We start from the raw sequence: 57,671 nt of genomic DNA on the forward strand, positions 1-57,671 counted from the left end.
TTTGTCAACAACCAAATCGATACTAGCATATAGATCAGGTGAAGTTTCTTCCGCACGTAGAACTAGGAATGGTAAAGGAATCGTTACTTCTACTTTTGCAGTTTTTTCTGTATAAACTTTCAAATTAACGTGTGCTGTTGCTTCTGGCACATCATTAAAATAACGTTCTAATTTACCTACTTTTTTCTCGACGTAATCACGGATCGCTTCTGTTACCTCGATATTTTCGCCACGCACATTATATCTAAACATAAAAATTACCCCTTTCGTCTACCAGTAAAGAAGGAAAAGGACCACTCTTTTCTTCTTCTTAACTCTATTATATCGAACTCTTGGTCATTTGCCTAGTAAATCGAACAATTTTCTTTAAGCGTTTTCAAAATAACGTTTCAACGAGCAATAGAAAAAGAACGAATCGACTGGGGGCCAAAGGACTGCAGTGCTTCAGCTGCATGATATAACGTTCTACCGGTAGTATACACATCATCGATCAACAATAATTTTTTCCCTTTGATTTCACACGCTACATCTGGCTTCACTGCAAAGGGTTGCGCCTCTACTAATCGTTGCCTGCGAGAACGTTGTGCCTGTGGTGCGGTATCAACAACTTTCTCCAGTAACTCTTGAAATCTGACTCCGGCGGCTTCCAGCACAGCGGTGACTTGATTAAACCCTCGCTGTTGGTAACGCTCTGCCGATAGTGGGATGGGAATCAAACACTCATAGTCAAACCTGTTGAGTTTTTGTTTGATCACAGGCGCAAACGTCCCCCGCAACTGATAGTTTCCCATCAGTTTGTATTCGTGAAGCCAATCCTTCATTCCTTGATCGTAAGCAAATAGCGCTCGGTGCTGCAATTGTATCATGGGACACGTTTCTTCCCAATAGAGACAATCGCTGCAAAACTCAGTTTCTTTTTTTCCACACGAAGGGCAGCAGGTTCGCCAATCGATCACTGAAAACTGTTGGGCACATTGCGGGCACAATTCATTTTCTGGGATACGCCAAGGAGCCAACACCTCAATGATCGTTCGTTCTCTAGGAAAAGTCCTTTTACACCAACTACACACCATCGGTCAGCCAGCTTTTTGCCAATTGGTTCATTTCCTTGATTTCGTTGAGTGCTTTTCGGATCGCTTCCGTCATTTGGTCGTAGAAAAAAATGACCTCCCCTTCCGTATAGGCCCCTTTACGATCGACACGACCAGCAATTTGCACGAGCGCCGATTTTGTAAAGACTGGATGATTAGCACCCAATACGATGACTGAGACGTTTTCAAACGTCACCCCACGCTCTAAAATCATCGTTGTAAACAACACCTTGTAAATCTGTCGACGAGCAGACGCTACTTTTTCGCTCCGTTTTTGATCTTGCGACGAAACGCTAGTCAAAGACCATGACGTGCCTTGTCGGCGGACAGCCGCTTCTACTTCCTTCATCAGCGCAATGCTTGGACAAAACACCAAGACAAAGTTTTTTTGAAGCAGCCGCTGCAACTGCTGCAGCAATGGTCGCAGCCAACGTTTTCTGCGATAAGCCTGCGCCCAGTGACTATAATGAACAGGTTTTGGAACGATCAATGGACGCTGATGAAACCGCAGCGGCATTCTCAAGACAGCGAATTTTCCACGAATTTCTTGCAGCAGTCGTTCTGAAGGCGTCGCACTTAAATAGATCAGACACCCGTTTTTGGCTAAGGCATTGTATAATCCGTAACGCAGCTGCGCATCGCCCTCGTAGGGAAATGCATCTACCTCATCCACCACGATCAGTTGAAAGCTCCGATAAAAATGCAGTAGCTGATGGGTGGTGGCAATAAGGATGTTTGTGTAGCGATAAGGCTCTTCTGATTTTCCATAAAGGAGCAAGCTTTCCTCTTGTGGAAATGCTTGCTGAATTCGCGGAAACAATTCACGACAAACATCGATCCGAGGTGAGACGATCGCCACTCGACCACCTTCTTGCCGAACGTAGCGGATCGTTTCAAAGATCATTTCGGTCTTCCCTGAACCCGTGACCGACCAAACAAGTGAGGATCGTTTTTGTCGACAATTAGACACCAATTGCTGGGAAATTTTTTGCTGAAACGGCGTCAATGCTCCTGGCCAGACGATGTGGTGATCAATGGCTGGACTTTCCGTAGGTTGAATCACCAGTCGCCCATTTGATGTGATCCGACCATAGCGAATACAGGTTGGACAGTAATAGCTGCCTATCGGTAATTGCACCGACGGCTTGCGGTGGGAAGAACCGCATCGCTGACAAACGATTCTCTGCCCCTGCTCAAGCATTGCCGGTCGAGAATCAAAGGGTTTTCCTAGATTCATTGTTTCATCTAAAACAAAAAATTGTCTTCCTTTTTGATTGGTCATAACATACACCTCAGTTTTAAGTACGCAAAAAAATCGGTTCAAGTACTTTTTGAAAAGTACTTGAACCGATTACAGGTTTCTTGTTTGCTTCAACAGCAGGTCTTGCTTATTCGCCGATCAATGTCAAAGCTTGATCTAAGACTTTTTCGCCGTTCATCATGCCGTAATCTGCCATGTTGATTACTTCTAAAGGAATTCCTTTTGGCGCTAGACGTTTCTCAAAATCGCCTTTCATGAAACGAACTTGTGGTCCTAATAATAAAACATTTACGTCTTTGCTTTCTAAATGTTGATCTGCTTCTGAAGCGGAAACTGCAAAAATATCTGCTTCTAATCCTTTTGCTTCAGCTGCTTTTTGCATTTTTGTTACTAATAAGCTTGTACTCATTCCTGCAGAACAAACTAACATAATTGTTTTTTTCGCCATATCGAACACTCCTTGAATTTTAAGAATAAGATAACATTTCCTATCTCTAGTATAGAACAAGTTTGAAATTTGTCAACGCTTTCTATCCAGCAGCCAGTTTGATTTTACTAAACGGTTAAAAACGACATACTCTTTTTTTAAATTGACGAGGACTACCTCATAGCCGGCATTCAGCCACGCATAGGCCCCGTTTTCAGGATGTCGGTAATCATTTGCCCACCAATCCGTACTCGTGCGGGCACTTTTGGGCAAACCGGATGCTGGGAAAAGAAATTCATCAAACTGGGTAAAGGTTAACGTAATTTGTGAACCGCCGTTGTTTTTTAAATAGTGCGTGATCGTATCGTACTTTTTGCGTCTACCCAAAGCAACTGCCTCCTCTTTTTCAGGTCTGTGTTGGTGCCTTTTTCTTTCTTCTATTTGTAACTTTCCTTCCGATTGCCTATACTAGAAACATAAAGGAGGCGATCGTACGCGTGACTTATCGAACGATCCGACAAGATGGAGAAACGGAAATAGAAATCAAAAAATCGCGTTTCATCTGTTCGTTAAAACGAATCCAATCAGAAGATGAAGCCAAAGCGTTTATACAAGCCCTCAAAAAAGAACATTGGAAGGCGAATCATCATTGCAGCGCCTATGTATTGGGTGAAAACCATGAGATCCAACGCAGCAGTGATGATGGTGAACCTAGCGGCACCGCTGGAGTACCGATTTTAGAAGTATTGAAGAAAAATGACTTGATCAATATGGTCGCTGTCGTTACCCGCTACTTCGGTGGAACGAAACTTGGCGCTGGCGGATTGATCCGCGCTTATTCCAGTTCTGCTTCCGCTGGCATCAAGGCGGTGGGAATCGTCGAAGGCGTTTTGCATCAAGAGCTTGCATTGACCATTGATTATCCCCTTTTAGGTAAGCTGCAAAACTATTTAGAACTGCAGAACATCTACGTAAAAGACATTGCTTATACCGAGAAAATCGTTGTTACCTTAATGATTCCCGAAGCAACGCTTGCCGACCAAGAAGCCGCTTTGATTGATTTGCTGCAAGGGCAAGTGAAGCTAAACAAAGGCAAGACCGAATATGTAGAGCGCCTCATCGAGGAGCCAACCGAGTAACTATGCAGGACAAGCACCTGTCAAGTTTGCTCTTTTCCTCAAAGCACGGACTCTAATGCCGCTTGCTGCAGCGAATGCAGGAACGCCCAATCGTTGAAAAACCGAATTGACCGATGCGGAGCAACAGCACGTATGCTCGCAGTGTCCTTTCGGCTTTTTCGCGTCTTTTTTGTTCCCAGCCGTCTCAGGCAGCTTATTTTTCCATATAAAATTCGAAACGATTGCCGACATATTGGGTGCGCACATATTCAAATGGTTGCCCATCTTCAAATGAAGTGATTTGCCGCATACGTAAAATCGCATCGCCGCGTTTGATTTGTAAGTAATCAGCAATTTGCTCGGAAGCGACCATAGCTGAGATCGTCTGCGAAGCGCCGCCGATTTTCCGCTGTCCTTTTTCTTCCAACACTTTATAGAGGGAAGAGATGATCTCCTCCTTGCTAAAGTCATGAATAAACTTTTCAGGGATACTCGCTACTTCAAAACAGATCGGCACATCATCCGCATACCGAATCCGCTCCATCCGTAAAATCGTTTCGTGTCCTTCTAATTGCAGCTTTTCCATCTCACTGGAGCTAGGTGCAGTCAAGAAATAAGCGACCGCTTTGCTGGAAGGCTTACGACCAAGAGAATTCATAATTTCGGTAAAACTCGTCGTGCCCGTCATTTTCTCCTGTACTTTTTGGCGAGCCACATAAGTGCCAGAACCGATTTTGCGCTCAAGAATCCCCTCATCCGCTAAGGTTTGGATCGCTTGCCGCAACGTCATGCGACTCACGCCGAATTGTTTTGACAACTCCCGTTCTGAAGGCAGACGATCCCCGATTTTGTATGTATTGTTTTCGATATTGGCTTTGATTTGATCATGAATCTGGATATAAACAGGTAATTTTTCCACCACTACACATTCCTCCGTTCCCCTCCTATTATAACTGGTATATACCTAAATAGCTAATAAAAAAAGCAAAAACTGCTCAGTTTTTCTTAATTTGTGCGAACTCTTTCCCCATTTTATAGGCAGAAAAAGAAGTTATCACAAATTGTCCAAACAAGAGCAGTCTCTTTGCTTTTAAATTGGTTCGGTCGCTGGCTTGAGAATTTATTCAGCCAACGCTTTATTGGCAGTTGCCATGAGCAAGCGAATGCGATTCAATTGATTGACGATCGAAACACCTGGATCGTAATCAATCGCTGCAATGTTCGCCTGTGGGTATTGGCGACGCAGCTCTTTCATGACGCCTTTTCCTACTACATGGTTAGGCAGACAACCAAATGGTTGCAGACAAATGATATTGTTGACATTATTTTCCAACAGATCGATCATCTCACCGGTCAAGAACCAGCCTTCTCCCGTATGATTGCCGATGGAAACAATCTCGCTCGCTTGCTCGGCAAGCTGATGGATCGAATGAATGCCCTCAAAGCGCGTTGACGCCCGCAACGCTTTATCCATTGGTTTTTGGAGCCGTTCAATCGCCATGATCGCAAAATCAGCGATCATTTTGCTTTTCTTCGCCATCCCCAAATGCTCGTAGCGCCAAATCTGATTGTAGAGGGAATAATTCATGAAGCCGACAATATCTGGTACGACCGCTTCCGCTCCTTCTGCTTCTAACAGGCGAACGACATCATTATTGGCAGTCGGTGAATACTTCACTAAAATCTCTCCCACGACACCGACACGTGGCTTCTTGATAGCTCTTATCGGCACTTGATCAAAGTCTTGAATGATTTTCTTCATATTGCGATTAAACAGACTGAAGGAGCCATTGCGGACATTTTTGGCAATTTTTTCCAGCCATTCTTGGTGGAGCCGATCGACAGCCCCTGCTTCTTGCTCATATGGACGGGTGCGATAAACGACTCGTTCAAAGAGATCCCCGTATAAAAATGCCACCGCCAAGCGTTTCATCATCGGCAAGGTAAAGCGAAAGCCCGGATTTGATTCAACCCCGGTGTTGCCCATCGAAATAGATACCACCGGCACTTGTGGAAATCCTGCATCGTTCAGTGCTTTACGCAACAAAGGAATATAGTTCGTTGCACGACATCCGCCGCCCGTCTGAGTCATCAAAACACTGGTATTTTCAACATCATATTTCCCGCTTTGCAATGCTTCTACCAGCTGTCCAATGGAAATGATGGCCGGGTAGCAGGCATCGTTATTGACAAAGCGCAAACCGACATTGACTGCTTCTCGATCTTCACTGGGCAGACAGACCACTTGATACCCAGAAGCCTGCAAAGCGACATCTACTAATCCGCTTTGGTGGATGGGACTCAACATCGGCAATAAGAGCGTGTGCTGCTTGCGCATTTCTTTGGTAAAAATAATCTTTGCTGGTTCCTCGTATTGCTTTTTAGGAACAAAGTGCTGTTTATCCCGTTCGTTGACTGCTGCTTTCAAGGAACGCAACCGAATCCGAATCGCCCCAAGGTTTGCACCCTCATCGATTTTCAACACCGTATACAGCTTCCCATATTGCGCCATGATCTCTTCGACTTGATCGGTGGTCACTGCATCGATCCCACAGCCGAAGGAGTTTAATTGAACCAATTCCAACTGCTTGTTTTTCGCCACCACTCGTGCTGCCGCATACAACCGTGAATGATAGACCCATTGATCCACGACCCGCAGATCGCCGACATTTGCTAAATGAGCAATACTGTCCTCGGTCAGTACATGAAAGCCTTCTTGGGTAATGACTTCCGCTATCCCATGGTTGATTTCAGGGTCCAAATGATACGGTCTTCCAGATAAAACGATCCCTTTTTGGTTGGTCGTCATCAGCATTCGCAGCGTTTCTTCTCCCCGTTGCGCAATATCTGCTTTGAACTGATCTAGTTCCTCGAAGCCGCTACGCAGCGCTTGGGCAATTTCGTCTTCAGAAAAACCAAAATCTTGAAACGTCCCCATTAAGGTTTTGACCATTGAGGCTTCATCTGCCAGATTTAAAAATGGACAGCGGTAGTCAACCGCCCCTTCACGAATCGCATCGACGTTGTTACGAATCACTTCTGGATAGCTTTGTACGATTGGACAGTTAAAATGATTTTCAGCGGCAGTGTTCTCTACTCGCTCAAAAATGACTCCTGGATAAAAGATCAACGGTATGTTTTGATCGATCAGTGCTTGGATGTGTCCATGGGCTAGTTTGGCTGGGTAACAAACGGTATCGCTAGGAATCGTTTCGATCCCTTGCTCATATAGTTCTTTATTAGAACGCGGCGACAAGGTTACTCGAAACCCTAACTGGGTGAAAAAGGTATGCCATAGCGGATAATTTTCATAAAGATTCAACACTCTTGGTAAGCCGATTTCCCCATGGAGGGCATCTTTTTTACGCAAAGAACGGTACTTGAACAAGCGGCGGTATTTTTCATCCACGAGATTGACTTTGCGGTCTTCTTTTTTGATTTTGATCCGCGCACCACGTTCGCAGCGATTCCCCGTAATGAATTTTCGACCATCCGAAAAGAGGGTCACGGTTAATAAACAATTGTTTTCGCAAAGACCGCAATTTGTAAATTCTTTTTCTGCTTGAAAATCGGCCATTTCTGCAGGAGACAACAACGTACTGACATCGTCGATCGCCGCTTCTTCTAACGCGATCAACGCCGCCCCATAAGCGCCCATCAAGCCAGCGATCGATGGTCGTACGACTTCACGGCCGCTGATCAATTCAAAGGCGCGCAGAACCGCTTCATTATAGAAAGTCCCTCCTTGGCAGACGATTTTCTCGCCAAGATCTTCGGGGCGCCGAACCTTGATCACTTTATAGATAGCATTCTTTATGACCGAGTAAGACAAGCCAGCCGAAATGTCGCCAACAGAGGCTCCTTCTTTTTGGACCTGTTTGACTTTTGAGTTCATAAAGACGGTACAACGCGAACCCAGGTCAACCGGCGCTTGGGCTTTTGTCGCTGCCAGGGCAAATTCTTTGACATCCTGATTCATAGATTTGGCAAAGGTCTCAATGAACGAGCCGCATCCTGACGAACAGGCTTCATTTAGCTGAATCGAAGAAAGTGCACCGTCTTTGACTGTCATCGCCTTCATGTCTTGCCCACCAATGTCCAAGATAAAATCAACCCCTGGCTGGAAATGTTCAGCAGCTTTGTAATGGGCCATTGTTTCGACTTCACCGATATCGACCTTCAGTGCATGTTTGATCAGATGCTCACCGTACCCTGTGATCGTTGACTTTGCGATGTAAACGTCAGAAGGCATCTGACGATAAAGCTCTTGTAAAACCGCCATCGTTGTCGCTAACGGCTCGCCTTCATTGTTGCCATAAAAAGAAAACAACAAATCCCCTGCATCATTGATCAAGACGACTTTCGTTGTCGTTGATCCTGCATCGATGCCTAGATAAGCAGCGCCTTTATGCTCGGACAAAGGTTTTTCTGCAGCAATCGCTTGGGCATGGCGGGCACGAAAAGCAGCCAGTTCTGCTTCGTCTTTGAATAAAGGATCTAGCGTATCTGTTGGCGCAAGTGTGCCGTCTTCTTCATTGGCTAAGCGGTCGCATAGTACAGAAAGCTGCTGCGCTTCTTCTGCATACAGTGCAGCCCCCATCGCCACAAACAGTTCTGGATTCTCGGGAAAAATGATATCTGCTTCTTGCAGGTTCAACGTATCGATAAATCGTTGACGCAATTCCGACATAAACGTCAGTGGACCGCCTAAGAAGGCTACCTTGCCTTTGATTTTACGACCAGCAGCTAAGCCAGCAATCGTTTGATTGACCACCGCTTGAAAAATACTCGCAGCAATGTCCGCTTTTGCCGCTCCTTCATTGATCAGCGGCTGCACATCAGTTTTGGCAAAGACCCCGCAGCGTGAGGCAATCGGATAAAGGGTTTGGTATCCCTTGGCTAGCTCATTGACCCCATTGGCATCCGTTTTCAATAAAACCGCCATCTGATCAATAAACGCACCGGTCCCACCGGCACAACTGCCATTCATCCGCTGCTCCAACGCACCTTCAAAAAAGGTGATCTTCGCATCTTCACCGCCTAATTCGATCGCCACATCCGTTTCTGGGATCACTGTCTCGACTGTTTTGGTACAAGCGATGACCTCTTGGACAAAAGGGATCCGCAAAACTTCTGCCAGCCCCATTCCGCCTGATCCGGTAATCGCTAGCGCAACTGGCTGATCTTGGATTACTGCTTGCGCTTCTTTAATAATTTTTTCCGCTGCCTTTTGGATGTCTGCATAGTGTCGTTCATACCTTGAAAAACACGTTTGATTGCGTTCATCTAACAGAACCATCTTGACCGTTGTTGAACCGACATCGATGCCCGCCTTATATTTTTTCATTTGTTGCCTCCATCTAAACAACACTTTGTTGATTATCTAACAAGCCGTTTGTTATAATACTTATGTTCATTGTAATTCTTTTAATTGATAATTCAACAAACAATTCCAACGAAGGTGTGGGATAAACAACAATTAGACGTTTTTTGTCGTTTATTTTGAAAGGAAATTCACAATATGAAAAAATTGGATTTACGTGTCAAACGAACCAATAAGTACATTATTGAAGCCTTTATTCGCTTAGTTGAAGAAAAAGGCTTCGAGCAAGTGACTGTCCAAAATATCGCAGACGAAGCCATGATCAACCGCGCGACCTTCTACGCCCATTACAAAGACAAGCAAGACTTGTATGAAAAAATATTTGACTTGGCCGTCGAATCTTTTACCTCGATCCTTGACTTTGAAGATTTCGTCCAAGGCAATCGAATCAAGATCCGTAAAATCGAAGCTGCCATGACCGAACTTTTTTTACACATTCAAAAGAATCGCTCTTTTTATTTGACGATCATGGATGCCTCTGCCATTGAGATCATTCGTAAAAAACTGGGGCTGATTTTAACGGAACGGTATCAAGAGATCTTCTCAACCTTGAAGATCACAGAAGGCGATCTTGAAGTGCCCTTAGATTTCATCATTGATTATATGACCTCAATATTTGTTGGCACGCTGCATTGGTGGCTAACGGCAGAAACAACGATGCACGCCGACCATTTAGCAAAACTCGTCATCAAACTAGTGGCAAACGGTCACCTAACTGTCTTGGGGATTGAAATTGAGGAATAAAAAAAGAAACTGCCTATATGCAGTTTCTCTCATGCTGATTGCCCTTTAATCAATGATTTTTTGCGCGCCATTTGATCGTGTCTTTTGTCTTACGCTGTTTTGTTACTTTGATTCCTTTTGGAGCCACACGAATCGCATAGTCTTCCTTTTTGACAACGTCATAGACATGCTCTGCAACTTCCGTTACTTTTTCTTTTAGATTCAGTTTAAATTTCATGTGTTTTCATCTCCCGAATGCTTTACTACTAGCGTATCGCAAATAAAAAAAATCTTCAACTTATAGCCCTTCCTCAAACCAAAAAAAATAATGGTTAAATAACGAAAAAAAACAGCAAAACTACTTGCTGTTTTTTTCTGCGTATTCATCTGACTGGGGTAGCTGGATTCGAACCAACGCATGACGGAGTCAAAGTCCGTTGCCTTACCGCTTGGCTATACCCCAATAATGGTGGAGGAGAGTGGATTCGAACCACTGAACCCTAAGGAACGGATTTACAGTCCGTCGCGTTTAGCCACTTCGCTACTCCTCCAAAAGGTTTTTCTCAAACCTGACAATAGTTATAATACCGAAAAAGATAACAAATTGCAAGAGCAAAAAGCAAATTTTTCTAGAAATTATTCATGTAAATTCCATTGGCGAATAATCATCTCGATCGCAGCTTCTAAACTTCTGCTTGAACCTAGATCTTCATCCCCTAAAAAGCTTTGAAATTCTTTCGGTCCAGTCGTTAAAATCTCACCGATACGTTTTTTACCAATAAATAATTCATTGACGGTATAGTCTTTGCCATGAATGGCTTTCGTTGTTTCTTCAATACGGACTTCGATATCTTTATTTTTCTTAGACATGATTGCACCTCTTTCTTTACAGCACCTTCCTATTTTAACAGAAAACCAGCAAAAGAAAAAGAAAATCTCATCTGGAACGAAAAAAAGTAGTCAATCGTTACGATCGACTACTTTTGCTGCTTTGTCTCATTTCTGGTTCGTCAAGACAGCACTGGTTACGGTATACCCCGCATCGCTTAAGATTTTCTCAATCGCTGCGACTTGGCGCGACTCTACTTGGATCTCAACAATCGTTTTTAGCGCCATCCGATTGACTACGATGGTCAAAATACTCATCTGATGATCGGCAAGCAGCTTGGTCACGTCTGCTAACACGCCTACATGGTCATCCGTGATCTCGATGGACACTCGGGTTCCACCATCATGGTAGCCAGTGATTTTCAAAAAGGCATCGAAAATATCATTGTTGGTAATGATTCCCACTAGGGTATCATCATCCATGACTGGTAAAACCCCCACGTTTTCACTACGCATGACGGAAATGGCGTCCTCTAATAGTGCATCTGGTTCAATCGTGGTCACTTTTTTCAACATGATATCAGCGACAGTCGTTTTATTTAAGAGATAGTTCATTTCATAAACGCTTAAGCTTGTCGCTTTTGAGGGAGTTGCTTCAGCGATCGTTCCTTCTGTGATCAACCCTACTAATTTACCATCGTCAACGACGGGCAGACGGTGGATATCGTGCTGCTTCATTAAATCTACTGCATCAAAGATCGGTGTCTGCGAATCGACGGTGACGACCGTCTTCGTCATAAAATCACTTACACTCATTGTTTAGCCTCCTAGATACGCTTTTCTTACTTCATCACTTGCTAGTAATTCTTCTCCAGTACCTTCTAAAACGATTTTCCCCGTTTCTAATACATAGCCGCGATCGGCAATCGATAAAGCCATTTTTGCATTTTGTTCAATCAGCAGCACAGTCGTTCCTTGCTGCTTGATTTCTTGAATGATTGAAAAAATTTCTTTGATAAAAATCGGTGCCAAGCCCATCGAGGGCTCATCCAGCAAAAGCAAGCGCGGTTTTGACATCAATGCCCGCCCCATTGCCAACATCTGCTGCTCACCGCCAGATAATGTCGACGCATCTTGCGAGAGGCGTTCTTTCAATACAGGAAACTTGCGGTAAACTTGTTCATAGTCTTCTTTGACACCACTGTCTTTACGCAAGAAGGCGCCCATCTCTAAGTTTTCTTGAACCGTCAATCCTGAAAAGACGTGCCGCCCTTCTGGCACTTGCGACAAGCCGTTTGCGACGATTTTTTGCGGTGCTTCTTTCTCAATTCGTTTTCCTTCAAAAGTGACTGAGCCATTTGAGGGGCGGATCAATCCAGAAATCGTCCGTAAAATCGTGGTTTTCCCTGCACCATTGGCACCAATCAGTGAAACGATCTCCCCTTGATTGACGTGGAAGGAAACATCATGGACCGCTTGGATCATGCCGTAGTGTACACTTAAATTTTGAATTTCCAGCATCAGATTTCCCCTCCTAGATAAGCTTCGATCACCCGCGGATTGTTTTTGATCTCTTCTGGTTCACCGTGGGCGATGACTTGGCCGTATTCCAGCACATAAATCCGTTCGCACACTTCCATGACCAAACTCATATCATGCTCAATCAAGAGGATCGTCAATTGAAAATCTTTTTGGATCTTATAGATCAGCTTTGTCAGTTCTGTTGTTTCTTGAGGATTCATCCCCGCAGCCGGCTCGTCAAGAAACAGAATTTTTGGTTCTGTAGCCAATGCGCGTACGATCTCTAACCGACGCTGCTCGCCATAAGGCAAATTTTTCGCTAACGTTTGACTTTTGCCATCCATATCAAAGATCCGTAACAGCTCTAAGGCTTTTTTCTTCATGGACGCTTCGTTTTTGTAGTACTTTGGCAAACGCAGGATGCTAGTCAGCAGTCCTTCTTTATGCTTACTGTTCATAGCGATCAAGACGTTGTCCATCACAGTCAAATTTTTAAACAAGCGAATGTTTTGGAAGGTTCTTGAAAGACCTAAATCCGCAATTTTATAGGGCTTCACGCCATTTAAACGTTTTGGCTTACCTTGGGTCTCAAAAAGCACTTCCCCTTCACTAGGTTCATACACACCTGTCAGGAGATTAAAGAGCGTTGTCTTGCCAGCACCGTTTGGTCCAATCAATCCGACCAGCTCATTGGTATCTAAATGGAGGTCTACATGAGAAACAGCAGCTAAACCGCCAAAGTTTTTCGTTAAGCTTTTAACTTCTAATAGAGGCATCGTTGTCATCCCCCTTTTTTCTAAATTTATCCAGCAGTCCTTTTACGGAGAATTCCCATGTTCCTAAAAGTCCGCTTGGTTTAAAGATCATGATGATGATCAAAGCCAATGCATAAATGATCATGCGCAAATCAGAGAAGCCTTGCAAGTACATATTTAAGATTCCTAGCACTACTGCCGAGACAACTGCTCCTGTGGTACTCCCAAGCCCTCCAAAAACGACGATGATCAATACATCGATCGATTTCATAAAACCGTAATCTCGTGGGAAAACCGACTGCTGATAGCTGGCATAAAGGGTACCAGCAATGCTTGCCATCACTGCCCCCATTACAAACGCAATTACCTTGTATTTCGTTGTGTTGACCCCCATTGATTCTGCAGCGATCTCATCTTCCCGAATCGCTAAAGTCGCCCGACCTGGTCCGCTATGGATAAAGTTTGACACGACAAGAATCGATAAAACGGCAAAGAGAAAGACGATCTGCCAATTACTGAATTGGGGCAATCCGAAAATTCCTGCAGGACCATTGGTCAAGCCTCGTAGGTTCACCAACAAGATCCGAATGATCTCTGCCACACCTAAGGTAGCGATCGCTAGATAGTCGCCTTTTAAACGGAGGGTCGGAATCCCAACCACTAATGCGACTGCACCAGAAACCAGCATCCCCACCAGTAAACCAGTTAAAAAGCCACCAAAGGTTGGATTGCTTGCCGACAGGATCGCGCCAGCATAAGCACCGATTGCCATAAATCCAGCATGTCCTAAGGAGAATTGCCCTGAAAAGCCGATGATCAGATTCAAACTGACTGCCAAGATGATATTGATTCCGATATTGACGATGATGGCATCAGAGAACAAATTGATCATTCCGCCATTGTAGGCTGCAAATAATCCAAAATAAAGAATAGCTGCCAGAGCGAGCCAGATTAAGTTGTAACGTAAATTCTTTTTCATTTCTGCCACCTACACTTTCTCTTTGATATTTTTGCCGAGGATCCCAGCTGGACGAACCAACAATATAATTATTAAAATGACATACACTAAAGCATCCTTATAATCAGAAAAACCAAGCGCTGTCGCTGCTGTTTCCACCAAACCGATCACAAAGCCACCTAAGGCTGCTCCAGGAATGATCCCGATCCCGCCAAGAACCGCTGCAACAAAAGATTTCAGACCAGGAACGACGCCCATTGATGGATCAATGGAATTATAATACAAACCGATCAGCATCCCGCCAGCTGCAGCCAAAGCCGAGCCTAAGGCAAAGGTAAAGGAAATCGTTCGATTGACATTGATCCCCATCAAACGCGCTGCATCTGCATCAACACTTACTGCCCGCATCGCTTTTCCCATACGGGTCTTTTTCACGATCAATTGCAAGAGAATCATTAAGGTAACCGAAACAGCCAAGATCAATAACTGGACATTACTTACTTGAACAAACCCGATGGAATAAGTTTGTCGTTCAATCGCTTGCGGAAAGGGGCGCACATTGGCTGAAAAGAAAAAGATCATGACATTTTGCAAAAAATAAGAAACCCCGATTGCCGTGATCAGTGCCGAAATTCGCGTGGAATTGCGTAAGGGACGATACGCTAAAAATTCGATCGTTACCCCAAGAGCTGCACTGGCGATCATTGAAATGAACAACGCGGGGAAAAACCCTAATTGCCATTGATTGATCAAAAAGTAACCGATAAAACTACCGATCATGTAAACTTCTCCGTGGGCGAAGTTGATCAACTTGATGATGCCATACACCATCGTATAACCCAACGCTAACAAGGCATAGATACTGCCTAGAAACAAGCCGTTGATCAATTGTTGGATCATCATTTCCATATACTCACTTCCAATATCATTTATTATGGTCATTCTTTTAGAGAAAAGAAACTGAGACAAACACATCAGGTCTGTCCCAGTTTTCACTGCCAAACAACTGCGGTTTTTTTAAGGTTCCACAGTGTCTGCTGAGGTTTCTTTCCCGTCAGTCAATCCTAAAACAACTGCTGATTTTTCAGGGTTATGATTTTCATCCATCGTGATTTCACCGGTCACACCGACAAAGTCTTTCAGTTCAGACAAACCAGCTGCGATCGCCAATGAATCTGCTGAGTTTTGATCTTCGATCGCTTGTTTGATCATATAAACGGCATCATAGGCTAATGCATTAAAAGCAGAAGGCTCTTTGCCATATTTTTCATTGAAAGCTGCCACAAACGGCTCAACTTTGTCGTTTGCTGGTGCTTTGGTAGAGAAGTGACCTGTATAGTAAACATTGCTGACATTTTCTGCACCAGCTGTTTGAACCATTTTTTCATCACCGAATCCATCCGCACCAATGATTGCTTGATCAATTCCTAATTCTCGCGCTTGCTTGATGATCAAACCAGCTTCTGTGTAGTAGCCTGGAATGAACAAGACATCGAAGTCAACATCTTTGATTCTTGTAAGAACTGCTTGGAAATCTTTGTCGCCTTCGGTAAAGTTATCCTCTAAGACGATTTCGCCTGGGTAGCTTTCTTTAAATGCTTCCGTCAAACCAATTGCGTAGTCACTTGAGTTATCACCCAAGATTACGGCTTTTGAAGCATCCAAATTTTCTGCTGCATATTTTGCCAAGATTGTTCCTTGGAAGCTATCTTGGAAACAAGAACGGAATGCAAATTCTTGGACTTTTCCACTGGTGTAAGTAATCGCATCATCGGTACCTGAAGGAGTGACCATCGGTACTTGGGCTCTCGTCACATTCGGTAAAGCCGCCTTTGTGGCACCTGAAGTTGCTGGTCCAATAATGGCAACGACTTTATCATTGGTTGCTAAGTTGGCTGCTACTGTCGCAGCTTCATTGTTATCTGATTTGTTATCTTTCGAAATGATTTCAATTTGTTTTCCAAGAACGCCGCCGGCAGCATTGATTTCTTCGACTGCCAAGTCGATCCCCTCTTTTTCAGCCGTCCCATAAGCAGCAACTGCTCCAGACAACTCTAAGTTGGCACCAATCTTAATGGTATCTCCCTCTTGTTTATTGCCACCTTCAGCAGCACCACTGCTATCCGTTGGTCCACCTGTTGGTCCTGCACTACAAGCTGTCAATAAAAACAAACTCGCAAACAAAAATGCAAATTTCTTTTTCATAATTTTCCTCTCCTTTACTTCCCCTGAATATGTTATCCAATATACTGAAAAATCTAGGAAATGTCAACGAATTATCAGAATATTTCACCTATTCAGAATTTATTTTTTTCGCTGATAAAAAATGGTGCTTTTAAAACATTGATCCAGCAACAATGGAATCGCTTTTCTAATTTTCGGATAAAAAGAAAAGCAAGCAAAGGTTTTTCCCCTTTGCTTGCTGCCGATACGCTTTGATTTGATACTTTTTTCTTCAAACGGACGTTTGAAAACATTACATCCTCATGTTAGCGGCTATTTCGTGGATACAATGCTTGAAAATTTGCCGCCGCCCCAACTAAATTGGCATCATTGCGATAGTCACATAACTTGATCAGTGGGACGAAATCATTTAATGCTTGATCCGCCAACATTTTTTTCAAGCGCTGGTCAACTTCTTCTAACAAGCCTTTTTTGGCACTGACACCACCGCCGATAATGATCACTTCAGGATCAAAAGCAAACTGAATACTGAACAGTCCTTGTGCTAAATAGTTGTAAAATTTATTGACTTCCTCGATCGCAATGGCATCGCCATCTTCTGCACGTTGAAAGACCTCTTCACCGGTAATCGTCGTTCGATCCACTCCGATCCGATCACAATACCGCCAGGCCATCTGAACCGCTGTCCCTAGTTGCGAAAATGTTTTGCCTTGATCTAGGATCATCAACCCAAATTCGCCACCGTATAAATGTGCCCCACGGACTAGCTCACCATTTTGAAACAGGGTACCGCCAACGCCTGTTCCGATCACAACGAAGGCTGCTTGCTGATACTCTTTGCCCGCTCCTTGATAAAATTCAGCCATCCCAGCGCAATTGGCATCATTTTCGATGGTTACGGGTACCCCAAACGCTGCTTCGAGTTCTGAGTAAATATCAAACCCATGGATATAAGGGATCGCACTAATGCCGTCGATCCGCCGTTCTTGGGCATTGACCGCACCTGGCGCACTGATTCCAACGCCTTCAATCTCTTCATCTACGCTTGCCCTCACTTGCTGCAGCTGTGCTTTCATTTCCTCCCAAGTATTTGGAGTAGTGAATTTCCCTTTACTCACCAAAGAACCTTGTGCCCAGACGCCATATTTTACTGCTGAACCACCCATATCAAAGACTAAAATCGCCATTTTTTTCCCTCAATCCTTTATTATTCTGATACTGTCTATTTTACCGCAAGTCGGCGCTTGAAGAAAGCGATTTCCGAGGACAAGAAAAAAACAGTCTCATTCACTTAGACTGTCTCTTCATCCATTAGAGTTGTTTTTCTAAAATCACTTGATCGAACAGCTGCTGCCCATTCTCAAAAATCGGTTCGACATAGTGGGTGGTGAAATAATTCTTCACCCGCTCTTTTTCAACATAGCCTTGCTTTTGGTACAAAGTCAAGGCTGCAGAGGGCAGACTACCAGTTTTGATCACTACGATCGGCCGTTTTGCCCCGAGGTGCTGACTGAGGATCGCTTCTTCGGCAGCTTGCAGCAATTGACGACCGATGCCCATTCCTTGCTTTTCTGGAGAAACGGCCACATTCATGATCTCCCAGTTCTTGCCTTGATTTTGATAAACTAGCACACCAATCATTTCTCCAGCTTCTTCATAAACAAGTGTTTGGCTATTATATAGATAGCTTTCTACGACTGCTTTATCAGGATCTGCATCCAGCAGCAACGCCCAAGGATACGCTTCATTAGGGGCGATTGGACGAATCATGGCTTTTTGGCTCCTTTTTTATATTTCTGTTGATTCCTTTTAACTTTTCCGATAACGGTACGTTGGTTTGACTTTGTCTTTCGTATTTCGTTTTAAAGTAAACGTCTGGGGTACGTAATCTATTCCGCCTTTTACAAAGGGATGGCAGCGTAAGATACGAGCTACCCCCATCAAGCCTCCTTTGGCTGCTCCATGGACTTGGATGGCTTGGATCATGTATCCTGAGCAAGTCGGATAATAACGACAGCTAGGAGGAAATAATGGGGAAATAAAACGTTGATAGAAACGAACAAAGCCGATCAAAAGTTTACTCATTCCTTGCCAGCCTTTCTTTTTAGCGTACGATTCAGTAAAGATAGATAGAAAAAACTAGGACTCAGCACGTGGCGTAAGTCCTAGTTATGGTTTATTTCATAAACTCAAAGATATGATTCCAAAGACTTGGAGAGAATACTTTAAAAGGACTGCCGTCACCGATCACTCCGTAACCAATCATCGTTCCTGCTAGGAACAATAAAATAGCTAATAAAATGACGATTAAAATTTTTATCAAGCTAGTTAAAATATAACGGTTCAACTTCACTTTTTTTCTCTCCTACTCCTATTAGGCGTTAACTGGTACGACTTCTTCTACTGCGTCAGAAACTCGTTCAACCGATGCCCCTAATTGTTGCAATTTTTCGTGGAATTTGTAGTAGCCGCGATCCAAATATTTTAGATTGCGAACACGCGTCCGTCCCGTTGAACGCAAACCTAATAAAATCAACGCTGCTGCGGCACGTAAATCTGTCGCATAGACCAGCGCACCTTGTAATTCATGACCGCCTTCGATCACTGCAACGTTGCCGTCAATTTTTACATGGGCATTCATGCGACGCATTTCTTCTAAATGTTGGAAACGATTCTCAAATACCGTTTCATTCACAACACTCGTTCCTTGCGCTAATAATTGAATAGCAGACATTTGCGCTTGCATGTCCGTAGGAAAACCTGGGTGAGGCATCGTTTTTACATCTGTTGCCTTCAATTGTTCAGGTCCGACCACACGAATCCCTTCAGCGACTTCAGTCACTTCTGCACCCATTTCGATCAATTTTGAAATCAATGGACGATTGTGCTCTGAGATCGCATCTTTAATAATAACGTCTCCTTGAGTCATCGCTGCTGCAACCATAAAGGTTCCTGCTTCGATACGGTCTTGCACGATCGAATGATCTACTGCATGCAGGTGTTCGACACCTTCAATACGCATCGTTTCGGTTCCTGCACCAAAGACCTTGGCACCCATTTTATTCAAAATGTTTGCTAAATCAACGATTTCTGGCTCACGAGCGACGTTTTCGATGATGGTGATGCCTTTAGCTTTTACGGCAGCCATCATGATATTTTGCGTTGCGCCGACACTTGGGAAATCCAAGTAAATGCTATTGCCTTTTAACTCATCGGCGATCGCTTCTATGTATCCATCTTTTTGGATGATTTGCGCGCCTAGTGCTTGAAATCCCTTCAAATGTAAATCAATTGGTCGTTTGCCGATTGCACAGCCGCCAGGCATTGCCACTTTGGCATGTCCATTACGAGCTAACAAAGGCCCCATGACTACGATTGAAGCGCGCATTTGGCTCACATACTCATACGGTGCTTCGATTGCTAATTCTTGTGACGCATCGATCGTCATTGTGTTGTTTTCTTCTTCAAAATCGATTGCGACATTTAAATGCCGAATCACTTCTTTCATTGTTAATACATCGGAAAGGATCGGTACATTTGTTAATGTCGTTGTTCCTTCTTCCGCTAATAAGCTTGCCGCTAAGATAGGTAGAACAGCATTTTTTGCCCCTTCGATCTTCACTGTTCCAGTTAATCGATTACCACCTTGAACGATCATCTCTTCCATTTATGTTCCCTCCAAATAATGCAGTGACTCACACAAATCTTGCCAATTATAGCATAATATTCGGTGTTTTTGCATATATTAATGAAATTCTTAAAAACCTGTTAAAAATAAATTACGACATAGCGCAATCAACTCAAGGAAAAAAGTACTGGCGGTGTAGCCTAATGCAATCGCAAGAAACACCATGACCATTCGTATCTGAGTCGTTCGTAAGGCTTTAAAAAAAGCATCGATCCGCACAGATTGCAATGCCCAAAATGCTAAATAGATGAACGCTAAATGACTCACGATTCGAATGATTGCATCAATTCCATACACTTGCATACTTCCTGCTCCTTTTTTCATAATTGAACATTCCTATCATACCACAAAGATGTCAAGATAAAAAATAATCTTTCTTGAAACCTTCATGAAAAGACTTTAAAAAGTTTTTAAAACGTTTTCTTGAAGAAACAAAAAAACAAAGGCAAGATGCCCTTGTTTTTTAGGAATGTTTTGACACGTTGATTCGATTGATGGCGCGGTGCAAAGCAACCGTTGCGCGCCGAAGCTGGTCGATATCCTCGACTTGTTTGGCTTCTTCGATTTGGCGTTCTGCACGCTGTTTTGCTCTTTCTGCACGTGAAACGTCGATGTCACGATCACGTTCCGCACTATCGGCTACGATCGAGACAACATTGTCTCGCACTTCTAATATACCGCCGTTGACAGCGACCCAGTCGACATGGGTATCTGAATCGATCCGTTTGACTCGGACTTCATCAATCGTCAATGGAACGATGATTGGGGCATGGTGCGGCAAAATACCGATCTCACCATCTGTCGTACGTGCAACCACGATTTTCGCGTGATGATCGTAAACCAAACCAGCAGGTGTCACCACATTGACTGTTAAAAATTGATCCATGAGGTTCCCCTCTTTCTTCAAGGCTGGTTAATTAATAGCCAATTTTTTTCGCTTTTTCAATGACATCTTCAATTCGTCCAACACTACGGAAGGCTTCTTCTGGAAGATCATCATATTTTCCTTCAAGAATCTCTGCAAATCCTTTGATGGTTTCTTCAACTGGCACATAAGAACCAGGTTGTCCCGTAAACTGTTCCGCTACGTGGAAGTTTTGTGACAAGAAGAATTGAATGCGGCGTGCGCGGGCAACTAAGGTTTTTTCATCATCAGACAGTTCATCCATCCCTAAGATGGCGATGATATCTTGTAATTCGCGATAACGTTGCAACGCATGCTGTACTTCAGTCGCTACTTCATAATGTTTTTCACCAACGATTTCAGGTGCTAACGCACTAGAAGAAGACGCCAGTGGATCAACGGCAGGATAGATCCCTTGTTCGGTCAATTTACGTTCCAAGTTGGTTGTTGCATCCAAATGGGCAAACGCAGTCGCAGGTGCTGGGTCTGTATAGTCATCGGCAGGGACGTAGATGGCTTGAATAGACGTAACGGAACCTTTTTTCGTCGATGTGATCCGTTCTTGTAATTGCCCCATCTCAGTTGCTAATGTTGGCTGATACCCAACGGCCGACGGCATCCGACCTAGTAAGGCAGATACTTCAGAACCTGCTTGAGTGAAGCGGAAGATATTATCGATAAACAAGAGCACGTCTTGTCCTTCCACATCACGGAAGTACTCGGCTAATGTCAAACCAGTCAAGGCTACCCGCATCCGGGCACCTGGTGGTTCATTCATTTGTCCAAACACCATGGCTGTTTTTTCGATAACGCCAGATTCTTTCATTTCATTATAAAGGTCATTTCCTTCACGTGTCCGTTCACCAACACCTGTGAAGACAGAGATCCCACCATGCTCTTGGGCGATGTTGTGGATCAATTCTTGGATCAAGACGGTTTTACCAACACCGGCACCACCGAAAAGTCCAACTTTCCCCCCTTTTAAATAAGGAGCTAACAAATCAATGACTTTGATCCCAGTTTCAAGGATCTCCGTACTTGTTGACAATTCATCAAAGTCAGGTGCTTTTTTGTGAATCCCACTGCGGGGTGCCTCTTCAGGAAATGGTGCTTCTAAATCGATGGTATCGCCTAGGACATTAAATACCCGTCCTAATGTTTCTGTCCCAACTGGAACAGAGATGGAGGCGCCTGTATCGATTACTTCCATTCCTCGTTGTAAGCCATCTGTTGATTCCATGGCAATCGTACGGATAACGCCGTCGCCAAGTTCTAGGGCAGCTTCTAACACAACTTTTGTTTTCTGCTCATCTTTTTTGTAAACAATCAACGCATTGTTGATATCTGGTAATGATTGGTCTAGAGAGAATTCCACGTCAACAACGGGACCAATGACTTGAACAATCTTGCCTGAACTCATTCGTATTCCTCCATTCGTTCTTGAAACTATTCTAACGCGGATGCCCCCGCCACAATTTCAGTAATTTCTTGGGTGATCGCTCCTTGGCGCGCTCGGTTGTATGAGATCGTCAAGTCCCCAATAATATTTTTGGCATTATCTGTTGCTGTTTTCATCGCTGTCATTCCGGCAGCATGCTCGGCTGTTTTTGCGTCAACAATCGCACCATAAATCAAGCTTTCAGCGTATTGAGGCAGTAATTGATTCAAAATCGCTTCTCTGGAAGGTTCAAACAAGTATTCTTGTTCATAACTTTCGGCTTCTTCAGGATCTAAATCGGATATCGGCAACATTTTCTCCACACGAAATTGGCTAGTCAATGAATTGATGTGATGGTTATAACACACATATAATTCATCGAAGACCTCGTTTTGGTACATCGTGGTTGCCAATGTTACGATTTTACGTACCTCATCAAAGCTTGGTTGATCCGAAAGGTTTCTTAACTCGTACGCCAAATTGATGCCCCGTGCTTTGAAAAAGTCAGCGCCAGTTGCACCAATGGCAATCATGACATACTCTTCTGCTTTTGCATGGTCTTCATCCAGCATGGTCATCATTTGTTTTAAGATGGAACTATTATAGCCGCCCACTAGACCGCCATCAGAAGTGATGACGATATAGCCTGTGCGTTTGACCGGACGACTAACCAACATACTGTTATAGTTCACACCATCTTTAGGACCAGAACCTGCAAGATCGGAAAGCTGCTGCGCAGTCAAATGCGTAACGATTTCACGTACTTTGTTGGCATACACTTGAAACTGTTTCGAATGAGCTTCAGATTTTGTTAATTTTGCAGCTGAAACCATTTGCATGGCCTTTGTGATTTGGCTGGTTTTCTTTGTTGAGGCAATTCGTTGCTTGATTTCATTTAATGAAGCAGCCATTTTCTCTCACCTCTTTTATGCGTTTTGCATTGTCGATATTTTATCTTGCGGTGTCACCCGAGAACTGTTGGATGCCATGAAAATATCTTTGAATGCTTTAATGGTGTCATCTAACAAGCTTTCTTCTGGCAAGTCTTTCGTTGTCCGAATGGTTTCAAAAATCGTTGCTGCGTTTGCTTCGATATACTCAAATAATTCTGCTTCAAAGTCCAATAGTTTATTGACAGGTACACTATCAATGAATCCATGCGTCAACGCATAAAGAATCACGACTTGTTTTTCGACTGCCAATGGTTCATGTAGTTTTTGCTTTAAGATTTCAACGGTGCGACGACCGCGGTTTAATTTGGCTTGTGTCGCAGCATCTAGATCAGACCCAAATTGTGTGAAGGCTTCTAGCTCGCGGTAACTTGCCAAGTCCAAACGCAAGGTTCCAGCAACTTTCTTCATCGCTTTGATCTGTGCAGAACCACCAACCCGTGAAACGGACAATCCAGCCGCTACGGCAGGACGCACACCTGAATAGAACAGGTCATTTTCTAAGAAAATTTGTCCATCTGTGATAGAAATCACGTTGGTTGGGATATAGGCTGAGATATCCCCCGCTTGCGTTTCAACGAACGGCAGTGCCGTCATTGATCCGCCACCTAGTTCATCACTTAATTTCGCCGCACGTTCCAATAAACGAGAGTGCAAGTAGAAGACATCCCCTGGGTATGCTTCACGACCTGGCGGACGGCGTAGAAGTAGAGAAAGTTCACGGTAAGCGACTGCTTGTTTTGATAAGTCATCAAAGACGATCAAAACATGTTTGCCGTTATACATGAATTCTTCTCCCATTGCTGCCCCGGCATAAGGTGCGATGTAAAGCAATGGTGCTGGTTGTGAAGCACCTGCTGAAACAACGATCGTGTAATCAAGTGCACCGTAACGGCGTAATGTTTCTACTTGTGCACGAACCGTTGAGTCTTTTTGGCCAATAGCGACATAGATACAGATCATGTCTTGCCCTTTTTGGTTGATGATCGCATCGATCGCAATCGTTGTTTTCCCGGTTTTCCGGTCACCGATGACTAATTCCCGTTGGCCACGTCCGATTGGCACTAAAGCATCAATAGCTTTCAACCCTGTTTGCATTGGTTCCGATACGGATTTCCGTTGCATTACACCTGGTGCGGCTGCTTCAACTGGGCGTGATTTGTCTGTTTCGATCGGACCTAAGCCATCGATCGGTTGCCCTAATGGATTCACTACCCGGCCAATTAATGCATCGCCGACAGGAACTTCCATGATTTTACCGGTTCGTTTTACTTTGTCTCCTTCACGAATGGTTTCAAAATCACCTAGGATGATGATCCCGACGTCGTTTGATTCTAAGTTTTGTGCCATCCCATAAGAACCGTTTGAAAACTCAAGCAGTTCTCCACTCATGGCATTTTCTAAACCGTGGGCGCGGGCGATCCCGTCCCCAACATATGTGACAGTACCGATTTCTTCTACAGAAAGTTCGTTCTGATAATTTTTAATTTGCTCTTTGATCAAGGCACTAATTTCTTCTGCTTTGATGGCCATCCGATTCACCTCTTATCTCTTGTTTATCTGCCGATTTTTTGTCGCAGATAATCCAGTTGGCTCTTAATACTACCGTCGATCACTTGATGATTTGCTTCAACGATGACTCCGCCTAAAATCGTTGGATCGACCGTTTCTTTCAATTGTGCCTGCTTGTACCCAAGCTTATCGGCGATTTGCTTTTCAATTTTGCTTTTTTGTTCTGCTGACAAAGCAACAGCCGTTGTGATCGTTCCGAGAACAAGACCTTGATATTCATCGTAACGACGTTCGTATTCATCAATGATCAGCAATAGATCATCCATGCGATCATATTCATAAACGATCTCTAAGAAATTTCTGACCAAGCCTTCAAAGCCCTTCAACAATTGATCGACTAATTGTCTTTTTTCATGGAGATCCAAGCGGTTATCCGTCACGATCTGACCGAATGTTGGAATCTCCTGATAAATCTGACGCAAGGTCATTAATTCTTGGTAAACTTCTGTCAAGCGCTGTTCTTCCATCGCCAATTCGAACAAGGCTTTTCCATAGCGTTTTCCCACTGTGAATTTATCGAGTTTCATTAACTGAACCCAATCCTTCGATATATTGATTGATTAGGGATTCATGATTTTCGGGAGTCAATTCGCGTCCTAAGATTTTTTCTGCGATTTGAAGCGAAAGTTCTGCAACATCATCTTTCACTTCTTTTAACGCAGTTTCTTTTTCAAGGGTGATATCTGAGTTTGCTTTTTCTTTCAAACGAGCCACTTCTTCTTTGGTCTCGCTCAAAATATTTTGTCGACTCAATTCCCCGCTATCTTTGGCGCTCTTGATGATCTCCGCAGCTTCAGAATGAGAACGTGCCAATTTTTCTTGGCGTTCTTTTTCTAATTTTGCTGCATTCAAGCGTGATTGTTCCGCTGAATCCAAATCATTGGCGATTTTATCTTCCCGTTTTTGCATCATGCTGCTGATGGCATCCCATGCAAAATGTTTCAATAAGAATAGCAAAAGAAGAATTGATCCGCTGACAACGATAATATTGCCAAGCATTGGATTTTGAACTTCCGCTATAACCAACTGATTTAGCATAACGATTCTTCCTTTCTGAAAGTCATTGTTTCATTAGAAAAAAGCAAAAACGAGTGCAATTGTTCGTTTCTGCCTTTTCGTGCTTGTCTTATCGGAAGACTAATAGCAGCGCGATAACTACCCCTAGAATCGGTACAGCTTCGACTAACGCTACCCCGATAAACATTGTTGAACGTAGTTGACCAGACATTTCAGGTTGGCGTGCCATTGATTCGATCGTTTTTGCGATTACTTGTCCGTTACCATACCCTGCACCAATTGCTGCTCCGATAATTGCTAATCCTGCTCCAATAAAGTTCATTCTTTTTTCCTCCTAATTGTATGTCGATTCGATTAATGTTCTGCCACGATTTTGTGGCTCATAAATACCATGGTCAATGTAACAAATACATAAGCTTGGATCGCTCCAATAAAGAGTGAGAAGCCAATCCAGATCATTTCTAGCGGCATCACGATCGGTAATGACCACCAACCAAGACTAATAAACATGTTGGCAATCAATCCTAATAACACTTCCCCTGCGAATATATTTCCATATAAACGCAAGCCTAACGTGATGACATTCGTAAATTCTTCGATGATTTTTAGCGGTAATAAGAACCCCACCGGTTTCAAGTACGAATTGATCAAGTAATTTTTGAAGCCCAACGACTTGATCCCAAAGAAATGTGTCAAGGAAATAACCATAAGTGCGAGTGTCAGTGTAACAAACGGGTCTGCTGTCGGACTTTTCCATAAGGTAATGTCATCTGTCGTCACGATTTTTGTGACTAACCCGATCTCATTTGCCACAAACACAAAAAGAAACATTGTTACACCGAGCAAATGAAAGTTGTTCACTTGAGATCCTGGTAGATTGTCCGCTACGATACCGCGAACAAAGTCAATGACCCATTCAATGAAGTTCTGCTTCCCTTTCGGTTTCATTTGCAGATTACGTGTACAAATAAAGACCACCAAAAAAACAATAATACAAGAAATGATTGTCATCATAGCTACAGTTCCATCAAACCATATAGGACCGATATGAAACATAAGCGATTTATCTTCCAATCTTTCTCACCTCTTTTCCTGTCATCTCCAGAAAAAAATCTGGTGTTACAATGCGTTTCCTCTCATAACAATCGGTATCATACCACCACGAATGGAAAATTTCAAAGCATTTTCAAGAAAATTAGACAAAAAACTCACAATGCCAAAAATCCTAAATTAAATGAAAAATTCCCGTGTCGCTATGTGGAAGAAAAAGCCTGTTATATCAACAGCTTTCCCTTAAATGCTACCAAATTTAGCGCGATTTTCAAAGCAATAACCTCTATCGGATTCTAAAAGAAGTTCTTAGAAAATTAGAAATTTCTAAGAACTCGGTCAATTTGTCTTTCTTGATCTTTGCGTTTCAAGGATTCCCGCTTGTCATATTCGCGTTTTCCTTTCGCTAAACCAATCAAAACTTTGGCATAACCATCCTTGATATACACCTTTAACGGAACGATCGTCATGCCGGTATTTTTTGTTTCGCCAATCAGACGAGCAATCTGCTTTTTATGCAGTAACAGTTTTCTTGTCCGTAGTGGATCATGATTAAAAATGTTTCCTTGCTCGTATGGGCTGATATGCACATTGACTAAGAATGCCTCACCATTGCGAATGCGTACAAAGCCGTCTTTCAAATTGATCCGACTGTTACGGATCGCTTTGATCTCTGTTCCCTGTAAGACGATCCCCGCTTCGATCGTATCGAGGATCGTGTAATCATGGCGGGCCTTTTTGTTTTGGGCGATTAATTTCCCTTCTCCTTTAGGCACGGGCCATCCCTCCAATTATTTTTTCTTGATTCCTTTGTAAAAAGGTTTTTTCTTTTTCACTTTGCCAGCTTTCTTTGACTTGCCTTTACCGGTTTGTTCAAAGCGTTTCCCTTGTTTTTTCTCAGGGTTGTGTTGTTTTTTCCCGCGACGGTTCGCTTCATTTTTTTGATGGTTGTTTCGTTTGTTGGCTTTTGGTGCTTGCAGTTTTTCGACTTCTTCTGCTGCTACCAATTCGAAATCGATCTCTCTTGTTTCAGGATCAGCTTTCACGACTTTGATACGAACTTTTTGACCAATTTTAAAGGTCAAGCCTGTCCGTTCACCTACAAGTGCCAGATGGTTTTCCAAATAATGGAAGTAATCTTGCTTCAGATTATTGATATGGATCAGCCCTTCAATCGTGTTAGGCAATTCAATAAACAAGCCAAACTTAACGACGGAACTGATGATACCGTCAAACTCTTCTCCTACTTTATCGGCCATATACTCAGCTTTTTTAAGCGCATCGACTTCTCTTTCTGCATCGACTGCTCGTCGTTCCATTTGGGAGCTGTGCATGGCGATGTCAGGCAAGATTTCAGCCCATTTGTTTTGGTTGGCTTCAGAGACATCTTCACTGTAAGAACGAATCAAGCGATGCACGATCAAGTCGGGGTACCGACGGATCGGTGACGTGAAGTGGGTATAATCTTCCGCTGCCAAACCATAGTGGCCGACGTTTTCTTCTGAATACTTCGCTTGCTGCATACTTCTGAGCAGCATCGTATTGACAACCATTGCCTCTGGCTTATCTGCGACATCTTCAACCACTTTTTGCAGTTGTTTTGGTGAGATCGAGCCGTTGGTTTGTTTGACTACAATCCCTAAAGCAGAAGCAAAATCAAAGAAGCGACGCATTTTCTCTTCTTTTGGTTCCTCATGGATCCGATAAATAAATGGTAAATGCTTCCGATTGAAATGGCGCGCCACGGTTTCATTGGCTGCCAACATGAAGGACTCGATCAATCGTTCGCCGACGCCACGTTCTCGCAGAACGATTTCTTGCGGGTGTCCTTCTCCATCGACCAAGACTTTCGCTTCGCGGTCTTCAAAAGAAACCGCCCCACGCTTGATCCGCATCGTTTCTAACACGTGGTGCAAGGCGGCCATATCATGGAACATCGGTACTAGTTTCGCATATTCTTTGCTAGTTTCTGGATCATTGTCTTCAACAATTTGATTGACTGCCTGATAAGTCATGCGGGCACTTGTTTGAATAATACTTTGGAAAATATTGTAATCCGTGACGATCCCCTCTTGGTTGATCCACATTTCACAGCTCATGGCCAACCTTGGGACATTCGGATTCAACGAACAGATCCCGTTTGATAAACGTTGTGGGATCATCGGGATCACTCGATCCGTTAGATAGACACTCGTTCCCCGCTCAAAAGCTTCTTTGTCCAACGCACTGTTTTCTGTCACATAATAAGAAACATCTGCGATATGCACGCCCAAATAGAAGCTGCCGTCAGGCAATGCTTTTACCGTCACCGCATCATCCAAATCTTTGGCATCCGCTCCATCGATCGTTACGATCTGTTGATCTCGCAAATCCCGTCGTTCTGGAAAGTCAGCAGGATCGATCGTATCGGGTACTGCATCTGCCGCTGCCAAGGTTTCTTCCTCAAATTTTGTGGGAATCCCATTCGCCACGACGATCGATAAAATATCCATTCCAGGATCGTTTTTATGCCCCACAACTTTTGTGATCAACCCCTCTAAGCTTTTCGAATAGCCTTTTTCTGGGTAATGGCTGATCTCAACGATCACGATGCTGCCGTCTACTGGACGAATTCCTTGGGCGCCGATAAACACCTTTAAATCGCTTAGTTTTTTATCTTTAGGTTGAACAACGCCATATAGATCCGATTCTTCGATCTCTTTTTCGTCAAATAATGTAAACTCGCCGACCAACTGACTAATGGCGCGTTGTTTGATTTCTACGACCTTTCCCTCTGCGCCGCGATCTGAAAAAGGATCGGCAACATGCACGATGTCTACAGCAACGGTATCGCCGTCCATGGCATAGCCTGTTGCTTCTTTAGGGATATAAATATCGTCTTCTTCTTCATCCAACGTGACAAAGCCGAAGCCCCGCTCGTTGGCACGGAAGGTTCCTTCCACAAACACTCGTTTCATTGGTAATTTCACTTTGCCTTTTTTGTTAAAAATCACACTGCCTTCTCGTTCCATCGCCGCTACTGTCTGGACAAGATTCTTAAAGTCTGTACTTTTTTGAAGTCCTAGACCTTCAGCAATTTCTTCCATTGAAAAACTTTTTTTACGGCTTTCTTCGAGAAACTGAATAATTTTTGTTTTAATCGTTTCTGTCATAACTCACTCTTTCCAAGCAAGTGTTTCTAAGAAAGCAAACACATCCTGCTCTAATTTTTTCCGTTCTGGTCCAACTGTCACCACATGACCACTTTGAGGATACCATTGAAGCGTATAGGGAACATGGGACAATGCCGCTGCGGTTTTGAAAACCGTCTGTGGATCGATCATTTGATCCCTTCCTGCTTGCGCCAGGAAGATTGGGCGCTCGATTTTTCCTAAATGCTCGGCTGTGGTTTGTCCGACTGTTTCGATTCCTTGCAGTTGTTCTCTGACCTTACGAGGGACTTCTGCCAATATTTCTTTTTGGGTCGCCTCATCTAAATCAGCGTAGGGTATGACCATTTCAGCATACTTTTCAAAATTGACTGGTACTTCGTTCTTGGTTTCAAATAACGGTGAGCAAAAAAGACCGCCGCCCATCAATGTTGGGTCTTGCGTCAAACGATCCATCGCTAAAATCCCACCCATCGAAAGTCCAAGAACGGCAACTTCCTCATAGCCTTTTTCTTTCACATAAGCAACTGCATCCGCAGCATCCTGCTGCCAAACAGTCATTCCTTGATTTAAGATATCATCTGGATTCGGTGTACCATGTCCAGTAAACATCGGTGTATAAACCGTGTAGTCTTTTTGTTCTAACGAACGACAAAGCATGCGCACATCGTTAGGACTGCCTGAATAGGCATGGAACAAAATGACCGCTCGTTTGCCGTGTTCAGCAAAAACCGGTTTTGGTTGATTAAATGTTTTCATGTTTCCTTTCACCTCACGTCCAATTCTACCATAGTTAGCAAGAATACTTCGACAAATGCGATCAAAATCTTCCCGTTAAAAAGAAAAAAACCTCTCTTTACGAGAGGTTCGCTAACAAAGTGATTAGTTTGATGAAAGAAAAGCCAAAATAAAGAGCAAGACCATCCAAACAAAACCTAAAATGGCCGTTGAACGCTGCATCACCGCTTCAAATCCACGGGCTTTTTGCTTACCAAACAATTGATCTGCACCGCCAGTAAAGGCACTAGCTGCACTATTTTGCTTGCTAGGCTGCATCATGATCGTAATGACCATTAAAATCGAAATAACGATCACAGCAGTTAATAAGATGTTATACACGTTAGCTCCTCCTTGCTTGCTAAAGTCGTCCTTTCCATTTTAGCATTTTCCGCTGGAAATTACTACTCTCTTTTTGTCATTGACCGTTGCATGACGGTTTAAAAAAAAGACTGTCCTTTCTGACAGCCTTTTTCTCATAGATCACTTTCGTTCAAATCAGCGAACGAGTACGTCATCGTATTCTGGTTTTTCTTTGAACTCTTTGACCGCAAAGGAGCAGACAGGCATAATTTTTTTCTCTTCCCGTCTTGCTTTTTCAACAACCGCTTTGAGTAATTTTTGCGCCAATTGCTGGCCGCGATAATCAGGATTAACGAAGGTGTGGTCTACTTCTAGAACATCATCTGGCGTTTCTTGCCATGTGATTTCTCCCACCTCTTTTTCTCCATCATACAAAGCAAAACGTTTATTTTCTTCTTTGATTTCCATTGCTTTCTTCCTTTCTATCAGACGATGTCTGTATTTTGTTTGATATTCTCAATGAATTGCAAAACGGTTGGCCAATATTCTGGTGCATCTTTCACTGCCTGTAAATGTCCCATATTCGCAAAGAGGACTTTTTGTTTCGGTCCAGCCGTTGCTTCCATTAAGGTATTGATCTCTTTTTCCGAAAGAAACGAATCTTTTTCTCCTTGTAAAAACAGCACAGGTAAATGGTTGCTGCCGACTTGTCGGGTTACCGAGATCTGCAAGAAGGGATAACCGACTAATTGTTTGCTATAGCGATTCGCTAAGCGCAAAAAGCGTTTGATCGGTAACCGAGAAAATTGCGGCAAGCTTGATCGGATCGCACTGTAAACGGACGTATAGCTGCTGTCTGAGATCAACCCAGCCACTTGCACCGGCATGACTTCTCCACTAGCCAGCAGCAAGGTCGCTGCCCCCATTCCTAAACCATAGAGGAAGATTTGTGTTTGTGGGTCTTTTTCCAAAATCTTATCGATCCACAAAAGCAGATCCATCCGATCTAGCCACCCTAAGCCGATCTCTTTGCCTTCACTGCGGCCATGTGCACGTAAATCAGGAACTAAAACATTGTAACCAGCAGACCAGAATTTCTCGGCTGCCTCTTGACAATCTGCTTGCCCATCACTGCGATACCCATGCAAGCAGATCACCCACGTTTTTGCACACTGATCAAAGACTTCCGCTGTTAGGATCAGATCATCGGCGGTCGTTACCGTACATTCCGAACCTTGTGTCCAAAAAGCCGAACTCTTTGTTGCGATCCGCTCTTTGTATGGAATCCCCAGTTTCTTTCTGCCTTCTTTTTCATACCATTCATTGTTTCGCATAATGATCGCCGAAACAAAATAGCGTACGCCCTTTTTCAAAACAGACGTGCGATATACATAGTACACCAAAAAACCAAAAATAAGCAGTAGTAGCAATAGCCAAACCATAGGATCCCCCCTTAATTTTAGTTTACCATTTACAATGGATTTCAGCCAAAGTTTTGTCGCACGTCTTAAATAAGTCCTATACTTTAAAAAAACTTTGCCCTGACTTCTAGCAGAGAAGCAGGACAAAGTTTTAATTTATTAACTATGTTTTCGTCGATAAAGTATGCCAGCGCTTGTAACGAGTAAAATACTTCCAAGGATACTCCACTCATAAGAAGAGCGCTCGTTTGTCTTAGGCAATCGTTTTTCAGTAGCCGCATGGTTTGCGTCATTCTTGTTGTCATCTTCCGATTGTTTAGAAGTATCTGGCTTTTTAGGTGACAACGGGACCTGCGGCTTTTTAGGATCACTCGGTGTTTTTGGTGTCTCTGGCCCTGTATAAGTGTTGACTAAGTTATAGCCATTTATTTTGGTGGTGTAATCTGGAACTTTTCCTTCTTGGATCGTGTAGGTATAGGCTTTTCCTTCGGCATCGTATTTTGGCAGCTTATCAAAGCGATAGGTCCAGTTGCCTTTTTTATCTGCTTTTACGATTTTTTCTGCGTATTTTTCGCCGTTTCGCATCAGCTTGACAGTGATGCTTTCAGGACGGGTATTGAACTTGTTGTCGTTGTCATTCCAAGTTTTTCTGCCTGAAACTGTGGTTGTTTCCGTATTGACTAGGTCATAGCCGTTTACTTCACTGATATATCCAGAAACGGTTGCTTCTTGAATCGTGTAGACATAGGCTTTTCCCTTGGAATCATACTTAGGCAGATTCTCGAAGTGATAAGTCCAGTTCCCTTCTTTATCGGCTTTTACGATTTGATTGTCGATCTTTTTACCATTTTGCATCAATTCGACAGTGATACTTTCTGGTCGGATGTTGAGCTGATTGTTGTTATCATTCCATGTTTTCGTACCTGAAACTGTTGTCGTTTCAGTATTGCGGTAGGTGTTGACTAGGTCATAGCCGTTTACTTTGGTGGTGTATCCTGGAACATTTTCTTCTTGGATCGTGTAAGTATATGCTTTTCCTTCGGTATCATATTTAGGCAAATCATCAAAGCGATAGGTCCAGTTGCCTTCTTTATCTGCTTTTACGACTTGCTTGGCGATTTCTTTATCATTTTGCATCAGCTTGACAGTGATGCTTTCAGGACGGGTATTGAACTTGTTACCATAATCATTCCACGTCTTCGTTCCCGATACTTCTGTCGTTTCAGTGTTGCGGTAGGTGTTGACTAGGTCATAGCCGTTTACTTTGGTGGTATACCCATCAACGGGTGTTTCTTGTATTGCGTAGTCATAGGTCTGACCAGATTCGTCGGTTGTTGGTAGATCGGTAAATTCATAATGCCATTCCCCCTCTTTATTCGGGGTAACCGTTTTTGTTTGGAACACTTCACCGTTTTGCAGTAATTGAACCGTAATGCTTGTCGGACGGGTATTAAATTTGTTGTCATAATCGTCCCACGTTTTGGTTCCGCTGACTGTCGTTGTATCAAGAGACAGCAGGTGATTCATTGCAGCAAGTTTGATTATCGGTACAACCGTTTCATTGGCTTGAAGATCCCAGCGGTGGGTTTCCGCATTAACCAATACCGTATCAGCAATGATACTGCCGTCAACATTTTGGTGGACATCAACTGTATCACCAACAGCCAAAATCGTTCCTTGGAAGGGACTATTAATCGAAAGCTTTTGATTTTCTGGCTGATTAATAAAATTCCACAGGATAACGGCATCATCAAAATCTTCTGTTTCATGACTATTGCGCGTCGTGCCATCTGTATATTCTAGTTTGATTTGCGACTTGATATTAACGGTACTTGCTCCTTGGGTATCCACATTGATGAGTATAGGAGACGTGCCTTTTGTTAGCCCTTTGATGGTAATTGGTGTATCTTTTTCTAATTCTGTTTTTGAAAGAGTAACGACTACCTTTTGATTTTCTTCATCAATAGTGTCTGCCGAAAAGGAAATTGGTTTCTTATCGATTAGATAACCGTCTGGCGCTTCTGTTTCAACAAAGGAATAGTCCCCTTCTGGAAGATCCGTTTCGATTACTTGTCCATCATCATTTGTGACCTCTTCATCAACCTCTTTATGTGTCTTTTTATTTTGAAGTTCGTAAACACCGTCATCAAGCGGGTTTCCTTGTTCATCCGTTAAGGTCAACACCACCTCTTGCGTATCATTTTCAGCACGGGCGGTATTGATGACCCGATGATTATTATCAGTAAAGTCTTTGGTTACACCGGGCGTTTGCGGATAGGCTCCTAGTCTTTCTGACGTCGCCTGTAACGTTGAGAATACCTTTTTAAAATCTATATACGGTTCACTTGCGGATTGATCTTGGAAAACTTCGGAAGTTTTCAAGTGATCCATTCTCTGTCCATTTACAAAAACGGCAGGTTGTTGATTTTGATCTGCTAAATCTACTGTGACTGATGGGCCAAAGACAACTTTGTTTTTTCTGCTATCAGTTCCTGACACAAAGGAAGAATTTGCGATCGTATTGACCTTTTGAATATAATTGATTTCTGTTGCCAACGAACCATCCTGAATACTGGTTCCAAAATTGACATTGCCATTTAGTTCCCCCACTGCTAAGTTTCCGTTCGTGTGGGTATTTAGCGTCGCATGGTTAGCAAAAATATGAAAATATTGGGCTTCTCCTAGAAGTGCGTCATCAACTTCTGGCACATCATTTTTAAAGCTGCCGCCACTTGATAGTTGTGAAGTTGCTGGCGCACTTGCTTGTGTATCAAGTGGTGACTCTATTGTTGTTGATGCGGTAGTTGATTCTGCTTGTGGTTGTGACTCGCTGATTTTTGTGGCAGGCTGTTTTTCGGAAGCCTCTGTTTGTTCCTGACTGTCAGCAAGCACTGCTTCGGCACTCGTTGCTTCTGTGGATTGATTGTCAGGTAGAACAACTGCTACATCTGTTGTGTTGATAATGTCTTCTTTCACTTGTCCATTTTCTTCCTCTGTTTGAAGAAACGCGGATTTGATTGTCAAAGTTTTAAGAGCTTTTGTTTGAAACGTTAGCGTCATTTGGCTAAAGGAGCTGCTAGTAGTTTCTTCCATCAGCTGCTGTCTTTGCGGATCATATGTAAATGGCGTGCCGTTGCTTTGGATTGATTCCGGCAGAACCGTTCGTTCTCCTTCACTCAAGCTGAATGCCAGTTGATTAGCAGCCGACTGCTGATTCTTTTCTACCTCGATCGTCCAAGTGATTTTTCCTGTCGTAGGATCTGGTAATGAGGTCACTTGCGCAATGCCCTTTTCGTTTTGAAATAGGATTGTTTTGGGATTCTCCTCGGTGTCCGCATTGGCTGTGATGACTGATAATAAAGGCGCCAAATAGGATAACATAAGTAAGGACAGCATGAACATTGGGTAAGCTATTTTTTTCACATAAGTACACATTTCTCTTCCTCCAAACAACAAATTTTACTCAGGTGATTATCCTAATCGGAAAGAAGAAAAAAAGCAAAGCTAGTAAAATTTCAATTCTGTGAAAAAAGTGAGAGAAACCATTGATACCTGTCTTTTGATTTCAAGCGAATTTGTGAAAATGAAATAGTATTTCTTTAAAATCAAAATATAAAAGAATAATACTTTCATAAAACATAGTCAAAATCGATAAAGATTCTTTTGATCGTGACCAAAGTCTTTTTGTTTCAACTCAACTACCCAAAGCCTTTGCCACGCCTTCAACAAAATTTCACTTGTTAGAAACTATTATTTTGAAAATACCGATGAAAACTTTCATAAAGCATCCATTTATTTTCATTTTATATTAAAAAAATTTTAGCAGATTCTTTAAAACCTTATGGTTATTTTCTGTCTATTTATAAGATCTCTTAACTTTACTTTATAAAAAATGGCCCTATTAACTAGGTGACGGAAGAATCAGCATTGATTCTTCCGTCACATTTGAATTCGTATTACTCATCAGTCTTTATTAATAAATAGTTGTTAATGCACTCTTTGATAATTGATTTCGAAAAAAAGATTTGACTATCGGAAAAAGGAAGTTTTATTGTGGCATGAATGATATTCAATTTTGCTTCGTCAGAATGACTACTCTTTATCATCATTGATCAAGAAACTAAGTAATTCCGACTGTTCCGCAAAGATTGCTTCTACAGATAAACTTCTATGATGACTCTTTTGCTTGGCAGCTTCTGGCAATTCAGAATCAATTTGGTTAGTTGATGATTCGATGGCCTTCTCGATTGGTAAAGGTTCTTCATTCATTTTCGTCTCTAAATCGTCTGACTTCATTGAAAATGGACTGTTATCCTCAAAGTGATCCGTTGAAGCACTCAGTTGACTTTTCCAAAACAACTCTCCGAAGAGATACACGCCAATAGCATTTTTATTGTTAAATACTTTACAAGATAGCCCCATCTTGGTGAGTGTCTGATTTAATGTGTTTTCGTTGAGCGTTTCTGAAGGAATATCTCTGATTAGAATTGTATCAGCATATTGAATATCTTGATCACTATTTACATAATCAATCAATTGATCTGTCAAAGCAGTCGTCTCTTTTTTAACGATTTCAGTTAAATCTATTGTCTGACGTCCATTGATCGTCACAATAAAGGGATTGTTTTTCTTTGCTGTGACAAGCATATCGTAGACGACGCCGCGATCCAGTTCAAAGATAGGTGCGGGATGATCCCCTTCACTTTCTTGATAAGCTTGTACCACGTTACCTGCCAATTCATACAAGCCGTCTGTGACTTTTGAACTTTTGATCAGCTCCCCATTTTCGTAACTGTCACAAGTGAGAGAATGATCATTGATTTCAATCACATAGGTCAACCCAGCAAGAATTTCTTCCACGCCTAACATCAAATGAATATCATTTCGTTTGCTTTCAAAAATTGCACCCAGAGATTTCGGGATCAGCTTTACTCGCTCGATACGTATCCGATAGTGAGTGCCATCAACAACTGTCTCGAATTGCTCTGCCAGTTGTCTCTCGATGTCAGCAAGCCGGTCAAAACTTTCTGTTGCTACTCCAAGGCATAATGAACAGCTAAAGTAATCCTCTGCAATTTCAGTAAAAAGTGAGGGTCTATTCGCTACTAAATAAGAGAGTATCGTTTTGATATATATCTTAAATTTTTGGTCTCCCAAGGTTGCTAACGGATTACCAAATGTTTGATAGGCTTCCGATCGTCGACTATACAATTTATCGAGCCCCCAAGTAATTTCTTTCTCGCTGCCCCCGAGAAGTATTCGTTTCCCAACTTTGTTTTTTAAGTAGATCGGTTCATTATTCTTTCCTAAAAGATATTGTAGATTATTTTTTTTGACTTCTGAATAAACAGAACTTCTGACATCTTGATAACCGTAGCCAACAACGCCTACTCGAAATTCATCAATGTCTAATGCAATGATTTTGTTCACACTAATCCCCCTAACTTCCCTATTTATCATGACTTACAGCTTCCCTAACAACACTATTGCTACTTCATCCTCTATTTTCCTGCCTCTTCTTGGACAAAGAATGCATTGGACAGTTCCTGAATTCTCTTCATTTGTTCGTTGACTTCTGCTTCTAAAAGCAGCAAATCGCTGAAAATCGCTTTTGTATTACGTATATGCCGTAGAAGTTCATTGGTTTTGACCAACTGCAAATCAATTTTTTGGCATAGCTCTCTCAAATCTTCTTGGCTATTCTTTAAGATAAAAAAATCGCGATACCCAATGGTTGACTGGCTTTTTTCTGAAATCATTTGTTGGAATCGCGCAATTTTACTATCCCGTTGTTCAATCGTTTGTTTCAAATCAGCCAGCATCTGGTCAATCTGGCTGATTTGAACAATTGCGGATAAATTCTTTATACTCATCGATTGTTTCATGATTGATTTTCTCCTTTGCTTAGGAGTATTTTCACTTCTGAATCCATCAGTGCAGTTCTAGTAAATATTCCTGATTGCAGTAAACAACTAAATGAAAGAACATTATTTTTTATCCGCAGCAGTTCTTCATCTGTTAACTCACATAATTGATGATCAATGTCTTCAATCGCGTTGATAGTAATGCCAAGTTCCAGTTTCTGAACCATCTCTGCTATAGCTGCTTCTTTCCACACAATGACAGGGATTCCCAACGAGAGATACAACGAGATTTTGTGCGGCGCATTATACTTCGTATATTGTTGATAGTCACCACCATCAGGCAGCTTATCATCCCACGCAAGCCCAAAACTATTTTTCTCCATCCTACGAATCAATTCTTCTTGCTCAAAAACACCACAATAATGAACATTTGGGCCAAATTGACAGTCGTTTTTATCGCCGTATACAAGAATTTCTGTGTCATTGGTCCACTGCTGTAGAAAACGGGTTTTTGCAAGATTTCCTGCAAAGACAATTCGTTTTAGTGGTCTTTCATGACTGACACTAACTTCTTGATGCTGATAGTCAAAAAAAGGTTTTTGGATCATTTTCCGTGTCACGCCTCTTTCGACTAAGGCTGTCTGCATGGCTTGGCTATGAACGATCAATAATGTTGCTTCATTGAAAAGAGCAGATTCATCAAAATCGACTTTTCCACGCAACATCTCAGCGTCATGGATGAATAAGATCGTGTAAATTCCTCTTTGTTTCATTCTTTGTAAAAACATCCGGTCAAAATGGGCTCCGTTATAACTTGGATATTGATAGACCACGATATCTTCATAAGCGACACCAGCTGTAATGCCATCAATCCTTGACATAAGTGCATAATCATCTTCATTCTCATCGATATAACGATAAATATATAAAGGTTGATAATCCATCCCATTGGCAATGTGATAAACATCTATTTTCGCTTTTTTGACTGAATCTGCTGCATTCGATTCAATGATCGTCGTCACCCACCGATTCACGCTCGTCCCATCTCCTTTTCCATCATTGCCCGTACAAACATCACTTCATCTTTTGGTAAGCACCATTCTGCACCCTTCAAATTTTTAGAAAACAGTTGTACAGCTGGATCTTCTTGTGCAGTATTCCTTGTAAGCAGCAGATATTTAACTAGTTTTAGAACTGTTTGATTATAAACATCAATATGCCAATGTTCTTCCATTAAACGACTTGCATGTTGAAGTAATTGAACCGCATCTTCGCACCGTTGCATGTCAACCAAGCATTCTGATAAATCTAATACGGCGCCTACCAAAACTGGCCGCAGTTCTGTAAAATCAGTCGAATTTATTTTCTTTAAAAGGCAACTCTCTAACAGAAAAATTTGTTTTTCTAAAGATGAAGCGTGCAAGCCATAGCGATGTTTGATGCGTAATGTAGCTAAATATAAAAGACTATCAAACAATGTGTAAAAATCATTTCCCAGAAAAAATGTTTCAAGCATCTCTAAACTTGTGTCTGGAGCTTTCTGGTTCATACATCCAAACACGAGGTCAGAATAGGCCAACATAAGTTTAAACATCGTATTATCCTCAGTTGAGGAGCGAAATTTTTCTAACTCTTTTCTGACTTTCAAAAAGGTAACAAACATGTCCTCTTTCGTTGATAAAGAGCTATAGATCAATACACTTAATAAATGAAGTTGTTCATCTGTTGACATTGCAAACATGTCTAACAACTCGGTATCTGATATGCTCAACATTTTCTTGATTCCAACGACCAATTCGAAAGGCAAATCGATCTCATATTGTACCCATCTATAGTATCGTGAGCGCGATAACCCAATCTTTCTTTCAAAAGATTTTACAGATAGACCTTTACATTTGCGTATCTCTTCTAATTTCTCGCGATCAATATTGACAGCAACGACTGATGTATTAGGTATCTTTAAGTCTGGGTTGATCGTGCTAATTAATCGACAAACGCTTAGTAATCTAGTTTCCATATTTTTCAAATCCTTTTTTATAAAATGCAGGACCTATTTTTATTCTTACTTCTGTAATGCTTCCAACAAAGAATAAACCAATGATCCAAGGATCACGATCGACATAACTAAGGAAAGCACGATGGTGATTGCTTTGCCCTTTTTCTTTTCTTCTGAGTGATTTCTTACGTTTTCTCGTTCTTCTTGAAATCCCGCTTGAATCGTTTTTTCTAACTGATTATTCGCCAACGAAATCACCTCTTCCCGGTTTATTTTCAGCAAACAACTATGAAGAAAACTGGTTTATCTATTGGTTCTGATCGACTGCTAGTTGTTGTGACTCATTCATTTCTGAAACATTTTCTACTGGTTCATTTTCGTTTGTAGCTATCTCATCCACTACTTCTGCTGCGTCTACTGCCCGTAGCCCATCAATCAACTCTTGACTCAAATGATTCACATCGTTATCTTGTCTTTCGACGGTTGAAGTTAACCGATCAATGATCTGCTCGGTTTCATTCAAAAAATAGGTTCGAAGCATTTGCTTTTCGACCTCATAAGCAGAAAAGAGCTTCTCATAAATCATTTGTAATTTGTTTTGCTTTTCTTGTTGCTGCTCAAAAGATGCATTGAAATGGTTTTTCAACATTTGGATCTCATTTAGATTGATGTCGTTTTCTGACTTGTCCATCATTGCTTTCATCTCTTGATTGATTTGAATCAACTGATCAATCAATTCGTTTTGATCAGCAAAAAGTTTCTTTGCTTCCTCTTGTTCCTTCTCAAAAGTGAGCATGGACCCGCTGTTCTCTTTTATTAACAACATAATTTGCTCATACAATTCAGTGGTTTTCATTTTTTTCATTTTGTCTTCATCCTTTCAACACAACTTTGTCCATGCATACATTTTTGTTTGCCAACAACTGATAATTCTTTTGATCGACTTCTACCTTATGAATATAAGGAACGCGGTCATCTAAAATACTCATTAAGTTCCCTTTGATATTCCCTTTACCATCAAGCGGCGATTCTTCCAGATAAAGTGTATTTGTTGAGTTGGATTTTGCTAGAGAAAATAATTCTAACCCCATATATGAAATTCCAACTGTGTCATTTTCTGTTATCTGGAAAGCTAACTGATTTCGAATGAAATCAAGTGTTGTGTTAAATTTTTGAGTTACCTTGAATGTTTCTGTATCACGAGTCGTGACTAAATTGATGGTGCCTTGATAAAAATAGTAATTCAGAATGCTTTGTTGCTGATCATTGAAAAAAGCAATCTCTTGAACCTGGTCATTGCAGTAATAAATGGTTGAGAACAATTTCCCGTCTGCGGCATATTCTTCAATGAAATCTGTCGTGCCATCAGGATAGAAGTATCGAACTTCTTTGACATGTCTTCTAGTCATAGGATACAAGCTCACTTTACCTACTTCATCTCCATCAGTGATTAACGAAATGGTCCGATCCTCGTTCATATATACTTCTGTACAGTAAGCGGTTGGTACTTGGTTAAAAAACAGAAAGGCTTCTGGATCGTGACTTCGCTGTGTTACTTGATCTAAAATATTTATTCCCTGTAATGCTTCTCTTTGGAGCATCGCTTGAAAGTTTGGACTCGGGGAGATGGACAACACTTGACTTCCTTCTTTGATTCGTGATTTTTGTGCCATCCAAATTCGGTCATTTGGTCGGATCACCGTGACTAATTCATAATGCATCGATCAACTCACTCCATTTCTCTGCAATTATCGCGTCTTGAAACATTCGGACAGACTTGCGGGTATTAGCTTTAAGTTGGTTCAAATCAGAAGCAGTCAACTGACGAATGCCATCTGTTAGTTGCTGAATAGTATAGACTTCATCAGTTCTAGAAAAATCTTTCAAATAACCATTGACTCCTTCTTTGATCAACTCCATGGCCCCAAAACGAGCCTTGAAGGTTACAATTGGCAATCCTGCATTTAAAGCTTCAATATAAGTCAATCCGAAACCTTCTGAAAAAGACCCAGAGATAAATGCATCATAATCTGGATATACTTCATTGATTGCATGAGAATGTCCTTTTAACCGAATGTACTCTTCTGCATTTAGCTCCTTGATCACTGCTTTTAACTTGCTTTCTTCTCCCCCTTGACCATAGATGTCTAAAGAGATCGTTGGATATTCTTTTTTTGCTGCAGCAATTGCCCGTATCACAAGATCAATGTGCTTTTCAGATGCCAAACGAGAGACCGTCACAAACTTCTCTGCCTGTTGTTTGCCTCTTTCAAATGATTCTTCTGTCATATCACGAATCCCTCCCACCGGGATCGTGACAATTTTTTGAGATTCGTTTGGAAAATCGATCAACAAATCTTGCCTTTGCAATTCTGTCGCAACAACGATATGAGCGACTTGTTCCAAATGTGTTAAAGCAAATTCATAGTAATTGTTCCAAAGAGGTGCGCTAGCTACGTCACGATCAGATAAATGATCGGCGTGAACAATCTCAATCAATTTGATTTCAGGAGGACAATAATCATATAAAGCAGCCTCGCTTTCCTCCCCCCGATCAATGATGATACTTTTGGTTTCTGGGAATTCTTCTATCAGTTGTTTAAAGAAAAATCGCTGCAATAAGACCTCATTTCTAAAGAAACGATGTTTCCCTTTGAAAGAAAACAAATGAATATTCGTCATTACTCTTCCTCGATGCGGATCATTTCGATAACTGTACATGATTTTTCTTTGATTCGTTCGATAGTCAAAGATCTCTACCCGATAATCCGAAACTAGCAGTAACCCTTCTTTTTTTCGGCTAGGAGATTTTTCCATATGCTCAACGATTTTTAATCCTGAGGATGTGATGGTTTCTTTGATTCTATGCGTGTTCGTGGCGTCTACCAAGAGATCTTGTTGTGCAGTAAAAACTGCTTCAGCGCCTTGCCTTAAATAATCCCCTTCTAGTGCAAAATATTCCCACATGGAAATGACTTTATCATCTGGTATTTCCCAAGCCGCCATGGCTTCATGGAGATTCTTCACTAGCTCCATAAAAATATACCTATAGGGAATATTTATTCTATCAAAACAAGCAGCACGATAGAACTGTGCATGTTCCACACCTGAATTACCAATCCCCATTGCTTTATTTACAAAAAAATTCATGATGTCCCCCTCTTTATTAGGTCGATTTCTTCCTATCTTCTTTTACATTCTCTAAAACTTTTAGTGCCCTTTGATTAAGTGCGATCTTTTTATGCAAACGATCCATAAGCTCGGGTGCTTCAGCTTCTTTGTTTGGCTTTGCAAATAATAAAGCTAATACAGAAAAATCTTCGTGGTAACAAGATTCCAGCAAAGAAAAATTTTGTCCCATATGAAGGTTGATTTGTTCGGGACTGTCGCTTCGCTGATAGATTTGTTCAAGCAATGCTTCCAAATACGCTGATGTAGCCTTAGTATCCGGCTCAACAAACAATCCTGCTTCAAAATCTGAAAGTGAATATTCTTTGACATAGCTGTTCTGTTTTTCAAATACGACCGATAATGCAGCATGTTTCTCAACCAGCGGTGTAACCGCAACAATGCTTGTTGCTATGTTTGAGCCTTGGTTTGCTCCAGTGTTTGCATTTATAGGAACCACTTCAAATGCCTGATTCTCCTTAGTAGATAAAACCAATTCCTTAAATAGAATCTCTTGATGCTTTTTGTTTACCATATGAATCTGATAATCAGTAGCACCTTGCGGAAAGTGAAAACATTCCTGGTTTGTTTCAAAGACTAGTTTTTCAAGGAAAAAACCATCCTTATCAAAAAATTCCACCAATAGCTGTACTGCTTCCTTACGATCGAATTCAGCATGAAGTGTTAACTCGTACTTGTATCCAGGCAGTAACATAGGTAGCATTGGTGATTTCCGACTAATATGAAACTCTGTTTTCGAATACCAAGATTTAATACTGACGCCTGGAGGCATCAAAGGAGAAGAATAAGAGACATCTCCAGAGGGCATATAAGCTATTTTTGCGCCATAATTATAATTGTCATTAAAGTCGATCCCCCACTTGATACGATATAAACTATTCATCGACTCCCTCATCCCCTATAATATTTTCTTGATATCGCGGTGAAATGTATTCACAAGAATATTTTTGTATTGTTTCAAAAACCAATTATTGATGGCGGGACTATTATCGTTATGTCGACCGATCATGCCTTTATACAAAACCCGAGACATGGGGAAATTATTTTTTAAAAATTCAAACAACATTGGAAATGCCTCCATGTCGTAATCGTCTTGTTTCATATAGGCAATAGCAAAGGTTGTCTCCCGATAATCGCCACTCTTGAATTTGCTCCAGAACCGTTCATTCAATTGACTGCTCGCTTCTTTTGAAACAACCCCAATATTGTACAGCAACATATCCAGTGAGGTTGGAAATCCTGTTGGTCGATTGATGCGTTCATTTAGAGCAATAGAACCAAGATTTGTCAATGGTTTCCCTACGATGACACTGTTTGGGCTTAAATCACTAGCAAAATACAGCGCACCAAAAGTTCCCATCGATAAACCTGATAAAATGAGGTCAGACTTTTCAAATCCTAGCAGTGCTAGTTTCCCTAAGATGATCGCTACGATTTCTTGTTCGAATTTCTGGCTACCTAGATAGAAATTTCCACCTTCTAAACGAGGATCACCAATCAGCAGAAACGGACAGCCCATACTTCCCATCATCCCACGGCCTTCAAATCCTTCGGCTGAACGATAGCCAGAAAAATAAACCGCTAATGGAGGTTTTAAATCTCCCGGATTAAAGTAATAGATCACTTCTCCCCCCAGATTCTCTTCATCCCGAATCCGTCCACCTCCTGGAATCATGACACTTTCATCCGCCATTGCTCGTCGCAAGTGCATCTGCCCGATCGTAAATTGTCCTCGATTTCCTTTGGCATACAATGAAACATTGATGTATGAATTTTGATCTAATTTGAAGTAAATCGGCTCCCCATTTATGATTTGATCGTGAAGGATCTCAATCACTTGGATGACTTGATTCGTATTTTCTTTAATGAAAAAGAGTTTGATTTTTAATGTCACTTCTCCTTGAATATCTGCGATCTCCGGATAAAAACAGGTGCGTTCATTTTTAGGAATCAGGTTAGTCATTTTCCAAGTAGTTATTTGCTGATCGTCTGATGTCAGTTGTGCCTTTACCTGACAGGCTGCATGTCCTTCTTTAACGATCTGCAACGGGACAGTTTTACTAAATTTCATGTGATCCATAGATAGCTTATATCCTTGTTGCTTTGCTGAGAATTGCTCATTGATCGTACGAAAAACATTTTCTAACTGCTTTTTATCAAAGCGATTCGCTGCTTTTAATGCGAATAGCGCTTGAACTTCTGGAGATAGCCGCCCATTTTCTTCGTAAAATATTTGGTAGGCTGGCAATTGTTTTAAAAATTCCAAATTTTCAAGAATCGCGGCATTTTCCTCTAGAAGAAAAATTGCCCGATGGTATTTGGTATTATATTTGTCTTTCTTAAACAGCTGTAGCTCCTGCTCATCTTTGCTGAAATCATAGGCTAACGGAAGCCACTGATAGGTAAACAAAGGAGAAAGCTGCTTTTGCAACTCTGAAGAAACAGCTGCAACATGAAATACTTGAATCTGTTTAGACGACACCCTCTAGCAACTCCCTCCATTGTTTAATAATATTTTCCTCACTAAAATGCTCGATATAACTAATATTTTCCACTAATGCTTGGTTCCAATTATTTAAATCGTCCATGTAAAAAGCGATTGCTGCATCTAATTCTCTAATTTGACCAATGATTTGCCCATTCTTTTGGTCATCCACATAATCGGTTTTCTTCCTAACAAGCTGAGGAATACCGGCACTAACAGCTAGTGCTTGTTTCTGGACATCAACTTCAGCAGACAAATCAATATACAACCGTGTCTCATTGAAATCCTGACGAATCGTGGTGAGATGAGAATCCAAACGAAAGTGAATCCTAAAATTGACATCAACTGCCTCTACTAGATTTCGCCAATTTCGGCTTTCTCGGATCTCTTCAATCGCCTCTTCATCCGTTTTAAATAACTTTTTCGCCTTTTTTGCTTCAAAATACTTTAATACCTTTTGATACTCCTCAGATTCACTATCGACACCGAAATGAGTATCAACCAGTTCTTTTTGTGCTTCTCGTAAAACGACTTCGCTTTGGAATGTCGTCGTTTCGATAATTAAGTCATAACGATCATTCTGAATAACTTTTTGCAGTAATAGATGATGGATTCTCCGAACGTCTTCGTTAAGCTCACCGGCGTTCCAATAAAGAACCAGCTGGGGAATGGAGTTGCTATTGCCCAGCTGAAAAGAAGTTGTGTAAATAGGTATGCGTTGTATCCGAGATAGGTCATTGACACCGGACTGTTTCATTAAAGAGAAAAGCGCTGTTTGATTACTAGTCGAATCAGTAATGATTTTATTTTCACCAGCCCATAATTCTGCTTTTTCATCTGATGCACAAGTTGAAAGTCTGTGGGCATCAGAAACGATCTGGATCACTCTTTTTCGTTCCTTGTTCGTTTTTACCAATCGTAGACTCCGCTCATTTGTCAAACAAATTATTTGATCTTCTGGCTCAAGGTTCAGTTGAAATTGATTCATCATCTCTAAAAGAAGTTCATCCATACTTCGATACTGACTTTTCTTTAGCCCAATTCTTTGAGGATTTATCAGCTCAACGTGTGGATTTTCTCCAAAGTATTCCACACATTTTTCTATTCCTGATTCGTTATAATAAATCTTCTTTACTTGTTCCCCTTTGTCATTTTGGAACGATTTTGCAGAAATAAATCCCCGATCATCGAAGAAGATGATTTGTCGATAAGGTTCCGTCATTATATACATCTGTTCTGCAAAACCAAATGTATTGAACCGAATTTCACCAAATGGTTGATTTTCCTTAATCAGCGTGATCCCAAAAGGTGTATAGACCTTCTCAACATTCTGAGCAAGAGGTAAGTCATCTACATCTAAGGGAAATCCATTGTTTTTTTGAATGTCTTGCAAGCGATCATAAAGCGAAGTCATTTGCGCTGCTTCTAATTCATATGCATGCATCTGATAACGTAAAAACGGCATATGCTCCAATAACAATAAGTGATACGGTTCTCGATTGTTCTTGAAAAGCTGAATGATATTCATCATGTAATCACTTTCTAAATTGCCACTACTGGTCGTCCAATCAGGTATAAAATAATTCAAAAAATTGCCTCCTAACATCCTCTAAAAAATCCGGTAAGTATGTCTGGAAAAGAGGAACCGTATTTCATTTGTGATAGTTTCTAAAATGATGATCAACATAAAAATACTTCCGAAATAAAAAGCTAAGTTGGAAATGATTTGGTTTTGCAATCCAATCAATAAGGGAATCATTGAAACGATCACAAGATAACTGTTTCCAAGTAATGCAACGGTTGATAAACGCTTCAATATATATCTCTCTGTCTGTTTACCAGGAGCAACATTTAAAATGTAATCTCCTGTCTCTTTTAGATTTTTGGCTATATCGTATGGTCGAACATTAATAAAACTAAATCCGTAACCTAAAACATAGAGAATCAGACCATAAGTGAAAACACCCCGCACATTATTAAAGGAAAAGTAAGTCGTGATAAAATTCGAAAAGCCTGTGTCTCCCCACTTTTCGTTCAATAGTAAAAGCTGCGGCATTGAAAAGACGGTTACTGCAAACATAAAGGGCATCGCCCCGGCAGGTAAAAGTCGAATAGGAATATACGAATTGTTAAAGCGACTGTCGATACCTGTCCGTTCAATATTGATACGGTATTCTGCATTGTAAAGAAAAAGCGTTAGATAAATAAAAACTAAGGTCACCATAACTAACCCGATAATAAATTTTTGACTCAAATGAACGGATTCTGTTTGTCCCGAAATTAACATAGCTGGGATATTCATCAGTAAACCTGGAACAATAAACAGGCTTTGACCTCCGATTCCTTTATCAATGTTGATATCAGCTAGCCATGCAACGAACAATCCTCCGGCCGTCAAAAGAAGAACTGCTCCTAAAAACAACAGGACAACGGATCCTCCAATAGCTTTTTGATCAATCATTGAGGAACGGAATTTTAACACGAGTGCACAACTTTGAAGAATAGCAAATAAAAGAGTCAAACTGCGTTGAATATAACCAATTCGTTTGTTGGAAAGATTTCCGATACTTTCTGTATCAATCATGCTGATCGTTGTCCAGATGATTAGAGCAGTCATATACGGTCCCATTCCTAAAGAAAAAAGCGTCGGAACAGTAAAATTCCCACCTGTTGATGTCGCTAAAAATTTCAGAATCAAACTAGTTGATTCCTCAGGTATCTTTTCTGAAATAAAAAAAGGAACCTGGATATGCTTTCCTATCTCAACAATGAACAAAAGGAAAAAGCTCGCGATTATTCTTCGAGTGAGTTCTTTTTGATTCTTCATTTTCATCTCCATTTTTCTTACTTTTTTTTAATCTGCAAGGTTTAACAAAATAGTAACAGGTTTAAATTTTCCTTTTGTACTTGTTTTTTGTCGAAATGAAAAAAAAAAAGGAAAAGGTGTGGTTAGTCATTGTGGTATCATCGTTTTAAATTCAAATAAGAAAAATTTACTCACTTTTAGATGTTCATCAGAGAAATAAGAGGATTGGGAAAGAAAAAAAGGGAGAATTTCCCGAGAAATATCCCCCAAAAGAAGGTCGTTACTATGAAAAAACTAATTGAAGTCATCATACCTCTCGTTTTGCTCTTAGGAGGTATCTTTTTTTTGAAAGAAAATTTACCAGTCAACGAAACACCGACTACAGAATCTAGGGTCCCTGACAATGAACCGACGCCTAAGTTAAACCTAAAAGCTGTCGTTTTGCGGACTGAAGACTCTTTGGAAGCAGTTGATCAAGAGTCCATCTACCATGGTGAATTCCCCTACTATAATATGGATACCACCAAAACTTATACGTTTTCACTTCATTTCGTAACAAGTTCTGGTGAAGCGCTGTTGGATCAAAACAACGAACCACTTATTGCCTTAAGAGAAATGAAACTAGTTGCACCGAAAGGAAAAATCGTCTTTTTTTTAGAAGCCAATGATTTGATGAGGGAATATCTTTTTGAACTAGACGACGTCATGATTCGTGCTAAATTAGAAAGCATTGCTGACTAAGCTGCTAACAATAGACATTTTTGAAGGGAGGATCAACAAAATGAAAGATAAAAAATTTCGCAAATATATTCGATTAGCAAGAAAAGTTCAAAATCTCGCAGAAAATTATCGGGAGTTGTCAGATCAAGAATTGCAAATGCAAACCATTCATTTTCGGCAACAACTCGAACAGGGCAAAAAACTGGAGAGTTTACTCCCGCAAGCCTATGCTGTAGTTGTCGAAGCAGACCGTCGTGTCTTAGGAATGGAGCCTTATTTTGTTCAAATTCTTGGTGCAATTGCTCTTTTTTACGGTAATGTTGCTGAAATGAAAACTGGAGAAGGAAAAACATTGACCGCAACCATGCCGATGTATTTACATGGTCTGGGAGGCAAAGGCAATTTTTTGATTACTTCTAATACGTATTTAGCTTTGCGAGATATTGAAGAAACAGGAAAAGTCTATCGTTTTCTAGGACTATCCGTAGCTGCAGGTGTTCCTGAACATGAAGATGAAGGAGAAGAAATCGATAAAGAGGTAGTCTATGCAGCAGACATTGTCTATACGACGCATAGCGCACTGGGCTTTGACTATTTGTTTAACAACTTGGCCGTTTCTCCAGACGAACAATACGTCACCCGCTTCAATTACGTACTGATAGATGAAATCGATGCAATATTACTTGATATGGCGCAAACGCCATTGATCATTTCAGGAGCACCCAAAGTTCAGTCGAACTTTTTTACGTTATCTGATTGGTTTGTGAAAAGCTTGATTGAAGGTAAAGACTTTATGAGAAGTGACAACAAACGTCATGCTTGGTTTACAGAAGCAGGTATTCAAAAAGCTGAAGACTATTTAGGTGTTGAAACTATTCTTTCAGAAAAATGGAAAAATCTTTATCGTCATTTAGTCATTGCCTTACGGGCCAATTATCTCTTACACTTAAACAAAGATTATGTTGTGGAAGACAATGAGATTCTTTTACTTGATGAAGCAAATGGACGGAAATTGATTGGAACAAAACTACAAGCTGGTCTCCATCAAGCAATCGAAGCGAAAGAAGGTGTAGAAATCACCACAGAGAGCCGATCCATGGGCTCCATCACCTACCAAAATCTATTCCGAAAATTTAAAGTTTTATCTGGAATGACTGGTACAGCCAAAACAGACGCCGACGAATTTCGAGAAACATATGATATTGACGTAATCGAAATTCCGACGAATAAACCAATTCGTCGACAAGATCATCGGGATCTTGTCTATGTTACTAATCAGTCAAAGATCATGGCTTCTTTAGAAGCAGTAAAAAACGCTTTGACGCAAGAACGGCCCGTTTTGATTGAAACAGGATCAGTCTCAATGTCGACTTTATACTCCCTGATTCTCTTAAAACATCGAATCCCTCATAATCTTTTAAATGCCACAACAGCGACCAAAGAATCTTGGATCATCTCAGAAGCTGGTAAAAAAGGTGCCGTAACTGTGGCTACATCAATGGCTGGACGTGGTACAGATATTAAACTGGAAGAAGACGCACGGGAAAATGGTGGTCTATTAGTAGTAGGAACTGAGCGGATGACCAGTGACCGAATTGACAATCAGCTTCGGGGCCGCTCTGGACGTCAAGGAGATCCCGGTGACAGCATTTTTTATGTATCTATGGAAGACAAAATCGTGGTTGAAAGTGCACCCAAATGGGCCGTCGACGAACGAGAATTATTAACTGAACAAGAAGAATTATCCAATGATCTCACTCCTTTAAAAAAGAAAAAATACAATAAACTAATCAATCAGTCTCAAAGCAATCGAAAAAATCAAGAAATTGCCGGACGTCAAACAACGCTTGAATTTGACTCAATCATTACCATTCAAAGAGACAAAATGTACAGCATGAGAAACAGAATTATGACAGGCACTCCGGTTGAATTAGAAAATATCATTAATCAATGCATAGAAGGAGCAATCAATCAGCTCATCACTAAAAAAGAGAACCTAAATAAACAAACGATCCTTGATTTTATCTTTAATAATTTGGACTATAATTTTGATGTTTTTGAAATCGAGAAACTAGATAAATTTAATAAGCGAACGGTCAAAAAATTTTTATTGGATCTGATTTCAGAGCGTTTGATTCACATTCATCAATTTATGCCAGATAGTTTCCAACAGCTGTTTTTCAAGCGTATCATTCTTTTAAAAGCCTTAGATACTCTTTGGATCGAACAATCAGACAACCTGCAACAATTGAAAACAGTCATCAATGGGCGAAACTGGGGACAACATCGCCCCATCTATGAATTTCAAGTAGAAGCACATCGTTCTTTCTCTGAAATGCGTGAAGCCATCTATCTAGAAGCAGTCAGAAATTTATTATTATCCGAGTTGGTAAAAACAGAAGATGGTTCATTCGATGTTGAATTTCCATAGCCAACCATAGCCAATAAAAAAGCATCACAGTTAGTTTGCCTAACAGTGATGCTTTTTTTTAATAGAAGTACTTGTATCATTTTAGAAGAGCTAGGAAATTTATCCTAGCTCTTCACAAACCAAAACTAACGGCTTAATCTATTTCACGCTTTGCTTCATCTTTTTTCTTTTTCATTAAAGCAATAGCAGCTAACAGCGTTGCAATTCCAGCAAGAGACATTTGAATACCACTTGCATCAGATTCGCCAGTCTTAGGAAGAGTAGAACCAGATGCACCGGTCGTACGACCCCCTACTCCTGTGTTGCCAATTGGCGTTACTGTATTTCCATTCACTCCATTGTTCTGATTAGAACTTGATGGTGTTGAAGTAGAGCCGCTGATAGACTCACTTGCCGAAAGTGAATGATCTTGGCTAGTTGATTGTGATTGCAGCTCTGATAGACTCTCAGACAAGCTATTACTGTGATATTCACTGACGATATCAGAGTTGATATCACTTGTACTTGTACTTAGCGAAGCAGATTCACTCACGCTGGTACTATCGCTGATTGATTCACTAGCGCTCATGGAGACTGAATCTCGATCAGAGGCACTAAAGCTTTCACTCTGACTAGCCGAGTTGCTAGCACTCAGACTATCGCTTGCTGACCCAGAATCACTTGATTCGGCGCTAAGTGATACTGAATCACGTTCACTATCACTGATGCTGGTGCTTTCGCTTGTTGATTCACTGACGCTTGTACTGTCACTGTTTGAAGTCGAATCACTTACACTCGCACTATTTGACATTGAATCACGTTCACTATCGCTGATGCTGGTGCTTTCGCTAGCTGATTCACTCACACTTAGGCTTTCACTTGTTGAAGTCGAATCACTTACACTTGCACTATCAGACATTGAATCACGTTCACTATCGCTGATGCTGGTACTTTCGCTAACAGATTCACTCACACTTAGGCTTTCGCTTGTTGAAGTCGAATCACTTACACTTGCACTATCAGACAATGAACCACGTTCACTGTCACTAATGCTGGTACTTTCGCTAACAGATTCACTCACACTTGTACTGTCACTTGTTGAAGTCGAATCACTTACACTTGCACTATCAGACATTGAACCACGTTCACTGTCACTAATGCTGGTACTTTCACTAGCTGATTCGCTCATACTTGTACTGTCACTTTGACTGATGGATGTGCTCTCACTTGCAAAAATCGACTCACTTGTACTGAAGCTGCGGCTTTCTTCCGTAGAAATACTTGCGCTTTCAGACTCAGAATCGCGAATGCTAGAACTGTTGCTTGTGCTTTCAGAAGCGGAGACTTGATCGCTCGTACTCATAGATTGACTCAAACTTGTACTGTCACTTGAACTAACCGATTCGGAATCTCGGAAACTTTCACTTGTACTAATGCTTTCGCTAATGGAGGTTGATTCGCTAGGTGAAACTTCCGTACTATTCCGCTCGCTTTCGCTAGTACTGATGCTGACGCTAACTGATTCACTTGTGCTAGAGCTTTGTGAATCACTTGTCGAAGCACTCACACTTTGAGATTCAATCACTTCTTGTTTTTCGCTAAGCGATGTGCTGATTGATGCCGATTCGCTTAGACTTGTACTAGTAGATTGTGAAATGCTGGTGCTCTCACTAGCACTTGCTGAGACAGAATCATTTCTACTTGTACTGTCACTGGTTGAAAGGCTAGAACTGTTCGATCTTGAATATAGATCGCTTATGCTATCACTTGCACTATCGCTATTGCTGAGTGATGTGCTTGCACTATCACTCGTACTGAAACTACGTGATTCGCTGGCACTTTCAGATCTAGATACTAAATCACTTAGACTCGCGCTTAAACTTAAGCTGTTACTTACGCTCGTGCTGCCGCTATAGCTTAGGCTATCACTTCTAGATTCACTTGCACTCTCTGATCTAGAAAGTAAATCACTTACACTCGTACTAGAACTTAAGCTGTCACTGGTTGATGTGCTCATGCTATTGCTTACACTATCACTCCGTGATTCGCTCGCACTGCTAGATTGAGAGTTCATTTCACTTAAACTTAAGCTAGAGCTGTTGCTGCCACTCAACGAAGTACTTGTGCTTTGGCTCAAGCTATTGCTCCGTGATTCACTGGCACTGGTTGAACGTGATAGTAATTCGCTCAAGCTAGTACTGCTACTTTCACTCGTACTAATTGATGTGCTGCTGCTATAGCTTAGGCTATCACTCCGTGACTCGCTGGCACTGACTGATTGAGATAATTGTTCACTTAGACTTGTACTTGAACTCAAACTCGTGCTAGCTGAAGTACTTTGACTGAAACTATTACTTAGGCTATTACTTAAACTAATACCTTCGGAAAGTGAGTCACTTGTCAATTGGCTCAAACTATTACTCAAACTGTAACTATTGCTCGCACTAGTTGACGATGAATCACTTAATGAACTGCTAGTACTTGTGCTGAGACTTAGACTTGCAGAAGTACTACTACTGTAGCTTTGACTTTCACTTGCTAGTAATCTGCTATCTGAAAGACTATCGCTATTGCTCAAGCTAGCACTGATTGACGATGAGTCGCTCATTGATGTGCTGATACTCAGGCTTTCACTCATACTTTCAGAAGCACTATTACTAATACTTGTACTATCGCTAGTACTTGTACTTATGCTTGCTGAGGTGCTGCTACTGTAGCTAGTACTGTCACTAGTACTTAGACTAATACTTGCTGAGGTACTGCTGCTAAAGCTTTCACTCGTACTTGAACGTGAATCACTAATTGACGTACTCAAACTATTCGATTCACTATTACTGCTACTTGTACTAATTGAAGCAGAGTCACTAACCGAAGTACTGACACTAGTACTCATGCTCAAGCTGGCTGAAGTACTGCTGCTATAGCTTTGACTTTCACTAGTCCGTGAATCGCTCACAGACGTACTAATGCTTGTTGATTCACTAGTACTTGTACTTGTGCTTCCGCTGTAGCTTGCAGAGTCACTTGCACTTTGTGATATTAAACCACTAGTACTCAATGATGATGAATCACTTAGTGAAGTACTAATACTTGCTGACTCACTGTTACTAATACTTGTACTTACTGATAATGAGTCACTCAATGACGTACTCGTACTTAGTGATTCGCTAGTACTTACACTTGTGCTGCCGCTAAAGCTTGATGAATCGCTCGCACTTAATGACAACGAAGTACTTGTGCTTAGAGATAACGAGTCACTGATCGACGTACTTGCACTTGTTGATTCACTAGTACTTACGCTTGTGCTACCACTAAAGCTTGTAGAATCGCTCGCACTTTGTGATACTGAGATACTTGTGCTCAATGACGAAGAGGCACTGATGGACGTACTCAAGCTTGTTGATTCACTGTTACTGATGCTTGTACTTACAGACATTGAATCGCTAAATGAGGCACTTGTACTTGTCGAATCACTATCACTCACACTGGTACTTAACGATGATGAATCACTGATCGATGCGCTCAGGCTTGCTGATTCGCTGTTACTGATACTTGTACTTACAGACATTGAATCGCTAATCGATGTGCTGGTGCTTGTTGACTCAATAATACTTGTAGATGTCGATTCGCTCGATGACGTACTTGCGCTTGTGGAATCACTGTTGCTTACACTTGTACTACCACTGAAGCTTGCTGAATCACTCGCACTTAGAGATGTCGAAACACTTGTACTCAATGATGATGAATCACTGATTGATGTGCTTATACTTGCTGATTCACTGTTACTGATGCTTGTACTTACTGATAATGAATCGCTAATCGACGTGCTCGTACTTGTGGACTCACTATTACTTACACTTGTGCTACCACTAAAGCTTGCTGAATCACTCGCACTTAGGGATGCTGAAATACTTGTACTCAATGATAGTGAATCACTGATCGACGTACTTGTACTTGTCGACTCACTGTTGCTTACACTTGTGCTGCCACTAAAGCTTGCAGAATCACTCGCACTTAGGGATGTTGAAATGCTTGTGCTCAATGATGATGAATCACTGACTGATGTGCTTGTACTTGCTGATTCACTGTTACTAATACTTGTACTTACTGATAATGAATCGCTAATCGACGTGCTCATACTTGTGGAATCACTGTTGCTTACACTTGTGCTACCACTAAAGCTTGCTGAATCGCTCGCACTTAGGGATGCCGAAATACTTGTACTCAATGATAGTGAATCACTGATCGACGTACTTGTACTTGTTGACTCACTATTACTTACACTTGTGCTACCACTAAAGCTTGCTGAATCACTCGCACTTAAGGATGCCGAAATACTTGTACTCAATGATGATGAATCACTGATTGATGTGCTTGTACTTGTCGACTCACTATTGCTTACACTTGTGCTACCACTGAAGCTTGCAGAATCACTCGCACTTAGAGATGTCGAAACACTTGTACTCAATGAGGATGAATCACTGACTGATGTGCTCAGGCTTGCTGATTCACTGTTACTAATGCTTGTACTTACAGACAATGAATCGCTGATCGACGTGCTTGTACTTGTGGAATCACTGTTGCTTACACTTGTGCTTCCACTAAAGCTTGCTGATTCACTCGCACTTAGAGATGTCGAAATGCTTGTGCTCAATGATGATGAATCACTGACTGATGTGCTTATACTTGCTGATTCGCTGTTACTGATGCTTGTACTTACTGATAATGAATCGCTAATCGACGTGCTCGTACTTGTGGACTCACTATTACTTACACTTGTGCTACCACTAAAGCTTGCTGATTCACTCGCACTTAGAGATGTCGAAACACTTGTACTCAATGATAATGAATCACTGATTGATGTGCTCAAGCTTGTTGACTCACTAACGCTTGTAGATGTTGATTCGCTCACTGACGTACTTGCGCTTGTCGACTCACTGTTGCTTACACTTGTGCTACCACTAAAGCTTGCTGATTCACTCGCACTTAGGGATGTCGAAATGCTTGTGCTCAATGATGATGAATCACTGACTGATGTGCTCAGGCTTGCTGATTCACTGTTACTGATGCTTGTACTTACTGATAATGAATCGCTGATCGACGTGCTCGTACTTGTGGAATCACTGTTGCTTACACTTGTGCTTCCGCTAAAGCTTGCTGAATCACTCGCACTTAATGATGCCGAAATGCTTGTACTCAATGATGCAGAATCGCTGATTGACGTACTTTCACTTGCTGATTCGCTGTTACTGATACTTGTACTTACTGATAACGAATCGCTGATCGATGTGCTGGTGCTTGTCGACTCACTAATACTTGTAGATGTTGAATCACTACTTGACGTACTTGCACTTGTCGAATCACTGTTACTTACACTTGTGCTGACGCTAAAGCTTGCTGATTCACTCGCACTTTGTGAAGATGAAACGCTTGTACTCAATGAGGATGAATCACTGATTGATGTGCTTGTGCTTGTCGACTCACTAATACTTGCAGATGTTGATTCGCTCGATGACGTACTTGTGCTTATGGAATCACTGTTGCTAACACTTGTGCTGCCACTAAAGCTTGCAGAATCACTCGCACTTAGAGATGTCGAAATACTTGTGCTCAATGATGATGAATCACTGATTGATGTGCTTGTACTTGCTGATTCACTATTACTGATGCTTGTACTTACAGA

General features: G+C 41.5%; 53 protein-coding genes and 2 tRNA genes (2 of these 55 cut by a window edge). 4 read left to right on the plus strand and 51 right to left on the minus strand.

Features of this window, described 5'->3' with window-relative positions; translation table 11 throughout:
* The 5 genes from hpf to IGK61_RS13275 form a co-directional block, all read right to left on the minus strand.
* On the minus strand, window positions 1-252 hold the 5' portion of the coding sequence (gene hpf, locus IGK61_RS13255; RefSeq protein ID WP_005231866.1) for a ribosome hibernation-promoting factor, HPF/YfiA family. It extends 306 nt beyond the left edge of the window; the window shows 252 of its 558 coding nt (coding positions 1-252); it begins with the start codon at window positions 250-252; its stop codon lies beyond the left edge, outside the window.
* A gap of 137 nt (window positions 253-389) precedes the next feature.
* On the minus strand, window positions 390-866 hold the full coding sequence (locus IGK61_RS13260) for a ComF family protein (protein WP_016608760.1): 477 nt from the start codon (window positions 864-866) through the stop codon (window positions 390-392).
* A 196-nt stretch (window positions 867-1,062) separates the two neighbouring features.
* Window positions 1,063-2,373, minus strand: coding sequence for a DEAD/DEAH box helicase (locus IGK61_RS13265; protein WP_074536088.1), 1,311 nt, complete (start codon window positions 2,371-2,373; stop codon window positions 1,063-1,065).
* A gap of 106 nt (window positions 2,374-2,479) precedes the next feature.
* Complete coding sequence (locus IGK61_RS13270) at window positions 2,480-2,800, minus strand: PTS sugar transporter subunit IIB (protein WP_005228768.1); 321 nt, start codon at window positions 2,798-2,800, stop codon at window positions 2,480-2,482.
* Between the two features lie 72 nt (window positions 2,801-2,872).
* Window positions 2,873-3,166 (minus strand): DUF7662 domain-containing protein, encoded by a 294-nt coding sequence (locus IGK61_RS13275; RefSeq protein WP_005228767.1) that lies wholly within the window; start codon window positions 3,164-3,166, stop codon window positions 2,873-2,875.
* A 110-nt stretch (window positions 3,167-3,276) separates the two neighbouring features.
* On the opposite strand from IGK61_RS13275, the gene IGK61_RS13280 reads away from it, so the two are divergent.
* Complete coding sequence (locus tag IGK61_RS13280) at window positions 3,277-3,918, plus strand: YigZ family protein (protein ID WP_074536090.1); 642 nt, start codon at window positions 3,277-3,279, stop codon at window positions 3,916-3,918.
* A 193-nt stretch (window positions 3,919-4,111) separates the two neighbouring features.
* Here the strand turns inward: IGK61_RS13280 and IGK61_RS13285 are convergent, their stop codons facing one another.
* Together IGK61_RS13285 and IGK61_RS13290 are read right to left on the minus strand one after the other, a co-directional pair.
* A complete protein-coding gene (locus tag IGK61_RS13285; RefSeq protein WP_005228765.1) occupies window positions 4,112-4,819 on the minus strand; it encodes a GntR family transcriptional regulator in 708 nt (235 codons plus the stop codon).
* Between the two features lie 198 nt (window positions 4,820-5,017).
* Entirely contained in the window at window positions 5,018-9,244 is a 4,227-nt protein-coding gene (locus IGK61_RS13290) for a 2-hydroxyacyl-CoA dehydratase (protein ID WP_074536092.1), read from the minus strand.
* A gap of 174 nt (window positions 9,245-9,418) precedes the next feature.
* Here IGK61_RS13290 and IGK61_RS13295 point away from each other — a divergent pair, with 174 nt between their 5' ends.
* Window positions 9,419-10,024, plus strand: a complete 606-nt coding sequence (locus IGK61_RS13295) for a TetR/AcrR family transcriptional regulator (protein WP_005228762.1) — start codon at window positions 9,419-9,421, stop codon at window positions 10,022-10,024.
* A 49-nt stretch (window positions 10,025-10,073) separates the two neighbouring features.
* On the opposite strand, the gene IGK61_RS13300 is transcribed toward IGK61_RS13295, so the two are convergent.
* The 43 genes from IGK61_RS13300 to IGK61_RS13510 form a co-directional block, all read right to left on the minus strand.
* Window positions 10,074-10,241 (minus strand): hypothetical protein, encoded by a 168-nt coding sequence (locus tag IGK61_RS13300; protein WP_005228760.1) that lies wholly within the window; start codon window positions 10,239-10,241, stop codon window positions 10,074-10,076.
* A 153-nt stretch (window positions 10,242-10,394) separates the two neighbouring features.
* A tRNA-Gln gene (locus IGK61_RS13305) sits at window positions 10,395-10,466 on the minus strand.
* A 4-nt stretch (window positions 10,467-10,470) separates the two neighbouring features.
* Window positions 10,471-10,554, minus strand: a tRNA-Tyr gene (locus IGK61_RS13310).
* Between the two features lie 85 nt (window positions 10,555-10,639).
* Window positions 10,640-10,873 carry a DUF2969 domain-containing protein gene (locus tag IGK61_RS13315; protein ID WP_005228752.1) on the minus strand — a complete coding sequence of 78 codons (234 nt, stop codon included), beginning with the start codon at window positions 10,871-10,873 and terminating at the stop codon, window positions 10,640-10,642.
* A 126-nt stretch (window positions 10,874-10,999) separates the two neighbouring features.
* Window positions 11,000-11,647 (minus strand): CBS and ACT domain-containing protein, encoded by a 648-nt coding sequence (locus IGK61_RS13320; RefSeq protein WP_010749788.1) that lies wholly within the window; start codon window positions 11,645-11,647, stop codon window positions 11,000-11,002.
* A 3-nt stretch (window positions 11,648-11,650) separates the two neighbouring features.
* Window positions 11,651-12,352, minus strand: a complete 702-nt coding sequence (locus IGK61_RS13325; protein WP_015510178.1) for an ABC transporter ATP-binding protein — start codon at window positions 12,350-12,352, stop codon at window positions 11,651-11,653.
* Window positions 12,352-13,128 (minus strand): ABC transporter ATP-binding protein, encoded by a 777-nt coding sequence (locus IGK61_RS13330; protein WP_015510179.1) that lies wholly within the window; start codon window positions 13,126-13,128, stop codon window positions 12,352-12,354. The genes IGK61_RS13325 and IGK61_RS13330 overlap by 1 nt, the downstream gene beginning before the upstream one ends.
* Window positions 13,109-14,086 carry a branched-chain amino acid ABC transporter permease gene (locus IGK61_RS13335; protein ID WP_005228744.1) on the minus strand — a complete coding sequence of 326 codons (978 nt, stop codon included), beginning with the start codon at window positions 14,084-14,086 and terminating at the stop codon, window positions 13,109-13,111. The genes IGK61_RS13330 and IGK61_RS13335 overlap by 20 nt, the downstream gene beginning before the upstream one ends.
* A 9-nt stretch (window positions 14,087-14,095) precedes the next feature.
* Window positions 14,096-14,974 carry a branched-chain amino acid ABC transporter permease gene (locus tag IGK61_RS13340; RefSeq protein WP_005228742.1) on the minus strand — a complete coding sequence of 293 codons (879 nt, stop codon included), beginning with the start codon at window positions 14,972-14,974 and terminating at the stop codon, window positions 14,096-14,098.
* Between the two features lie 108 nt (window positions 14,975-15,082).
* The gene (locus IGK61_RS13345; protein WP_010749790.1) at window positions 15,083-16,270 is read right to left on the minus strand and encodes an ABC transporter substrate-binding protein; all 1,188 of its coding nucleotides are present in this window, start codon (window positions 16,268-16,270) and stop codon (window positions 15,083-15,085) included.
* Window positions 16,271-16,554: 284 nt separating this feature from the next.
* Entirely contained in the window at window positions 16,555-17,436 is an 882-nt protein-coding gene (locus IGK61_RS13350; RefSeq protein WP_074536095.1) for an ROK family protein, read from the minus strand.
* A gap of 124 nt (window positions 17,437-17,560) precedes the next feature.
* Window positions 17,561-18,019, minus strand: coding sequence for a GNAT family N-acetyltransferase (locus IGK61_RS13355; RefSeq protein WP_005228727.1), 459 nt, complete (start codon window positions 18,017-18,019; stop codon window positions 17,561-17,563).
* Between the two features lie 39 nt (window positions 18,020-18,058).
* On the minus strand, window positions 18,059-18,334 hold the full coding sequence (yidD, locus tag IGK61_RS13360; protein ID WP_016608771.1) for a membrane protein insertion efficiency factor YidD: 276 nt from the start codon (window positions 18,332-18,334) through the stop codon (window positions 18,059-18,061).
* A gap of 91 nt (window positions 18,335-18,425) precedes the next feature.
* The gene (locus tag IGK61_RS13365) at window positions 18,426-18,602 is read right to left on the minus strand and encodes a DNA-directed RNA polymerase subunit beta (RefSeq protein WP_005228723.1); all 177 of its coding nucleotides are present in this window, start codon (window positions 18,600-18,602) and stop codon (window positions 18,426-18,428) included.
* Between the two features lie 21 nt (window positions 18,603-18,623).
* Window positions 18,624-19,916 carry a UDP-N-acetylglucosamine 1-carboxyvinyltransferase gene (gene murA / locus IGK61_RS13370; RefSeq protein WP_005228721.1) on the minus strand — a complete coding sequence of 431 codons (1,293 nt, stop codon included), beginning with the start codon at window positions 19,914-19,916 and terminating at the stop codon, window positions 18,624-18,626.
* A 90-nt stretch (window positions 19,917-20,006) separates the two neighbouring features.
* A complete protein-coding gene (locus IGK61_RS13375; protein ID WP_008380880.1) occupies window positions 20,007-20,240 on the minus strand; it encodes a DUF1146 family protein in 234 nt (77 codons plus the stop codon).
* A 160-nt stretch (window positions 20,241-20,400) separates the two neighbouring features.
* The gene (locus IGK61_RS13380) at window positions 20,401-20,823 is read right to left on the minus strand and encodes a F0F1 ATP synthase subunit epsilon (protein WP_005228716.1); all 423 of its coding nucleotides are present in this window, start codon (window positions 20,821-20,823) and stop codon (window positions 20,401-20,403) included.
* A 31-nt stretch (window positions 20,824-20,854) separates the two neighbouring features.
* A complete protein-coding gene (gene atpD / locus IGK61_RS13385; protein WP_005231864.1) occupies window positions 20,855-22,261 on the minus strand; it encodes a F0F1 ATP synthase subunit beta in 1,407 nt (468 codons plus the stop codon).
* A 26-nt stretch (window positions 22,262-22,287) separates the two neighbouring features.
* Complete coding sequence (locus IGK61_RS13390) at window positions 22,288-23,190, minus strand: F0F1 ATP synthase subunit gamma (protein WP_074536097.1); 903 nt, start codon at window positions 23,188-23,190, stop codon at window positions 22,288-22,290.
* A gap of 15 nt (window positions 23,191-23,205) precedes the next feature.
* Entirely contained in the window at window positions 23,206-24,762 is a 1,557-nt protein-coding gene (gene atpA, locus IGK61_RS13395; protein WP_005228708.1) for a F0F1 ATP synthase subunit alpha, read from the minus strand.
* 23 nt (window positions 24,763-24,785) lie between these two features.
* On the minus strand, window positions 24,786-25,328 hold the full coding sequence (locus IGK61_RS13400; protein ID WP_010749797.1) for a F0F1 ATP synthase subunit delta: 543 nt from the start codon (window positions 25,326-25,328) through the stop codon (window positions 24,786-24,788).
* Entirely contained in the window at window positions 25,315-25,839 is a 525-nt protein-coding gene (gene atpF, locus IGK61_RS13405; RefSeq protein WP_005228706.1) for a F0F1 ATP synthase subunit B, read from the minus strand. The genes IGK61_RS13400 and atpF overlap by 14 nt, the downstream gene beginning before the upstream one ends.
* An 88-nt stretch (window positions 25,840-25,927) precedes the next feature.
* Complete coding sequence (gene atpE, locus IGK61_RS13410) at window positions 25,928-26,140, minus strand: ATP synthase F0 subunit C (RefSeq protein WP_005228705.1); 213 nt, start codon at window positions 26,138-26,140, stop codon at window positions 25,928-25,930.
* Window positions 26,141-26,172: 32 nt separating this feature from the next.
* Window positions 26,173-26,892, minus strand: a complete 720-nt coding sequence (gene atpB, locus IGK61_RS13415; protein ID WP_008380872.1) for a F0F1 ATP synthase subunit A — start codon at window positions 26,890-26,892, stop codon at window positions 26,173-26,175.
* 293 nt (window positions 26,893-27,185) lie between these two features.
* On the minus strand, window positions 27,186-27,644 hold the full coding sequence (gene smpB / locus IGK61_RS13420) for an SsrA-binding protein SmpB (RefSeq protein WP_008380870.1): 459 nt from the start codon (window positions 27,642-27,644) through the stop codon (window positions 27,186-27,188).
* Between the two features lie 15 nt (window positions 27,645-27,659).
* A complete protein-coding gene (rnr, locus tag IGK61_RS13425) occupies window positions 27,660-30,020 on the minus strand; it encodes a ribonuclease R (RefSeq protein ID WP_074536099.1) in 2,361 nt (786 codons plus the stop codon).
* 3 nt (window positions 30,021-30,023) lie between these two features.
* Entirely contained in the window at window positions 30,024-30,776 is a 753-nt protein-coding gene (locus IGK61_RS13430; RefSeq protein WP_074536100.1) for an alpha/beta hydrolase, read from the minus strand.
* A gap of 123 nt (window positions 30,777-30,899) precedes the next feature.
* Window positions 30,900-31,136: a preprotein translocase subunit SecG gene (gene secG / locus IGK61_RS13435; RefSeq protein WP_005228700.1), complete on the minus strand. Its 237-nt coding sequence runs from the start codon at window positions 31,134-31,136 to the stop codon at window positions 30,900-30,902.
* A 156-nt stretch (window positions 31,137-31,292) separates the two neighbouring features.
* Complete coding sequence (locus IGK61_RS13440) at window positions 31,293-31,565, minus strand: GNAT family N-acetyltransferase (protein ID WP_015510184.1); 273 nt, start codon at window positions 31,563-31,565, stop codon at window positions 31,293-31,295.
* A gap of 17 nt (window positions 31,566-31,582) precedes the next feature.
* A complete protein-coding gene (locus IGK61_RS13445; RefSeq protein WP_074536102.1) occupies window positions 31,583-32,539 on the minus strand; it encodes an alpha/beta hydrolase in 957 nt (318 codons plus the stop codon).
* Window positions 32,540-32,677: 138 nt separating this feature from the next.
* Window positions 32,678-35,953 (minus strand): Cna B-type domain-containing protein, encoded by a 3,276-nt coding sequence (locus tag IGK61_RS13450; protein WP_074536104.1) that lies wholly within the window; start codon window positions 35,951-35,953, stop codon window positions 32,678-32,680.
* Between the two features lie 657 nt (window positions 35,954-36,610).
* Window positions 36,611-37,948, minus strand: coding sequence for a hypothetical protein (locus IGK61_RS13455; RefSeq protein WP_438844935.1), 1,338 nt, complete (start codon window positions 37,946-37,948; stop codon window positions 36,611-36,613).
* Between the two features lie 71 nt (window positions 37,949-38,019).
* The gene (locus IGK61_RS13460; RefSeq protein ID WP_438844936.1) at window positions 38,020-38,403 is read right to left on the minus strand and encodes a hypothetical protein; all 384 of its coding nucleotides are present in this window, start codon (window positions 38,401-38,403) and stop codon (window positions 38,020-38,022) included.
* Complete coding sequence (locus tag IGK61_RS13465; protein ID WP_438844937.1) at window positions 38,400-39,416, minus strand: sugar transferase; 1,017 nt, start codon at window positions 39,414-39,416, stop codon at window positions 38,400-38,402. The genes IGK61_RS13460 and IGK61_RS13465 overlap by 4 nt, the downstream gene beginning before the upstream one ends.
* Window positions 39,413-40,399, minus strand: coding sequence for a helix-turn-helix domain-containing protein (locus IGK61_RS13470; protein ID WP_438844938.1), 987 nt, complete (start codon window positions 40,397-40,399; stop codon window positions 39,413-39,415). Before IGK61_RS13470 ends, IGK61_RS13465 begins: the two co-directional genes overlap by 4 nt.
* Before the next feature lie 45 nt (window positions 40,400-40,444).
* Window positions 40,445-40,636, minus strand: coding sequence for a hypothetical protein (locus tag IGK61_RS13475; RefSeq protein ID WP_077452924.1), 192 nt, complete (start codon window positions 40,634-40,636; stop codon window positions 40,445-40,447).
* Window positions 40,637-40,685: 49 nt separating this feature from the next.
* Entirely contained in the window at window positions 40,686-41,243 is a 558-nt protein-coding gene (locus IGK61_RS13480) for a hypothetical protein (RefSeq protein ID WP_438844939.1), read from the minus strand.
* A gap of 7 nt (window positions 41,244-41,250) precedes the next feature.
* Window positions 41,251-42,099 carry a hypothetical protein gene (locus IGK61_RS13485; RefSeq protein ID WP_438844940.1) on the minus strand — a complete coding sequence of 283 codons (849 nt, stop codon included), beginning with the start codon at window positions 42,097-42,099 and terminating at the stop codon, window positions 41,251-41,253.
* Window positions 42,089-43,528 (minus strand): glycosyltransferase, encoded by a 1,440-nt coding sequence (locus IGK61_RS13490; protein WP_438844941.1) that lies wholly within the window; start codon window positions 43,526-43,528, stop codon window positions 42,089-42,091. The genes IGK61_RS13485 and IGK61_RS13490 overlap by 11 nt, the downstream gene beginning before the upstream one ends.
* 16 nt (window positions 43,529-43,544) lie before the next feature.
* Window positions 43,545-44,450, minus strand: coding sequence for an accessory Sec system protein Asp3 (gene asp3, locus IGK61_RS13495; RefSeq protein WP_438844942.1), 906 nt, complete (start codon window positions 44,448-44,450; stop codon window positions 43,545-43,547).
* A 15-nt stretch (window positions 44,451-44,465) separates the two neighbouring features.
* On the minus strand, window positions 44,466-46,049 hold the full coding sequence (asp2, locus tag IGK61_RS13500) for an accessory Sec system protein Asp2 (RefSeq protein WP_438844943.1): 1,584 nt from the start codon (window positions 46,047-46,049) through the stop codon (window positions 44,466-44,468).
* Window positions 46,039-47,640, minus strand: a complete 1,602-nt coding sequence (gene asp1, locus IGK61_RS13505; protein ID WP_438844944.1) for an accessory Sec system protein Asp1 — start codon at window positions 47,638-47,640, stop codon at window positions 46,039-46,041. The genes asp2 and asp1 overlap by 11 nt, the downstream gene beginning before the upstream one ends.
* A gap of 21 nt (window positions 47,641-47,661) precedes the next feature.
* Window positions 47,662-48,879, minus strand: coding sequence for an accessory Sec system protein translocase subunit SecY2 (locus IGK61_RS13510; protein ID WP_438844945.1), 1,218 nt, complete (start codon window positions 48,877-48,879; stop codon window positions 47,662-47,664).
* Window positions 48,880-49,203: 324 nt separating this feature from the next.
* Here IGK61_RS13510 and IGK61_RS13515 point away from each other — a divergent pair, with 324 nt between their 5' ends.
* The gene (locus IGK61_RS13515; protein WP_438844946.1) at window positions 49,204-49,599 is read left to right on the plus strand and encodes a hypothetical protein; all 396 of its coding nucleotides are present in this window, start codon (window positions 49,204-49,206) and stop codon (window positions 49,597-49,599) included.
* Window positions 49,600-49,639: 40 nt separating this feature from the next.
* The gene (gene secA2 / locus IGK61_RS13520; protein ID WP_438844947.1) at window positions 49,640-52,009 is read left to right on the plus strand and encodes an accessory Sec system translocase SecA2; all 2,370 of its coding nucleotides are present in this window, start codon (window positions 49,640-49,642) and stop codon (window positions 52,007-52,009) included.
* A gap of 133 nt (window positions 52,010-52,142) precedes the next feature.
* Here secA2 and IGK61_RS13525 read toward each other — a convergent pair whose 3' ends face one another.
* Window positions 52,143-57,671, minus strand: the 3' portion of a protein-coding gene (locus IGK61_RS13525; protein WP_438844948.1) for a KxYKxGKxW signal peptide domain-containing protein. It continues 5,547 nt past the right edge of the window; 5,529 of the gene's 11,076 nt are visible here — the last part of the coding sequence; its start codon lies off the right edge, out of view; the stop codon is at window positions 52,143-52,145.

Origin of the sequence: Enterococcus sp. AZ063, assembly GCF_051715045.1 — a bacterium.
GTDB lineage: Bacteria > Bacillota > Bacilli > Lactobacillales > Enterococcaceae > Enterococcus_D > Enterococcus_D casseliflavus.

Coding starts and splice junctions, on each gene's coding strand:
- atpA (WP_005228708.1), bottom strand. CDS start 24,762: ATGGCCATCAAAGCAGAAGAAATTAGTGCCTTGATCAAAGAGCAAATT.
- IGK61_RS13330 (WP_015510179.1), bottom strand. CDS start 13,128: ATGCCTCTATTAGAAGTTAAAAGCTTAACGAAAAACTTTGGCGGTTTA.
- IGK61_RS13315 (WP_005228752.1), bottom strand. CDS start 10,873: ATGTCTAAGAAAAATAAAGATATCGAAGTCCGTATTGAAGAAACAACG.
- IGK61_RS13320 (WP_010749788.1), bottom strand. CDS start 11,647: ATGAGTGTAAGTGATTTTATGACGAAGACGGTCGTCACCGTCGATTCG.
- IGK61_RS13390 (WP_074536097.1), bottom strand. CDS start 23,190: ATGGCTGCTTCATTAAATGAAATCAAGCAACGAATTGCCTCAACAAAG.
- atpE (WP_005228705.1), bottom strand. CDS start 26,140: ATGAACTTTATTGGAGCAGGATTAGCAATTATCGGAGCAGCAATTGGT.
- IGK61_RS13380 (WP_005228716.1), bottom strand. CDS start 20,823: ATGGATCAATTTTTAACAGTCAATGTGGTGACACCTGCTGGTTTGGTT.
- IGK61_RS13295 (WP_005228762.1), top strand. CDS start 9,419: ATGAAAAAATTGGATTTACGTGTCAAACGAACCAATAAGTACATTATT.
- IGK61_RS13440 (WP_015510184.1), bottom strand. CDS start 31,565: ATGGAAATCAAAGAAGAAAATAAACGTTTTGCTTTGTATGATGGAGAA.
- atpD (WP_005231864.1), bottom strand. CDS start 22,261: ATGAGTTCAGGCAAGATTGTTCAAGTCATTGGTCCCGTTGTTGACGTG.
- IGK61_RS13350 (WP_074536095.1), bottom strand. CDS start 17,436: ATGGCGATTTTAGTCTTTGATATGGGTGGTTCAGCAGTAAAATATGGC.
- IGK61_RS13290 (WP_074536092.1), bottom strand. CDS start 9,244: ATGAAAAAATATAAGGCGGGCATCGATGTCGGTTCAACAACGGTCAAG.
- secA2 (WP_438844947.1), top strand. CDS start 49,640: ATGAAAGATAAAAAATTTCGCAAATATATTCGATTAGCAAGAAAAGTT.
- IGK61_RS13375 (WP_008380880.1), bottom strand. CDS start 20,240: ATGCAAGTGTATGGAATTGATGCAATCATTCGAATCGTGAGTCATTTA.
- IGK61_RS13400 (WP_010749797.1), bottom strand. CDS start 25,328: ATGAAACTCGATAAATTCACAGTGGGAAAACGCTATGGAAAAGCCTTG.
- atpF (WP_005228706.1), bottom strand. CDS start 25,839: ATGCTAAATCAGTTGGTTATAGCGGAAGTTCAAAATCCAATGCTTGGC.
- IGK61_RS13270 (WP_005228768.1), bottom strand. CDS start 2,800: ATGGCGAAAAAAACAATTATGTTAGTTTGTTCTGCAGGAATGAGTACA.
- IGK61_RS13485 (WP_438844940.1), bottom strand. CDS start 42,099: ATGCATTATGAATTAGTCACGGTGATCCGACCAAATGACCGAATTTGG.
- IGK61_RS13445 (WP_074536102.1), bottom strand. CDS start 32,539: ATGGTTTGGCTATTGCTACTACTGCTTATTTTTGGTTTTTTGGTGTAC.
- IGK61_RS13300 (WP_005228760.1), bottom strand. CDS start 10,241: ATGAAATTTAAACTGAATCTAAAAGAAAAAGTAACGGAAGTTGCAGAG.
- IGK61_RS13260 (WP_016608760.1), bottom strand. CDS start 866: ATGATACAATTGCAGCACCGAGCGCTATTTGCTTACGATCAAGGAATG.
- asp3 (WP_438844942.1), bottom strand. CDS start 44,450: ATGAATAGTTTATATCGTATCAAGTGGGGGATCGACTTTAATGACAAT.
- rnr (WP_074536099.1), bottom strand. CDS start 30,020: ATGACAGAAACGATTAAAACAAAAATTATTCAGTTTCTCGAAGAAAGC.
- IGK61_RS13340 (WP_005228742.1), bottom strand. CDS start 14,974: ATGGAAATGATGATCCAACAATTGATCAACGGCTTGTTTCTAGGCAGT.
- IGK61_RS13430 (WP_074536100.1), bottom strand. CDS start 30,776: ATGAAAACATTTAATCAACCAAAACCGGTTTTTGCTGAACACGGCAAA.
- IGK61_RS13490 (WP_438844941.1), bottom strand. CDS start 43,528: ATGAATTTTTTTGTAAATAAAGCAATGGGGATTGGTAATTCAGGTGTG.
- IGK61_RS13325 (WP_015510178.1), bottom strand. CDS start 12,352: ATGCTGGAAATTCAAAATTTAAGTGTACACTACGGCATGATCCAAGCG.
- IGK61_RS13345 (WP_010749790.1), bottom strand. CDS start 16,270: ATGAAAAAGAAATTTGCATTTTTGTTTGCGAGTTTGTTTTTATTGACA.
- IGK61_RS13460 (WP_438844936.1), bottom strand. CDS start 38,403: ATGAAACAATCGATGAGTATAAAGAATTTATCCGCAATTGTTCAAATC.
- IGK61_RS13335 (WP_005228744.1), bottom strand. CDS start 14,086: ATGAAAAAGAATTTACGTTACAACTTAATCTGGCTCGCTCTGGCAGCT.
- IGK61_RS13450 (WP_074536104.1), bottom strand. CDS start 35,953: ATGTGTACTTATGTGAAAAAAATAGCTTACCCAATGTTCATGCTGTCC.
- IGK61_RS13355 (WP_005228727.1), bottom strand. CDS start 18,019: ATGATTCGTCCAATCGCCCCTAATGAAGCGTATCCTTGGGCGTTGCTG.
- murA (WP_005228721.1), bottom strand. CDS start 19,916: ATGGAAGAGATGATCGTTCAAGGTGGTAATCGATTAACTGGAACAGTG.
- IGK61_RS13265 (WP_074536088.1), bottom strand. CDS start 2,373: ATGACCAATCAAAAAGGAAGACAATTTTTTGTTTTAGATGAAACAATG.
- IGK61_RS13480 (WP_438844939.1), bottom strand. CDS start 41,243: ATGAAAAAAATGAAAACCACTGAATTGTATGAGCAAATTATGTTGTTA.
- yidD (WP_016608771.1), bottom strand. CDS start 18,334: ATGAGTAAACTTTTGATCGGCTTTGTTCGTTTCTATCAACGTTTTATT.
- IGK61_RS13510 (WP_438844945.1), bottom strand. CDS start 48,879: ATGAAGAATCAAAAAGAACTCACTCGAAGAATAATCGCGAGCTTTTTC.
- IGK61_RS13470 (WP_438844938.1), bottom strand. CDS start 40,399: ATGGAAACTAGATTACTAAGCGTTTGTCGATTAATTAGCACGATCAAC.